Origin of the sequence: Rhizobium sp. Root274 (assembly GCF_001429245.1) — a bacterium.
Classification (GTDB): domain Bacteria; phylum Pseudomonadota; class Alphaproteobacteria; order Rhizobiales; family Rhizobiaceae; genus Allorhizobium.
Genome location: NZ_LMJE01000011.1, coordinates 113,693 through 171,363, shown reverse-complemented (window position 1 = coordinate 171,363; position 57,671 = coordinate 113,693). Strand labels below are relative to the sequence as shown.

Genomic DNA, 57,671 nt, shown 5'->3' with positions numbered 1-57,671 from the left:
AACTTAAGTTTGAGATCAAGGAAGGGCCATTCGCCCGCATCGAGACCGTTGACATCGATGTAGTCCCGCTTGGTAACAGTATTTTCGCTGTGAGCTGGCAGGAACAGAGCGGCGCGACGGTGACAAATGTCCAGGACTATGATCGAAACCTCGTCTTATCGTTTGCCACACTACCCGACGGTCAGTTCATGCGGATGAAAGGGGCAATGACGATAACGCGGGCCGCCGCGCAACCCTCTGATGACCGTCCGCTGCGGAACAAGGCGCTGGTTCTTGACGCAATGACTTCGCTATTTCAGCGACGAGACACATCGGCGGTGGAGCGGCTCTACGCTCAAGATTACATCCAGCACAACCCCAACATTCCCCAAGGGAGGGATGCTTTGCAGGCGATCGTGGCTGAATTGCCTGACCATGTTTACTACGAGCCCGGGCTAGTCGTAGCTGGCGGTGACCTTGTTGCAATCCATGGCCGAATTCGGGGCTGGGCGGAAGAGCCGCTGATCGCGATCGACATCTTTCGAATTGAGGATGGGAAACTAGTGGAACACTGGGACGTGCTCCAGAGCGAAGTGGCAGCCACGGCAGCTAACAGCGGCACGTCGATGTTTGACCCCGAGGAAGGGACAAAGCCCTGAGGCGCGATTCATAGTACCGCGTGATTTGGCGCAGACCGCTTCGGATCATTGTAGCTATGTTCTGGCATTCATGATCGGTGGCTCGCAGCGTTCTTCGAACCAGTGAAACGGGCCGGCTCCTTAAAGAGCCGGCTGCCTTACACTCTCGTCAGTTATTCCGGCCAAATAGGTCCAACGGCCTGACTTGTGTCTATTTAGCCCACCACGACTAAAGGTGCATCAGCTTGGGGGCAGTCTAAGCCGGGGTACACCTTTAATTGAAGCCCCTCGAAACAGGTCATTTGACCTACGGCGCCTGTTTCAATCCCACGAAGGGATTCCTCCAACATTCGGATCAAGTCATGTCGAAACCTGAACTATTCCTCACGCCCGGGTATGGCGAGACGCTTCACAAACTCCTGCATTATTCACAGGCATTGAAGATTGGCGACCGTGTCGAAATCTCAGGACAAGGCGGTTGGGACAACGACCTCGCCATTCCAGAGGACATTTCTGCCGAAATTGAACAAGCATTTGAGAATGTGGAGCGGACACTGGCGACTGCAGGTGCTAGCTGGACAGATGTAGTACATGTCAATTCATACCACGTCGGCGGCTTTCCAGCCATAGTCAACGAGACCATCACCCGCCTATATCGCCATTACATGCCAGATCGAGCACCGATCTGGACACAGACAGGGGTGGAGGCACTCGGTCTACCAACGATGCGTATCGAGATTCGTGTAACTGCGATTCTGGCTTAGTGGCGCAACTATCCCCGCTCGTCAGCAGATACGGGCAGCAGGCCAGGTCTCGCCTGTGGTCAGCATCATATCAAACGTCTTATGCGCGACTATGCACTGAGAGCAAGACTGAGGCGGCGTGGCCTCGCAAAAGACGACGTCGAGCCCCTGGTCTTCATGCTGAACACGCCAGACCGCGAAAGTTTGCGTCCCGGGCATAAGCCCATAGCCATGCCGTCTTGGCCGATCCGAATCCGGGCGCGAGCGTGGGTAACGCTGTCTCATCAGCGAAGATCCGCACAGCCTTCTTGATCTCGGCGGGATGTAATCGGCCAGGATATCGAGTTCAAAGCCGAGCTTGCCCGTCCATTGAGCCATCAGCTTACGCTCAAACTCGACATGTCGCGGGCATAGATTGCCTCCTGCCTATATAGCGGAAGGCCATTGGCATACTTCGAGACCGCAATCTGGGCGAGAAGCGCTTCCGTTGGAATGCCGCCCTCGATGATGTGCGCGGGTGCGGCTGCCTGAACGACGCCGTCTTCGTTCTTGAAGGCATACTTTGGCCGGCGGGTGACGATGACGCGGAACTTCGCCGGCACGACGTCCAGCCGCTCAGAGACATCTTCTCCGATCAGCACCTTTTGTTTGCCGACATGCTCGGGCAGTTCATCTGGCTCGATCACGACTTCGACCCGTTCCAGATGAGGTGCAAAGCCCTTGCGTGGCCGGGGTGCACGTTTCCCATCAGGATCAGCGGCACCTTTGTTCACCTTGGCTCGGATTGCAGCGATGCCGGTCTCGATTTCCTCGAAGACAAAGGCCTGCTGCTCATCGTCGATCGTTGGAGATGCGAGCTTTTCCAATCGCCGGCCAAAGCGGGCACGATCGAAGGCTTTCAGGATCTGGGTCAGTCGCTCGATGCGCTCATCGGCATCGGCGTTTCTGTCCTTCAGATCTGCGACCTCGCTCTCGAGAGCATCGGCGCGCGCAGCCTTCTCGGCCATGGCAAGGACCATGGCTTTCAGGGTCTCTACGTCATCCGGGAGCTGCAGATCGGGCGGCGTCATAAGGCCTACCAGAGCATATTTTGCTCCGGGTTTCCTGCCCTTTCAGGCGGTTGATTCACTTCGCCGCAGGCCTTTACCCAACAATCTCCGGCGGCTTCACCGCCACCGAGCGGAGCCGTTTCCAGTCCATGCCATCAACCAGCGCCACGAGCTGGGCATGATTGAGTTGCACCCGGTTATGGCCGATCCGCGGCCAGCAGAACTGCGCCTTCTCCAGCCGCTTCGAGTAGAGGCAGACCCCTGATCCATCCCACCAGACGATCTTGACCCGGTCTGCCCGTTTGGCCCGGAAAACATAGAGCGAGCCGTTGAACGGATCACTGCCAGCATCACGCACCAGCGACAGCAGGCTGTCCGGCCCCTTGCGGAAGTCGATGGGATGGCTGGCGAGGAAGACTTTCACACCTGCGGGGATCATGCTGAACGAACCGCCCGGATCACGCGCTGCAGATGAGCTTCGTCAGCATCGACGGGAGCGCGCACGACGACATCGCCAATCAGAACTTCGATTATCGCAACGCCTGCAGATGGCGTGACTGCCTTATGACCGCTCGAGCCTGGAATCTCGTTGTGAGGGCCAAGGGCGGCGCGACGCCAGCCAAATAGTTGTGACGGGTGGATATCGAGCCGACGTGCAATCGCTGAGACGCTCGAACCAGGCTCAAGTGCCTCTGCCACCGCCCGCGCCTTAAAATCATCCGACCAGCGTCGGCGAAGCTGCCGGGGTGCGCCCTCAAAGCGGTCCGCAACAGCCTCGATCATATGGAAAGTTCTAGTTCCAGAGCTAGGCGCAGACAAAGAAGCTCACAGCGGTTCATCTTGTCCGCTATCGTTAACCTTCCGCCAAGCTGCTTCGCCAGATGGGTCGCTTACTAGAAAGCACAGCTCGCAAGGTCTACAGGATCGGGGACGACGCGAAGGCGAATGTTCAGTTCCATCGAGCGTTCTAAATGCCAAAGCGTCGCCATTCGACACTAGGGTACCTCAACCCTTTGCATCTGAAATCCACGTGGGATCTGGAGTTGCCCCTTAAAAACCGGACAGGATCAGGTTTCTGTTTGACGGTTTAAGAACTCACGAGGCGAGCGATACCCCAATGCCTTGTGCGGGTGAAGTATATTATAGTGTTCGAACCATGAAGGCAGTCGCGCGATGACAGTTGCGGCGTCTGGTCGAGGGTTCACTGAGACGTAGTCGCGCTTGAAAGTTTTGACGAAAGCCTCTGCCATCCCGTTGGATTAGGGGCTGCGAATGGGCGTGGAGCACGGCTCCAAGCCGATATAGATAAGCAGTGACCTGGTGTCCTTTGCGATGAAGCAGGAGCCGTTGTCAGTCAGCCATTCAATTGCTTTGGAAGGGTGTTGATGAGACGGAAGCGGTTCTCAACAGCCGTAATGACCAGGTCCTGGACGTCCTCACTTTTGATACCCTCTGTTGTCGCGACATGGGCAATGGCTTCGCGATCACAGCAGTCGAGCGCGAACGCAACGCGGACCTTCTCCTTGTTATCGCAGCCGATCTTGAAGCCGTCTGAACACCAGCGCAGATTGGATTGCTCGACGGCAACGCGGCCATCGTGGCGGCGGGTGTCGAGAACACCGGTGTGGCGCTGAAGAAGCGTGCCGTGAACCTTCATCACACGGTAGACGCGCTTGGCCTTTGGCCATAGTCGGTTTTCGCTGCGGGCTTTCCGACAAAGGATCGCGTGGACCCGGCGATATCCGTAGGAGGGCATTTCGCCGGTGATGGTCTTGATCTCATCCACCAGTTCCTGATCGTCAAGCGGCGGACGCCCCCTGGCTTTGGAGAGACGTCGCTTCACAGATTCCCCGATGTTGGATCGGGCGACACTCAAGGCCTCACACACTGGCGTCATCGCGAACTGTCCTTCGGCAACGAGAGCGAGCGTAATAGGTGTTTTTTTGACCCTGATGCTATCTCAAGCGCTTCTTTGAGGATTTCGCCTTCCATCGTCTTCTTGCCCAGTGAACTGCCCCCCCATTTCGACCGGACAGTCGGCATAAGCAGAAAGGCTCAAGCACAGGCTTGAGGACAGGCTTATGTCTAACGAGTATCGACACGTTGAATTGCTGACGGGTGATGTCCGCCGCAGGCGCCAGGCGAGACGGTGTCTTCGGCCGCTCGCCGTCATGGCGTTGCGCCCAATCTGCTTTACCGGTGGCGCAGGCTCTTGAGTGAGGGAGGTGCTGCAGCCGTGGATTCTGACGAGCCGGTTGTCGGCAATTCGGAAGTGAAGAAGCTGGAGGATCGTGTGCGCGAGCTGGAGCGCATGCTCGGCCGCAAGACGATGGAGGTCGAAATCCTCCGCGAAGCCTTGTCCAAAGCAGACTCAAAAAAACGGATATCGCGGCCGATCTTGTTGCCGAAGGACGGTTCCCGATGAAGGCCGTCACCGACACGCTGGGCTTATCCCGTTCCAACCTTGTCGAGCGGCTGAAAGGCAGATCAAAGCCACGCGGGTCCTATCACAAGGCCGAGGATGCAGAGCTTTTGCCCATCATCCGCAGGCTGGTGGATCAAAGGCCCACCTATGGCTATCGGCGGATCGCCGCGCTCCTCAATCGCGAAAGGCGAGCCGCCGATAAGCCTGTCGTCAACGCCAAACGTGTTCATCGCATCATGGGCAACCACGCCATGCTGCTGGAAAAGCATACGGCCGTTCGCAAGGGCCGCCTCCACGACGGCAAGGTCATGGTCATGCGCTCGAACCTGCGCTGGTGCTCGGACGGTCTGGAGTTCACCTGCTGGAACGGCGAGGTCATTCGTCTCGCCTTCATCATCGATGCTTTCGACCGGGAGATCATCGCCTGGACGGCGGTCGCCAATGCGGGCATCTCCGGCTCTGACGTGCGCGACATGATGCTGGAGGCAGTCGAGAAGCGCTTCGCGGCGACCAGAGCCCCGCACGCAATCGAGCATCTCTCGGACAATGGCTCGGCTTACACCGCGAGGGACACGAGGCTCTTTGCCCAGGCGCTCAATCTGACGCCTTGCTTCACGCCGGTGGCCAGTCCGCAGTCGAACGGCATGTCGGAAGCCTTCGTCAAAACCCTGAAGCGGGACTATATCCGCATCGCAGCACTACCGGACGCCGAAACGGCGCTCCGGCTCATCGACGGATGGATCGAGGACTACAATGAAATCCATCCTCATTCCGCGCTCAAGATGGCTTCCCCTCGGCAGTTCATCAGGGCTAAATCAAACTAGCCGACTTGTCCGGTGAAACGGGGTGCACTCCACCCAGGAGGCGCTGCAGCTCTTTCACCTGGTTCTGACGCGCTCTGTATTCGGATGCAGGAACGACCTCTTCCTGCGATGCAGTGGCCGTCAGCGCACCCTGCGCCGCAAGTTTGCGCCAGGCAAATAGCTGGGTCAGTTGAATACCATGCCGTCGCTCCACGATGCTGACCGTAACATCAGGCTCGTAGGTCTCCTGGACTATCGCCAGCTTCTCCGCTGTCGGCCAGCGACGACGACGCTCACGGCCGGACAGCACTTCTATCTTGGGGATGTGAATGGTCATAATGGGCACATTACTCCTAACACTTAACAAGTGGGAGATCGTGTCGGGGGTTTTAGGCGGCCACTACAGGATCCAAGGTGTCCCAAACCGGCAGCAGGCCAGTCACCACCGATGGACGGATGCGATAGCTCCGTTGAACGCTCTGTAGCGGTCAATTTAGGGCACTACCCATATCTGTGGGAGTCATTGTTGATACACGGGTCATATCCCGCACGCCTCGACGGAAGTCACTAGGTGTCATACGGTGATGTTTTAGGAAAACTCTGGCTAGCACTTGATTGGAGGAGTAACCTACCTCTAGCGCAATATCCGTTATGGGAAGCTCGGTCTTCTCCAATAGTTGACATGCACGCTCTAATCGCAGTTGAGTTAGGTATACACGCGGAGGCACTCCTACACTATGCTTGAACATGCGAGCAAAATGAAATGGGGAGAGCCTCGCCTCGGCAGCCAGTTCATCAAGGCTAATGTCCTCGGTGAACCGTGCGCGCATAAGCTCGATGCAACGGCGTTCAGCCCAAGCTGCTAATCCACCCTTCGTCTGGGCTATCGGCATCCCGCCCAGGCGATATAATTCAGCGAGGATCTCACATCCTGCAGCCCGAGCAAGGAGACGTGACGGAGTACCCTCGTCTTCACAGAGCGTCCAAACACTTCGCAGTTTCGACATCATTTGCGGAGCGGCGAATGTCCCTTGGAAAATGCTCAGATCGTCTAGTGACGTCTTCCCATTAGCTGCTTCATCAAGCAAATCGCGCCACTGCAGCATCGGAAACGCAAAAGTCCTTATGTGATGATCGGTCGGAACTTTAGAGTAGATAGCAAAATCCGGGGCCGCTACGACGAAACCACCCTTCTCAGTTACCACGTCAAAACGGCCGCCTCCAAGATTTCCTTGGATCCGTGTGCCACCAACAACATCCTGATATAGCACAATATCGGGAACAGCCGGATCATACATATCGCCCGCAGGCTGTGTTGCTTCGACCATGTTCAAAATGCCCCCTGGCGATTTCATAGTCTGCACAAAACGGGATCTGGGACCCTCACTGTAATAGTGAGCGAAAGACGAATATTTGTGTGACGACAAGTGAACCTCCATTTAAGCGGGAGCAGCAAACAACATCCTACTTTCCCATCATGTTGACCCTTCGCCGAAGCATCCGTAGTCGCTCACGGTGTAACACAGTGGTAGAAGCTAAGACGCGACCTGAATTGCGATGATGCACCTGTTTTGCGGCAATCCTTTGGGCTTCCAATCGTTAGTGTCATCTCCCATCCAGCAGGTTCAGATCGGCATCACAAGATACCACGTACGCGGACAAATATGCAGAACGATCTCAAACTTGACGGTGCAAGAGTTCAGTCATAGATATCTCGATCGAGGTCCACGATCGTGTCCAAGTAATGGCGGAGCTGGGGCGGTAAACGTTTCATGATAGCAAAGCCAGAAGCTGATCACTGCTTATGGTGGCAATAGCTCCCCGTGCCATGTACAGAGGCGCTGCATTTCCCGTTAGTCATTCTGCTGAAATCAGCAAGACACTGACTAGCTTGTCGATGCATAATTCGGGGCTGCCTAAGAGCTTTGACTTGTCCTTGAACCGTTTGATCGGAATAGTTCCGTGAAGCCTCATTCAGCTGGCGCACGTGTGATGTAGGTAAGGGGGTCGCGTTCAGCGCTATTCGCTGGCTTGCGCGTTTCGGCACCTTTTGCAAATCTGACCAGGGCAGTGCGCAACGGTATGCTCAAGGCTTCCGGTCGTATCTCAGGCAAACGGATTGGCGCGTACCCGAAACGGCATCTGCTCTACTTTGCTGGGTCGACGCATTGCGCGATCCTGCAAATCCCCAGGTAATTGAAGATACGTTCGATACCGACCTTTCAGGGGCTTGTGCGCCTCGGGGACAAAGATCTTAATGCTGCGGACTGCGCGTTTGGTCAGCGTTTGAAGAAATTGTGTGTAGACAGACTCTGCCGAGTCTCAAATCGGATCCGAGCACCTTGCGCCGGATATCAGCCTCGAGCACGATGCGCGCTGATCGCTACTGGCGCGAAAAGGCACCATATGCCCTGAAGCGCTATGGTGCCTTTCCTCCGCACCTTCTCAAATCGTTGCTTTATTGCTCGCGAACCCTTATTCCTGTGCTAGAGAACTACTGCGCTGCTTCCTCGATTAGTTCTGCCACAATTTCAGGGTTGGAAACCATGACGACATGTGAAGCGCCCTCAACGACTACAGTCCGCTTCGAGCCGGCTCGCTCTGCCATGAAACTTAGAGCCTTCGCGGGAATGTTTTTGTCGGCGTCGCCATAAACGAAAAAGGAGGGAAGCTCTTTCCAAATTGGCTCGCCGGATTTTTCCATCAGGGCCATCTCAGTGATTGGCCTTTGACCTGCAGCCATGGAGACCGCCATACGCTCAGAAATATCATGTGCAAACTGATCATGAAATTTAGTCTGATCTATGTACAGGTCTACGCTGCCTTCTGCGAGCGGTATTGGTTGCGCCAATGCCTCGCCAAGCGTTCCCCCGGGGAATTTCCCCGCTAGTTCGACGGCCGCATCTCCTTTTTCCGGGGCAAAAGCTGCCACGTAAACAAGCGATTTGATGTTCTTGATCCCATCGGTCACGTTGGAAATAACTTGGCCACCGTACGAATGGCCAACTAGAACGACTGGTCCCTCAATGGTTTTGACTATGTCAGAGACATAGCTAGCGTCACCCGACACGCTGCGGAGAGGATTTGCGACTGCCACCGTGGCGAAACCTCTATCATGAAGAGAAGTAATCACGCCGCTCCAACTCGACGCGTCAGCGAAAGCACCATGAACTAGAACGATGGTCGGTTTAGTTGATGCTGCATACGCAGCACCAGATAGAAGCGCGCTTGTGAACGCTACTGTTGCAGCTAATTTCGACATTGCTATTCCTTTCTTGCTTGCACCGTGCTCTAGCCATAAGGCCAAAGGGACACCTCTAATCTAGTGCCGTCCCAGTGAATCCGCGGTGCCAGGTCTGCTTTGGTTTAGCTGATCCTGCCAGCTTCAGGTCCCCGACATCCAATTATTTTAGAACCGTGACTTCTTAGGGGAGGTGCAGAATGCTCCACCACATCAGACGGAACGTTAGGCCCACAGAAGGCTCAATCCGGGTGTGAGGACGGTCCGTCCGCTTTGCGGGTCGACTGACCTGAGTCCCTATAGAATCCGTTGCATCAATGAGACGGACGAATGAAGGGTTCATAATTGACGGAAGAATCGACCATCGGGATCTCAAAAGGTAGCAGCAAGCACTCACGCCCATGGAACTAAGGAGTCTGAACGGCTGAGCTCCGCGCTAAGTCAAAATTGTGGATCCAACGCGTCGATTGCGGCACATACGCCGGCCCCGTATTCTGGATGGACCTCGTTGAAAAGTCCAATTTGTTTGACCGCAATCTCGGTGGGAACGTGCTTCAATGATGCTGCGACGTTGCTGAATAGTCGAGCCTTCTGCCCCAAGCTAAAGCTTAGGTAAAGAGATCGAGGCTGGCTGAAGTCGTCGTGTGTTGTATTGTGCGTAGATGCTACGAAAGCGATGTTATTTCCGGCTATATTGCGACTGCGGCCACGCGAACGATTTCTTTCTGGCGCGCCGCATTGTGTGCCAAGTCTATCGCTGTTGGGGATGGGGTACGAATGAACCCGGCTTTGCAGTAGTCTGTCAGGTGAATGCCCAATGCCACTCACAAGATTCGCTGGAGTGAATGCGAGTTGTTCGATTTCCTCGTGATCACACGCGTTCCTGCTCAACTCGAGCGTGCCCACTTCAGTCAGTGGAAACTTTGTTTGTGGCCACACTTTGGTTACGTCAAATGGATCGAATTCAAGTTGTTTGGCCTGGTCGAGCGTCATCGTTTGCAGGGAGAAACTCCATCGCGGGTAGGCGCCCGCTTCTATTGACGTGAACAGAGCCTGTCTGTAGAAATCGTGAGTATAGCCGGTTTTCCTTGCGACATGGTTGTCCGGACAGTAACGATGGCCCTGCTCCGTTTTGACGTGAAATTTAACCCAAACGCGCTCGCCACTCTGTTGCCATAGGCTGTAGGCATGGTTCCCGTAACCGCTCATATGCATAGTGCTCGCTGGTAGCCCGCGGTCTGAGAAAAGCATGGTGAGAATATGGAGGCTTTCGGGTGAGACGGACAAAAAGTCCCACATTGCGGCCATATCGCGCAGCTTAGTCTCCGGATCCCTTCTCTGGCTAATTACAAGCGCTGAGAATTTTTCAGGGTCGCGCAGAAAAAAGACTGGCAAATGACTTCCCACCAAGTCCCATGTACCGTCTCTAGTATAAAATTTCAAAGAAAAACCTATTAAACCGCAGCAGCCATAATCCGTTTCTAAATCCTCTGTCATAAAAGAAAAACGTGCTGTAACCGGAGTTATAATCCCTGGTTCGAATATATTTGCGCAGCTCAGATATTGTATATTTTTACTTATTTTCAAGACACCATGAGCGCCCCAAACTTCCGGCTGCCTACCAAGTTCTGAAATACGCATATTAAATCCAAGGAATTCGATTTAACTCGCCGTTGACTAGTGTATTTTGTTCATATGGACCGTTAAGCTCACTGCCAGCGCGAACATCTCATGCGACGCGTGCGTTTCGCGAATGAATTTCGATCATGGCCCGGTCTTTTCCTCAATATTCTAGTATGCTGTATTGACAGATCGGGGTACCCAAGTCTCTTGGGCAAGTATCACTATTTGAGGAGCTCTATCGTAAGCAGGAACACCATTTTAGCTTCGAACAAGTTTTTACGGATTGCGTTGCCGAAAATGTGGTGAGGTAGCCAAACTTGCTCTTTTTGACAACTTGAGGTGATCGTTAGCAAAGTGGCTGCAGGATGCATTACAAGAGGCGTGAGCAGAATTCGGGTAGCGAAGTGCACCCTATTTTAGCCTAGTTGGAGCTGGAATGTGTCGAGTCAAAGGCCCAATTCGGCGGGGTAGCCGGTGAGGCGCTCCTACGCGATACCAGCTTTTTTTTTGCCGATCGTGCCATGTGGCCAGGCCTTATTACAGTCTCTACTGCGATCCGATGATCCGATGACGGGTCCTCAGCATTGGTGAGCCGGTAATCCGGCTCACCAACTACAGTCATAATGGGCAGCAACGATATCGAGCTTGAGGAAGATTCCAGTTAGAGGTCACCGCCGTTAAGTACACGGCGGAGGCATCAGCCTCCCAACGTAGCTGTCGATGGCTCCCGGCGGATGATCTTTTGAAACCTCGTCTCGCTTAAGCAGTTCGCATCCGTGAGACAGGACCTCACTAATACCGCGTCAACAGTTCAACCTTTCTACGCTCAGTCAGCACGGATGAAATTAAGCATGTCTATATTGATTTGGTCCGGATCGGTAGCGAAGAGGCCGTGGGAGAGGCCCGGATAGGTCTTCAAAGTACCGTACTTCAAGAGTTTAATCGCCTTATGAGCGGAGTTATCGATTGGCACAATTTGATCGTCTTCGCCATGAATGAGTAAAACTGGAATCTTGAGGCCCTGCAGGTCCAGGGTGAAGTCTTCTTCAGAAAATACTGCAATGCAATCGTACTGCGGTTTCGCGCCGCCGCTCATTCCCTGACGCCACCAATTATCGATTAGGCCATCGATCACCTTCGCACCAGCGCGGTTGAAACCATAAAATGGTCCGCTAGGCAAATCACGATAGAGCTGCGCCCGATTCGCTTTCAATGCTGAGCGGAGTCCGTCAAATACGTCCATCGGGATACCGTCCGGGTTCTTTCCAGATCTTACCATCACCGGCGGTATTGCGGCTATCAGAATTGCCTTGGCGACACGACCGGGCATTGCGCGCGCTGCATAGCGCGTCACCTCTCCACCCCCGGTCGAATGGCCGATGTGAATCGCACGGCGCAGGTCAAGCGCATGGGCCAAATCGGCGACGTCTGCTGCGTAAGTATCCATGTCACTCCCAGCATCTGTCTGCTCGGAACGGCCATGACCTCGGCGATCATGTGCAATAACACGGTAACCATGTGACAAGAAGAAGAGTACTTGGTTGTCCCAGTCGTCAGAACTCAGAGGCCAGCCGTGATGCAGCACTATAGGCTGAGCGTCCTTCGGGCCCAAATCTTTGTAGTACAAGGTGGTGCCATCTGCAGTGAAAATACTAGGCATAGGGGATCTCCGTAAGATTGTCTGACCTAGCAGTCTGCGCGCACCGCATGTTGGAGAGAGAAAAAATTCCAGAGAACACCGCTGTCGCGCCTGTAGGTGAGCTCATACTCTCGACAGCCGGGGCAACTTGCGTATCTAAAAATGCGGCGAGCGCGCCAACCTTGCGCAATCGTCATATACGATGTCAGCGCTGACAAACCCCTCTACCAATGCTGAACCGATTGGTGCGCCGGTAATCGCTTGGGCGGACATTCATGTGTTGGAAGAAGATTTTTGCGAAACACTGGCTTGATGAGTAACCCACTTTAAACGCGATATTAAGAATCGGCATATCTGTGAACTCGAGCAATTCACACGCTTTTTCTATCCGAATTTTTGACAAATATGCACGAGGTGAAAGCCCTACGCTGCGTTTAAACATTCGAGAAAAATGATATGGCGAAAGCTGCACTTCTGAAGCGAGCAGATCCAAGCTAATGTCCTGCGAAAGACACGCGTGAATCAACTCTTTGCTTCGCCGCTCTGCCCATGGCGCTAACCCGCCCTTTGGGCTCTCTAAAGGCACCCCTCCCAGTCTGCATAACTCGGCAATAATCTGGCAGCCAGCGGCTCGCGCCAACAAATTCGACGGAGCGCCTTCTAAATCGCGGATCGACCACAAATTATGTAGAGACGCTCGAATTGCTGGCGAATCTGGTAGCTTCCCATAGCGGAAAGAGCGGCTGAAGGAAACTTTACCGTCAGTTGCTTGATCAATAAAGCTGCTCCAATGCATCAGTGGGAAAGCAATGCTCCGGACACGATGAGCGGCGTCCGCGGTATTGGCAATAGCCGTATCCGGCGGAGCTAGTACCAGCGTACCGCGCTGCACCGTGAAGGTCTGCTTTCCTTCACCAAAGTCGCAGTTTAGGCGAGAACCTCCCCTGAGTTCCTGATATAGGACCAAGTCAGATACTGCTGGTCGAGATATATCGCCCGCTTGTCCGTCGACGAGAAGCAGGTCCAGCAGACCGCCGGGTGAGGCCAACGTTGTCGATTTTCTCCCAAAGTGGCCCTGATCGTAAAGCTGCGAGAATGTGGGTGTCATGCTATCCGCGGCTGCTTTCCTTATCGCCATCGTACCTAGTGTCCTATCAAAAGCTGCCTCTAAGTGAGGGCACCCAATTTGAGGGAGCGACCTCAAGTGTTCCATTAGCGCCTTCATAGGCGACGGTCGATGGTAAGATGACCCGCCCGCAAACTTAGGCTTAGCAGACGGTGCCCACGATACGCATTGAAACCCAAAACTGTTCCGAAATTCATGGAGATTTCGCGTCTTACTTCTATCAGCTTGTTACTAGTTGAATAATGGCTCGTAGTCGCAGCACGCCCAGGCACTCGCTTCTAAAGCGCCACAATATGGTTCACTTAATTAGCCGGCGCGGAAACACCTTACTTCCTATGACTAGTCAAACTTACTTATTTCGCACCCCAACGAGTTTACTAGCATGATTGAGGACGCGGCTAACACTGTCGATTAGGTGATTGCGTGCGGGGTACCCACGCCCAACACTATTCCTGTGGGGGGATCAGACGGCGCAAGGTCGTATTGGACAAGGTAGATACCCAAATCAGCGGAAGCGTAATTCAAAAATGCCTTTTAGAAGGCGGTTTTGGCTCGCGGCGACCTCACGGACGTAAATTGGCGGATTGTCGAGGGGCTGTGTCCACCGAGCGAGGCGAAAGTCCCACCCTTGCACGATAATCGACGACACCTGAACGGCATACTGCGTGGTCTTCACAAAAACAAATTCGGCCTCAGGAACCCAAAACGCCTTCGTTCCGTCGAACGGGTAGCGCCGCAAGCGCGAGCTCGGCTACCTCCCTAAGCTGGTATCGATCGAACCCGGCTTTCGCTTGCACTGCCATGCCGTGCGAAACCGCCAACACAAAATTTGCCAAAGCATCCGGACTCGCGGACGAGGAAAGGTCTCCTTGCTCACGGGCACGACTTAGGCGGGCGCGTAGCATCTCTTGACCATGTGCACGCGACTCGATCAGTGCACGTCGAATAGGTTCAGCTTCATCCGACACGGCCAACGCGCCATTTATACCCAAGCACCCCGAGTGGTCAGGGTATTGCGTATGCAACTCCAGCGCTCCGTAGAGCATTCGATGCACAACCTCATATGCCGTGGGCTTGCTGAGTGCATCAGGGATGAAATCCATGAACCGGTCATAGTACCGTTTTAGCGCTTTGCGGAACATTGCCTCCTTATTGCCAAAGGCTGCGTAAAGCGCAGGGCGCTCCACGCCGGCTGCAGCAGTTAGGTCATTATAAGAAGCGCCTTCATAGCCTTTACGCCAGAAGACACAAAGGACGGCGTCAAGCGCCTTCTCCACGTCGAACTCTCGATGTCTGCCCATCTTAAGCGCCCACATTTTTCATAATGACCATTACTAAACCGATTGACATCGATTGTCCAGTCTTGTAACACGCTGTTTCTGTAATGACCGTTACGATATTTGTACACAAAGCGTGCCGATGCGTTTTCGAATACGCAGAGCAACCGAAGTGCGCGTGCCAAGGCTCGCCACGGCTTGAAACACATAGCCCTCTAGACCTCGTTCGTCCCCAGCGTAGTTCGAGCGACCTCGTGACCTTGCGACTACGTCGCTTCCCGACTTCCCGGCCGAACCGAGGTCAGAATGCATCCTGAACCGATCATCATATCGGTTCTTCCGAAACCAGCGATCAACCAACTTAAAGAAATAACCATGCCTCTAAACTTCAATGGAAAATCTACTGCTGACCAAGTACTCGAAGGTATCGACCTGACCGGCCGGCGTATCTTGGTGACCGGGGTGGCGTCTGGTATCGGGCTGGAAACAGCGCGAAGCCTCGTCGCTAAAGGCGCACACGTTGTTGGGACAGTGCGCTCCCTGGAAAAGGCGGGGGCCGCAGTGGATGTTCTACGAGGCGCGGCGACCGGCGGCAGTGGGTCGTTCATCTTTATCGAAATTGATCTAGCTTCGCTGAAGAGCGTTCGGGCTACGGCCGAAAAGCTGTCGGCAACCAAGCAGAGTTTCTCTGCGGTGATCGCTAATGCAGGCGTTATGGCCACGCCGCATAGTCTGACTGAGGATGGTTTTGAGACCCAGTTTGCCACTAACCACCTGGGCCACTTTGCATTGATTACCGAGATTGCCCCACTGATCGAGGAGAATGGTCGCGTTGTCGTGCTGTCCTCCCAAGTACATAGGGTCGCCGACGTTGATCTGGTGGATCCCAACTTCGAGCATCAGGACTACGATGCCTTTGTAGCGTATGGAAGGTCCAAAACCGCAAATGCCCTTTTCGCAGTCGCCTTTGATCGGCGTCATCGGGAACGAGGGATCCGCGCAACTTCAGTGATGCCGGGAAATAGCCTTACCGATTTGCCGCGCAATTTCTCGGAAGAGCAACTACAGGGCCTATTCGCTACAGTCGGCAAGGCACGCGAAGAAGCCGGGCTGCCCCCTGCGGAATTGAAGACCGTCGCTCAGGCCGCAGCGACCCCGGTCTGGGCCGCAATTTTGGCCGACGGGGATGAGATTGGTGGACACTATCTTGAAGATTGCGCCGTCGCGCCAGTCAACGACCTGGATAGTCCTTTTGCAGATGGTGTCCGCAGCTATGCCCTCGATGTGGATACGGCGGAAGCGCTCTGGCAGAAAAGCGAAGCCCTTGTCAGATCTGCCTGACTGACACCAGGCACATATCGTTCCGGAGCGGCGACGTCTCTCGCTGCCGCTCCCTCCCTCACACCCCCGAACCAGACGAGATTAGGCAAATGTCGACAATCGGAATCATCGGCGCTGGAGAAGTTGGCAGCCATATCGCAGCAGCGGCAATACGCTGCGGTCATGAGGTCGTTCTGGCAAACTCCCGTGGGCCCGAGACACTGTCCGACCTAATTGGACAATTCGGAGCATCGGCGCGAGCTGTGACAGCGCGTGAGGCGGCGCTTGCAGGGGATGTTGTAGTAATCGCCGTGCCTCTGAAACTAGAGAACAACATGCCGGCGGCGGAATTAGCCGGTAAGGTCGTGATCGATACGAACAACTATATGGCTTGGCGCGATGGTCATTTTCCTGTGGTGGATTCGTATGAAAAGACTGAGCATGAGCTGCGTCAGGAGCAGCTTCCACACTCGAAAGTCGTGAAGGCATTCACCCATATCCAGGCACCTCGGATTCTCACATGGGGAAAACCAACCGGAGCCCCGGACCGGTTGGCGCTTGCGGCTGCTAGCGATTTTCCTGAAGCAATTGAGGTTGTACGGACTCTCTACGATCAATTTGGCTTCGATACTGTGGCTATAACCCCAATGGCTGAATCGTGGCGTATAACCCCGGGCCAGCCAGCCTGGAAGCAAGAGCGCCATAGCATTGCGGAATTGCGGGCAAATCTTGCCAAAGCAAGGCCCGTCGTCCGGCCCTAACTCAACTCGCACTAGAAAACGCAGTTAGCGCGCCGGCTTTTCACCGATGGTCGCCGCGAGATGAATGGATTTTGTCTATGTCCCCACAATAGAAGAGCAAGTTTCGCCAGCCTGGGGCGCTGTCATGTCAATGAGCCTCGGGGTATTTGGAATTGTAGGAGCAGAATTTTTGCCCGCGAGCCTGTTGACCGAGATGGCAGCAGATCTGCAGGTGACTAATGGGCTAGCTGGTCAAGCCGTCACGGTCACCGCAGGGGTCGGTATGGTCGCAAGCTTGCTTATTGCAACAGCCAGCGGTCGGACAGATCGACGCAAGGAGCTTCTGTTCCTAACATTGCTCTTGGTACTTTCAAACCTCCTTCTTGCGGCAGCGCCATCTCTTGTTACGGTACTTGTCGCGCGAGTGCTGCTTGGCATTTCGCTGGGAGCTTCTGGGCGCTTTCTGCTGCAACAATGCTCCCATCGGCAGTTTTCTCGGAGAGTTGTTTGGCTGGCGTAGTGCTTTTGTGGCACCAGCTGGTCTGGGCGGGCTCGCGCTTGTGGTGCAGCTTAGCAATCTGCCCTCAATGCCTGCAGGGGACGCCGCAAAGCTATCGACTATCATCGGCGTTCTAATGCTCAGAAAGATGGCGCTTGGTATGCTGACGTTCATGACGGTGTTTGCTGGCCATTTCGGTTTCTTTACCTATCTTCGCCCCTTCCTTGAGATCGTGACCCAAGCAGGACCGCAAATGGTAACGTGGGCTCTGTTGATCTTTGGTCTCGGCACCTTCGTGGGTAGTTCCATTAGTGGATATTTGATCTCGAGATCTCTTTCCGCAGTGATGGCAATGATGCCGCTCCTGCTCGCAGTCATCGCTGTGATGCTTGCGCAACTCGGCGGCACTCTGCTCCTCGATGTGACGCTTGTCGGCCTGTGGGGCGTTGCCTTTGGCATCATTCCTGTCTCGTGGTCGACCTTGGTAACGACAACTGTACCTGACGAGCCCGAAACGGGAGGGGCGTATTTGTCGCGACAGCCAACTTGGCAATCGCAGTGGGGAGCAGGACTTGCGGGATCGTTTTCGGTCAGTTTGGCATCTCGGCTCAATACATGGCGTGTGCCGCCGTGCTGTTGATCGGTTTCGTGGGTGCTACGCGCCTAGGGAGCTGATCGACGGATGGAGAAGCAGGGGCCCGGAGTGAGCCTATTTGCTCCTCCGGTGCTGTCCCCCATAGGCGAGTGATCTCGCCTCCTCGCACGTCAGCAGTCCTTCCTCAGTACACGCTCGGAAGATAGGCTCACAGGTCAGCAAGCATAGCCAGCAGTCAGCGCGCAATGGTCGGGGGAATAATGATCAGCTAGACCGCCATCACGGACTGCTGTCAGAAACTGAACAACTAACGCTAGTCAGCTGGGATAGCAGCCACTCCGAAGATAAGCGTCTCAAGATTGGTGTCAGAGCCACATCGTCGGCAACGCACATCGACCATTTCAGGAATTAATATAAGTCAAGGAAACGGAGAACACGACAACCGGTGCGCTTAGCCAAAAGGCGAGAGATTGCATCCGCGCACCAGACAATCTTTTGTTAGTGCGCTCCGGAAGGTCCCCGCCCAAGCTCGCCTTCTTTGAGGAAAAGCGGTCAGTTGAAGGCAATGCCTTCTAATGCGATCAAGGCCGGCGACAAGATAAGCCATTCGATAGAGACCGGCATGCAAGTGCTTGCAACTAAAGCAGTCCTGCGGCCGGCGAAGTTGTAACGACCAACCGAGGGTCTTCAGCAAGCTGTGTCGAAAAACACCAGAGCACCGCTCTCTCGAGAATGCCCCCTGCAGATCACCGCGTGAGATCCCCCTTCCCAGTAATATGAGAAGTACAGCTTGAAGACATCTCCGATACCGAGCTCACTTAGATGACCCTTATTGGTGCTGCGTGCCAACGCGCTCCCGCATTCGAGACCGATAAGTTTATTGCATACCATCCGGTACATAAACCATTGACATTGGGTATAGAGCCGTATACCTCAATATCATACCAATCGGTACAAAAATCCGCAGCCTCTATTACCTGGCTGCTCATCGTGAAGGATTTCCCAATGTCGCAACCCCTTAAGGGCAAAGTAGCGTTCGTCACCGGAGGCTCTCGTGGCCTCGGAGCAACTATTGCGGCGTCGCTCGCCGAGCAAGGTGCCGACGTGGCTATCAGCTATGTTTCCTCGGTGGAGAAAGCTGAAGCTGTTGTTGAAAAACTCAAGGCTCAAGGCGTTCGCGCTCAGGCATTTCAAGCTGATCAGGCTGACTCGAACGCTGCAAAGCCTCTTATCGATAGGGTAGTCGCTGCTTTCGGCAAGTTGGATATTCTGGTCAACAACGCTGCAATAGTCGTACCTGGGAAGCCAGTCGACGATCCGGCGCACGACCCAGTTGCGCTCGACCGCCTGTGGCAAGTCAACGTGCTCGGAGTCGTTGCGACTACGCGCGCCGCAGCACCAGTTTTGACCGATGGAGGTAGGATCATTTTCATCGGGTCGTTGAACGGAACTCACGCTCTTTTCCCGGGGGTTGCCGATTATGCAGGCAGCAAGGCTGCCATCAACGGCTACGCTCGAGGTATTGCTCGCGATCTCGGCCCACGCAATATCACTGTCAACGTCGTCCAACCAGGCGCGATGCCGACCGACATGATGGTGGAAGCGCTGGGCAGCACAAATGCTCCCGACTTCTTCCTAGATATGCATCCAATCCGTCGCGTTGCGAAGCTGGAAGAGGTCGCATCTGTCGTGACGTTCTTGGCAAGCCCTACTGCTGGTTACATGACCGGTGGCGTGATCGACGTAGCTGGCGGCCTCGCAGTTTAATCTGAGCCTGTTATCACCAAACGGTTCTATCGGAGAACATCATGTCTTTTTCTCTTTTGAAAACAGCAGCAGTTTTGCTCGCGCTTGCCTCAGCCGCGACCGGTGCGCTGCCAGCCTCAGTTTCGGCGGCCCAGTCTCAAGCGACACAGCAGGAAGAGTTCCCATCTCCTTCGGGCTTCGATCCTGGATACAAGGAAGTCGATGGAGTGAGCCTGCACTACGTCAAGGGCGGGGGCGGACCGCTAGTGCTCCTGGTCCACGGCTACGGCCAGACCTGGTATGAATGGCGCTACCTGATGCCGGAACTGGCTAAGACGCACACGGTCATCGCCGTTGACCTGCCCGCTCTTGGTCAGTCGGGCACAACCATGTCCTACGCAGGTCAGGATGTCGCCGACCTGCTTCACAAGTTCGCCAAGAGCTTCAGCCCCGATGCACCCTTCGACCTCGTGGCTCACGATATCGGGATCTGGAACACCTACCCCATGGTTGTTCAGAACCAGGATGATGTCCGGCGGCTAATCTATATGGAAGCCCCGATCCCGGACGAAGGGCTTTATACCTGGCCCGCCTTCACCGACAAAGGTGCATCTCTCGCCTGGCATTTCAGCTTCTTCAATCTGGCCGCTCCGCTGCCAGAGAAGATGCTCGCAGGCAATGAGCGCGCGTTCCTGGAGGACTTCATCCTCAAGCGAGCCGGCAACAAAGACGCATTCCCCTCCGAAGTGCTCGATATGTACGCAAAGTCCTGGGCCAAGCCGAGAAGCCTGACCGCAAGCCTGGAGTACTACCGCGCTTTGAACGAGACGGCGCAGCGCAACAAACCTCTCGCCGAAACGAAACTTACCATGCCAGTTCTCGCCATCGGCGGCGGCAACAGCATGGGCGCGTACCAAGGCGAGCAGCTGGGCAATTACGCCGTCAACGTCAAGGCCCAGACCGTTCAGGGATGTGGTCACTGGTTGCCGGAGGAGTGCCCGACCGAGATCAACTCGCTGGTCGTTGACTTCCTTACCGCGAAGTAAGGCTTCGGCTGACTGACTCCGGGCCACGCACCAGCCTGGCCGGTGGCCCGGCGTCTCCTTCAGCAACCCAGCCAAATTCAGGAGTTACCATGAGCAAGCCGCCTATTCGAGTGGGATTCATCGGCCTCAACCCCAACAACAAATGGGCAGCCACCGCCCACATTCCCGCGTTGCGCTCCCTTGAAGAAGACTTCGAGATTATCGGCGTCGCCAACCGCACCCTGGAAAGCGCTCAGCGCACCGCACAAGAACTCAACCTAAAGTCCGCCTTCGCAAGCCCGGCAGAGTTGATCGCTTCGCCAGACGTCGATCTGGTCGTCGTCACCGTCAAGGTGCCTCACCACTTCGAGCTCGTGTCTGCTGCGCTGAAGGCAGGAAAGCACGTCTACTGTGAGTGGCCGCTCGGCAACGGCCTCGATGAGGCGCGTGAACTTGCGGCAATGGCACGTGAGACCAAGTCAGTTGCCGTGATTGGAACGCAAGGACAGACCGCAGCCGGCGTCGAAGAACTGAAGGCTCTAATTGCCGACGGCTACGTAGGCCAGGTACTCTCCACCAGCATCATTGCCTCTGGCGGCAATTGGGCCGGGCAGACCACAGCAGACTCCTACTACCTGTCCGACGGTGCAAATGGAGCCTCCATGCAATCCATTGCCCTGGGCCACACCCTTGTTGCCATTCAGCATGCCTTGGGCAACTTCGATGCGGTCGATGCCACCTTCGTGCGCAACTTCGACACCGTGGAAATCAGCGATACGGCTGAGGTGTTGCCGAAGGACGTACCCGATCAGGTCATGGTGCAGGGTCGCCTGGCGAACAGTGCGGCAATCTCGATCCACTTCCGTGGCGGCGTTTCTCGCGGCACCAACTTCCTGTGGGAGATCAACGGCACCGAGGGAGACATCCAGGTCACTGGCGACATGGGCTATCCTCAGATCGTGAAACTGTCGATCACAGGCGCACGCCTTGACGATCGCGTACTGGCACCGCTCGAGTGCAAGCGCAACCGCTCGCCTGCCGAAAACCTATCGCCGGCCGCCGACGCCGTAGCCGAGATCTACAAGCGAGCCGCCGCTGACATTCGCAATGGCACTCGAACAGCGCCGACCTTTGACAATGGAGTGGCTCTGCACGAGCTGATCAACCACATCGAAGTCTCAGCTGCTGCGAAGCAGAAAGGCGTCGTGCTCTCATTTGACTGACCGTTGCTTCAAAAAGAACGGGAATGGCGCCTACCGAACGACCTTGACTATTTTGGCGCAAGTGCTTCAGCCCGCGCTTGCTTTTCGCGAGCTATATAACCAGGAGAGCGTAATAAACACCCTATACGCGCTTTACTGGGATATAGAACTACCGCAGCCAAACCAGTGAGCGCTGCAGTCGCCGCAGACCTTATATCTAGTTGACACAAGAAGCTTGCCCTCCTCCACCCTATGCAGAATTCCCGAGCCAGCTCTCTGGTTCACGCCAGCGGCTGTGCGAGCCTGCGTTCCGATTACTGCAGTGATGCCTTGTCGCTTCGCCAATCGGGCAAACTCCCGCACCTCATCGTGCATTAGAGAATGCAGCGCAGCAAGGTGCGCGGAGTTGCCCGTTGTCTGTCGGGATTTACTTGACAAAGCCTAAGCCAATTTTTTGGTTAGGCATGCTCGCTCCTCCATAAACAAAACGGTAGCGCTGCTTTCTGTCCTGCACACGGCACTGCTCGAAGACACATCCACGCCCGACACGAAGTCCGCATTTATCTGCCGTCGCGCGCGAGCCAGGGCTTTGCCGATGTAAACAAGCGGCTTAACAATAAGCCACGCATATTTCATACCGATCAGTACGCTACCTGCGTATGCTTCTGGACATTGCCTGTCAAGGTCCTTATGTACCCCTTGGTATGAAATTAACAGCCTAGCTGTTTAGAAAAGCGGGTGCAATGGAAGGATCGTCAATCATGGGACGTCCACGCGAATTCGACCTTGGTGAAGCGTTGGAAGCAGCACTGCGTGTCTTCTGGAGTAAGGGTTATGAAGGAACATCATACATCGATCTGACCAAGGCGTGCGGTGTCGAAAAGCCAGCACTTTATTCCGCCTTCGGAAACAAGGAGGCTCTCTTCAAACGCGTCGTGAGCGTGTACATTGAACAGTACCAGTCCTTCATGTCAGACGCGCTCGACTTGCCGGCGATAAGAGATGTCATCGCGCGCATCCTTTACGGGTCTATCGAGCTGAACACTCGCTACCCCGAACACTCTGGATGCTTGGTAGTCAACGGCGGCACGGCAGGTACAGATAGTGCTGACCCGATTCGACAGGTTCTGATCGAGGCCCGACGCGCTGCCATGGACCGTATCGCTGTACGTTTTGAACGCGCCAAGAAAGAAGGAGAGCTGCCACAGCAAACCGATTCAGAGGCATTGGCGACCCTTGTGACGGCTTTACTTCATGGGATGGCGATGCAGGCCAAGGCTGGTTTCAGCCGCGCAACTCTTGAGCGCGCGGCTGATCAACTGCTGTCTAGCATTCCGTTGGATCGCCGTTAGTTATCCCAATTCCGTCGCACACGCTGATGACGAGTCGCCACTCATCGGTTAGTGCTAGAGTGGCCAGTCAGAAGAGTGCCAATGCTCACCGAGCAATGGTCATTTTCCTATTGGCCATCGAAATCTAGCGTAACGACGACGTCACTGCACGAACCATCGTTTCGGTTGTCAGCTTCGCCTTCAATCGCAAAAATTAGCTGAAATTCAACTTTGTCGCGCCCCGCGTCGTTTGCGTAATTTTCGGACAATGATTCTCCCCCTTTGGTCCGTCTGCCCCGCAATTGCTGGCCACCTTTCGCCAAGCCATGCTTGCCACTGGGGAGGGGGGAGTAGATTGCGGCGTCGCCTGTTGCGGCGACCCAAAGCTTGGAGACAACGGGCCTAGCAGCGATGTTTGAATGAACGCGCAGAGAAGCCACTTCATGCAGGCGGCGGGCGGCGCGCCGGTACTGCTTTGTCAGCATCGTCCGCCTTGAATGGATTCGAACCACCGGCGCGTTGTTCGAAGGACAAGGCGCTGGATATCTGCGGCCATTATACCTGCTCCGCGGCTCTCTGTAGCAAACCAGCCCGACTTGAGATGACCTTGCAAATTGCACTCAGGATGGGGTGCCTGATCCCCTCGTGGGCCAGTTCTGCAACAAGGGTATCGGCCTCGCTCACAATCCTTTCCGCCATCTGGGCAAGATCGCGGACAAGGATGCGCTGAGAAGATTTGGTTTCGGGCACGAGTGTCGCCCAATGCTTCAACTGGATCGTGTCGGGCACATCGCGGCCACCAATGTTCATGGCGAGCCTCTTTGACAAGCGGGGATAAACAGCCGTGCAAACGACATCGTAGATTGGCGCCAGATCCGGTTCACCGGAGCCATAAAGCAGGGCGTAGTTCTTGCCGTGGGCATCAGCGTTGCCGACGAGATAATGGAAAATCAGCATGCGGATGAATTGCAACCGATCCGCGACAGGTCTAGCGCAGGCCTGGTCGATCAGCCCGAGAGCCCGTTCTGTTCCCGGTCCGCCCTCGGCCTCATACTTCAGCTCCGGCGGTACGCTAAGGGCCTGGCAAAAGTCTTCCTGGTGTCGGCGCTCAATGATGCCGTCTGCAGCCTTCGTCCGATCGTAACGTTCAACCAGGAGAAAGGCAGTCGCCCCGTCTAGGCGTATCTCGACATGAGGTACCCGCAGCTTGAGGCGGGCAGCCAGCCGCATACAAAAATACTCGTTCTCCACCGTGCCTTCCAACGCCTGGATGACCGGTTTCAAGATGTGGGTCGTTGGTCGACCATCTCTCGCCAAGGCAATGGAACCTCCATCGACAATGACCGCCAGCTTATCCTGCGCGCCGGCGAGCGATAAGCGAATGCCCTCGTCTCCACCAAGCAAAGGCCGGGTCCGCAGCCTGCTGAGTATTTCATCCAGACGTTCCGAAGTGAGAATTTCGGCTTTGGACTGGCCGGAAGGTTCCGGCGCCGTGCCGGCGGGATAGAGTGATAAGGCTCCTGCGCATTCACCCCCGATAATTTCCAGTAGCCCGAAAGCATTGCCTGCCGAAAGGCCGAGCGCGCCGGCTAGGCGTTGCCGTGCGCCTTCGTCCGGCAAGAGGCCGGAGAAAAACGGGCGCACCACCTGATCACCAAATGGCTTTTCTTGCAGGGGCATCGAGAAGGAGATCGCACGCGATCGTTGGTCCAGGAGATACGCGCCGTCATAGGCAAAAGTCAGCAGGCCGTCCTCAAGGCGGCCGAGTACGCCTGCCTTGGTATCGCGAAAATAGACGTCCAAGACGCGGGTCATGATCGCGGGCCCTGGCGACGCGCGACCGAAACAACTAGGCCCAAGCCAGCCAGAACTTGCATCGCACGGCCAATCTGGCAGCTCTCTTTGCCGGCCTCGAGTTCACGCAAAAACCGTACGCCCACACCAATCACCCCGGCGAGTTGCTCCTGGGTTAAACCTTGCTGTTTGCGCTCCTGACGGATCAGCATGCCGAGGCTTTTCGTATCTTTGATCTTTTCCATAATCACCCCTATCGGGACGATTATATCACCAGACGGCATGAAGGGAAGACAAAAGAACCGATCGGGATGATTTCAGAATTATTGGCTCCAACGGAACAAAATGGAACCGATCGGGATGAAACTACAGCGCCAGACTTACTCTGGCACTCACTGCTTGAAGCAGTTCTCACGGTGCCATCTCAGGAACTGGGGATGTGGCCGCTCGAAGACCCGGCCAGGCACGATCGCCTTCCCGGTCTTGTTGAGGAGTCCTTGGATGCTTTCAGCATCATTCGCCTGACGCGATATCAGGATATCAAGATCGTCCGAAAGGCCAATCAGACCGCGGTCAAACATCCAGTGTGCGGTGCCCGAAAGAGCAATTCCGTTGGCAAGAATGTCAGGCCCGCTCGCTTCCACCGGCCGGATATGTGCGGCGTCAACCTCCGCTCGGCCCCCGCCATTGATGAGCTTCAACCCCGTGATGGCGCATCGTTTGTCATACGCGTGAAGAACGAGCCGGCGAAACAGCCGATTTCGAACGAGCCGCGACGAGAGTTGCATAACCCGGTCGCGCTCCTGCTCGAACATGAACGGCGCTTGAGCTTCATCTGCAAATCCATCGACCGCATGCCTCACCCTCGGCTCATCCAACCGAGGCAGTTCCGGCTCATGCTCGTCTGTGCCAATCGATACGATGCGGTTGAAATCTGCGGCGGATATCGGCCGGACTGCGGCCTGTGCTCTGCCGGAAATGCGGCCCTCTTCATTCAGCACGCCTCGCTCTATGACACCGTCTGGTCCGCTGAACGGAACGGGATTGATGAAGTCGAGATAGCTGCCGTGTTCGATCAGCGCCAGATACATGCCGGTGGCCTTCGGATCAGGAATAGCCCGTTCAACCTTGGCCACAGCAAAATAGCCGCGGGTCGCTACGACTTTCCGAGGCTCGTAGTAGATAATCCAGTCACCCACACACGCCTGGACACGACCGAGATACTGGCCCGGGAACTGGTATTGTTCAGCCGGGCTATCGTCGTAAATCGAATCTGACCGGTGAATGAAAACCCCGTATCCCATCTGCAATCTGTAGCATGGCCCTCTCGATGCTTCATTTGAAATTTGGGCCTAAGCCGAAACCAGACTGGGAGTCTGGTTGGCCGCAAAACGTATTCTTAAACGTCTATTCCTATTCCGCCCGCGCTCGGCACTGGTGCCGAGAAACGGAATAAGAATATGGTAAAACACGATATTTCATCTCATCACTTTCAACGAAAAATCTCGGACTTCTGCCAAGTGCGCATCGCGCCAGTCGCCTCACAGCGAGTTCTGGAAAGCATTCGGCCCTATCTCATCGATCTTGTGATCCACCGCCGCCCACCACCGATCGTTAGTGGCCGTATGGATTGGGCGGCCATTTGCCAGGCATGCGGGATTGAAGGCGAAATGACCGGGGAGTTGAAAAAGCAGCTGCGTCCAGGTTTGGACGCGATTATCCGCTGGCTCGGAATGCCACCTGTCGCCGAGGACATCCTGTCGGCGAAACCACATGCGAAATCGAAGAATACCGCTCCGCGCAAGTCCGACACAGCCACGCGTTCCAGGCCGCGACAGATCCTCTCCGACAAGTTCCCGGCTACCTCTTCGTCACTACCAAGAGGACCACACCCAAAACCGATTAGTCCTTTTCCTGAACCATTGTTCGAAGCAACCGATGATCCAACCAGCTTCCACGATGCCCTCGTTTATCAGATGCGCCGGTTCGGCGAGAGCTACTGGCAGCTTTACCGCGCCGTCGTTCGCCTGGGCGAGACGTTCGATGACAAAACCCTGCTATCATGGGTGCAGGGTGAGCGGGTACCCCGATCTCTGACCAGCTTCGAGATCCTGTCTCGCATCGAGCAGCGTTACCGACTGGCATCAGGCTATTTCAAGGCCAAGTTGCCGCATCAATCTCGCTCCCTCTATGGCCACGATATGGGAGACATCAGTGCTGCGGAACGGCGGCGCCTTGCATGGCATCTTCCTGATAATTTCAGCAGCTTGCCGTTCTCCAAGCGGGAGGAAATCATCGAATGGGTGCGCCGGGTCATCATCTCAGGCTCAACTGACTATCGTCGCTACCAGGCGGCGGCCACCAAACAGCGTTATGCAATACGATTTCCGGGGATCACCTATGGCGGAGGCACCCTGTCTCCACGACCACAAATGAACCCGGACAGCGCGAGCCACAATCCCGAGGCCTTTGAAGATCCTGATCTCCTGTCCGGCGTCGTCGATGCGCCGCCGCGGTTGGCTATGGAGATGGCCGATCTGATCCGCTTCAAGACATCGACGCTGACCGCAATCGGCTTCCAACGAAATGGAGTTTGGGGAGAGGAAACCGCATCCCAGAAGGTTGAGCATCTCGGACTCATGTTCGGTGCACTCGCTGCCTCACCCGCCAGCGTCGTCAAAGGGCGCGGTGTGCCGCTCAGCCAACTAACCTTTGGCCTGTTGATCTTCCCGGGCGTCTGGGACTGGTACCTCCAATGGCGGGAGCAGCGTCGCGGCTTTTACACCAAATGGGAAGAAGACATGCTGATGGTGGCGCAAGCTCTCACGCGGGCGGAGGTGGGCTGGATCCGCCAGCATCCGGAGCTCCTGAAGAAGGTTCAGCCAATCGAAGGGCTGATCGCGTCGGAGGAGATTGAGTTCGCAGCACGCGACTGGCACGGCGCCTGCGACGCATTCCACCGGCACGCCGCCAATCGCTCGAAGGAAATCCAGCGTGTCATGCGCGTGCATCGCGACCCGTTCGAGCCGATCATGGTGGTTCTTGAAGCAGACAGCCCATTGTCGGAATACCGCAAGATCACAGACGAGATCCTGAAGCGCATGCCTGATGAAAACCGCTATCCTCGGGCAGCAGCCGAAGCGGTCCGCTCTTTCCTTTTGCTGCGCCTCGGCCTGCATCTGGGACTTCGGCAAAAGAACCTTCGCCAGCTTCGCTTATGCCCACGCGGGCATTTCCCGACTTCGGAGCGGCGGCTGGAGGATATGAAATGCGGCGAACTACGCTGGAGCGATCGAGAAAACGGATGGGAGGTCCTCATCCCATCAATCGCGTTCAAGAACTCAGGCTCATCATTCTTTGGACAGAAGCCGTTTCGCCTGATCCTGCCGGATTTGCTCGACCTCTACAAATACCTCGAAGCCTATATCGATCGCCATCGCGGGGTACTGCTCGGTCCAGCAAAAGATCCCGGTACTCTGTTCGTCAAGACGGTAAAGACTACCAGTCTGGACGCGGCATACGATTCCACCAAATTCTATGAAGCCTGGCGAACCGTGATCCAGCGGTACGGCATCTACAATCCCTATACCGGCCGCGGTGCCATCAAGGGCCTGCTGCCGCACGGACCGCATAATCTTCGGGATATTCTGGCAACGCATATCCTCAAGCAAACCGGATCGTATGAACAGGCGAGTTATGCCATCCAGGACACACCGGACGTCGTTCAGCAGCACTACGGTCGCTTCCTGCCCCAAGACAAAGCTGCACTTGCGGCGAAAATCCTCAATCAGGTTTGGGAAGCCGCATAGCCGCTCGGATAAATCGCTGATCGACATTGCCCATGCAGATGCAAACCAGGCCCCGCATCTGCATGGGCCCAGCCGGTCGTCTCCGCCTTGAAAAAGAAACTAACCAATGGCGGTTCTGTCATTTTCTCCAGACATTTGAAAACACTCGATGATTTACTGACGGCGAAGCACCACGCACGTGTTCAGCGGCGACCTGTGGTTTCCTGATCCGCAATCGCCTTGACGACTTCAAAGTCCATCTCAGCACGGGGTTCGATACGGGCGACCTCGCTGGCGACCCGAGCCCAATGCCAGTATTCGTTGGTAAGACCTTGCGCGCGACTGCGCGCGGCTCTTCGCTGCGCCTCGTAGTAGGCGTTGACCGGGTCAGTTGCAGCAAGTCGCCTGGCATCTTCTTGCCAACGGCGGCGGATCGCTCGCCGGCGTTCGATCCATTGCCGCAGGAAACAAGTCATGGCTGACCCCGCCGCGATGCCAGAAGCTCTGAACGGGGTATCCAGATCGCGGAAGTGTCGTTACCGAAAGGCACGGCAGCTCCCTGGAAGACACATATCCCGACCCACGCGCAGATGACCGCATCAAGCATGTCTTCAAACGCCTTCAACTGCCATGATGGGGACTCAAGCGGAGGCAACTGCAAGACCTCAGAGGCGCCTGGTATCTCTTGGTCGAGGCAGGCGACGATCCTTCGCCAGGTTTCGAAGAGTTTGTTGCGGCGGCTGGCAGGGTTTTCCGTTGGCCAGTAATTGCGTGTCTTCCCCTGCTTGTAAGGCAATCGCTTTTCGGCGCGCATCAGCTCGACCAGGGCCGGATGCGGATAGACTTCCAAAAGTCCTGGCGCACCCACCTCTTTCGTCAGCAACCCATATCCGCAGCGCTCGAGGCCGCTCCTCAGATCGTCGCTGATCTTGCCGGGCCTGATCGCACTCGGCGTATGTGTGCTGCAATGGCGGGCACCATAGGCTGCCGAAACCAGATTGTCCGACACGCGCCGTTCAGTAATGGGCTCGCGAGATAGGGGCATATCGACGGCCACGAAATCGACGGGCACTCCAGCGACTCTAGCGGAGGCAGCAAGAAGAGCCGCGGGTTCTGCAACCGAGCCAGAAGGGCGAGACGTGGAGACCACCCCATCCTCCGACTGTGCTATGAGGTGACGATAAGACGGTCCCGTAAAGATCAGACACCAATCGCCGCCTATATCTGAAATCAGCGCGACGCCACTCGGCTGGGTCGCCGTCCAGGCTGCATCAATCCCCAGAATGGTCGTCATAGCACTTCCTGGCCCTCTAAATTGATCTGAATCGATCGAATGCTGTCAGATGTTTGACGGGCGGGTCGGCATCCCAGCGATAGATCTCAGTCCGCAGGAAATGCAGTTCCTCGTGCTGCTGGTCTTCCGATACTTCGATCCACCAGGATTTTGGCCGACCATCGGAACCGTCCGACCACCGGTAGCCCCGCGCTTTAAGCTGGTCCTTCGTGTCGAATGGGCTGTTTTCAGCGTAGATGCGAACACGCGATCGGCGGCTAGCCAGATGCAGTTCGGCGAATGGAGTGCTGGTGGATCGTGGCCGTGTCTGTCCCAGCACTTCCAGCAAGGCGAAGCAGTCATCAACAGCCCGATGTCCGTCATGGAAATAACCCGTCTGTCCAATCAGGTATCCGAGCTTGCTTCCCTCGAAACCGCGAGCCGACCAGTCAATCTCCGACACAGAACAAGCCCAAGCCTTGTTACAAAAGATCGGTGACAAAGCTTCACAGAAAGGTCTGTCAAAGCTCGCGTTGTGGGCTATGATCAGATCTGCGGAATCGACCAGAGGTTTAAGGCACGCCATGTCGATGGTCTGCCCGGCGACCATGTCATCGGTGAGACCGGTTAGGCGTGTGATCTCCGCTGGGATTGAAACACTCGGCTGCTGAAGCCCGCCATATACAGCTGTCACATCGCCGATCTTGCCCGCGTCATCAAAGGTGAAGGCGACGACACCAATTTCAATTATCTCATCGCACCGGTAGTTAAGGCCTGTGGTTTCGGTGTCGAGGATTACGGCCTGCCGTGGAAATTCCGCCCGAGCCTCCGTTACGATTTCTCGGGGTACGAGGTGTCGTAAAACTCGATAGCGGCCTGTTGCGTCCAGATGTCGAGCCATGGCTTCCTCATCCAGATCAAACTCCGCGTTCCGTCGTCTCGGATCGCCCTCCGATTTGGCTTCGAATGCACTTGAAAGCGCAGCAGGAGAGCCGAAGAAATCGAGTTGTGACGCCATCGTGCTCAAATCCTAATATGCCGACACTGCCGCGCCATAGGTTCCCGATTAGCAATTAGGAACTGATGGCGACCCTTTTCTATAGATCATCTCGACCTCTAACCGGAAACAGGTCTTCGCCGCAGCGATGTAAACGGATATGGTGCAGACGGCAAAGCCAACGGACCTTGAGAGGTTCATCATATCGGTCATGATGAGCATCAACTACCGCATCTCCACATACTTCACAGGTCTGCTTGTTCAAATCACCGGCTTTCATCGCCCGCTGCACAGCTAGATGAGCATTGTATTTGCCCGGATTGGCCCGTCGCCAGTTTGCCTGACGCGTGTGAGTTTTCAGCATTGATGCCCCGACAAAGTTAGATGACAACCAGCTCGGCCAGCTTGTCTGCCACCACGGTCATAGTGTCTTCGTCGGTACTCAAGCCGCTACGGGAGGCGAGTAGCGGGCTGATGTTGCGGAGAGCATCGTAAGTGGTGTTATGCACAATGGGCACGAGCTGCTCAGTCGCTAAGAGTGCCGAGAGCTCCTTATCTGCAACACCAGCTGCTGGAAGGCGACGTAGAAGTGCAGGTGTCACCAGCACAATGCCTACCCGGGACTTCGCCAGCCCTTTGTCGATTTCCCGAAGCAGTGAGAAACCTAAAGCGACGTCTTTTTCACTAAACCAGACTGACACACCTCTGGCTTCCAGCAGATCATGAAGGAGCTTAGCATCTCCCTGCCGATCGTCCCAAGCATGGCAGAGAAAAACGTCCCGGAGATCGGGTATCTCGGCGCGCTTTTCAGCAGTCTGGCGGACGGGTGCCAGTGATCGCAGTTCAGTCGGAGTATACAAAACTGAGGAACCGGCTTTGGACCATTTCGCACGAGTGCGGCTCGTCCCACCCCCACCTCCCGACGTTAGCCGAGAAGGGGGCGAGGCCGAAGGATAAGATCCATGGCCGCCTAGAGTGCTGCGGTAGCTGTTATATCCGGAGAAGCGACTGCGACCACGACAAGCTGGGCAATTCGCTGCGGCGCTCGCTGAGCGGTGACCTTCTCGGGGTGCTGTGCATTGAGCCATTTTAAATCCTTCCTCTCGTTGACATGCCGTTTCAGCTGTCCTTGATCGTCGTTCGCGGGTGGGTTTTCCCGTATTTCGTGGTCACAAACCGACCGGAGATAGCGCTGCGAAACGTACCGCCAGTGCTCCCGCCATCCTTGGCTTCCCGCACAGTGGTGCGCGGGCTAGCTTTTCCTTGTTTAGCTGTTACGAACCGGCCGGTGATCGCGCTTCGGAAATTGCTTCCGCCAGCTTTGCCTTTTGCCATGTATCTGCTCCATTCTCTGGGGTCCGCCTATCGGACGCTTCCAAAGATAGGCCCAATGGGTGTCAAAACCTGACACCCATCCAAGGGTATTGAGCCATGCGTTGAGTCCGTACTGAAGTTTAGGGCAGAGAAGGAAAATCGCTTCGCCGGTGATCTTCCACTAAGCTGCGCAGCCCTTGGGGAGCGAGTACTTCGACCGTATTACCCCACTGATAGAGATGCCACGCCATCTCAAGCCAACCAGCGGCATGGAAGCGAACGATGAGGCTGCCATCTTCCTGCAGTTCACTAACTTGATCGGGATGAAAGCAAAACTCGGCAGCTCTTGCCGCAGCGCGGGGATCAAAACGCCAGATGACCTCACCGTACTGTTTTGGATCTTGGTAAACGCCGAAAGATTTCGCCGCATACTCCTGTAAAGAGAAGCCGGGCGCGAAGTTGAAGCTCTGGTCAAGAGTGTGGGCCCTCAAGATGCGGTCAATGCGAAAGTTTCGCATTTCATCACCTCGGTCAGGCTGGCGCGCCACGAGATAACTACGGTGGCCGAGAAGCAGTCCATGTGGTTCAATTATACGTTCGAAAGCGTCCTCTGTTCCATAACAGATCTGCAGGCGGAAGGGACCACGCAACGCTTCGATAACCGCATCCAAAACTGGTGGCTTCAGGTTAACACGAGGACCAGGTCGTGTGACCGACCCCATCGCCAAGAGAACTGCCTCAACGTCGGCCTCGGTACGCAGGGCGTCTTTTGGTGTTAAACGTGCCAGCAAGCCGTCACGTAAGTCCTCGAGCGCTGCGGCGTGACGCACGCGCCCGTCTGCCCGCGCCGCCCGCCCTGCAATTTCCAAGGCTTCGATAACGGTGTCTTGACGCGGCTGAAGTCTATTCAATTGCGGATCAGCAACGCGCCAGCGCCGCCGACGGTCGGGACCATCTATCGTCTCGACATTGGCGAATATCGTCGCCATCGCGTCGGTCATACGCTGCGCCGTCCGATGCGAAACTCCAAATTCATCGCATATTTCCTCAAGTCCTACGCCTGTACGCCGGGTGGCGGCCAAACGTGCCAGCCTGAGCAGATCCTGTGCTTTGGCAAACGACATGTTCAAGTTCCCCGCGTGGACTACGACAGTTATTGACACCCATGTAGGCTATGACTGAACCTGCGAACTGTCGAGATGCAAATGTTCTATGGGGCGCGCTCGTTCAGGGGGAAGCAATGAGACTTGTTGAAGGAAACCGAATCTTCTTGTCGGCATCTGACCTGATGCGGTTCATGGGCTGCAATCACGCAACCACACTCGATATTGCTTACCTGCTTTGCAATGGGCCAGCTCCACGCGAAGATAGCGACGACGCTGCCCTGCTTCAAAAGCAAGGAGACGCACACGAAGCGAACCACTTGGCAAAGCTGAAAGCATCGGGCGCGTCGGTAATTGAGATCGAGCGGTCTGATTTGGCAAAAAATGCCCTGGAAACTCGGGCGGCAATGCAGAGCGGTCCAGATATCGTTTTTCAGGGGGCATTGCTCGGCGACAATTGGGGTGGCTGGTCGGACTTTCTCGAGCGCGTCGAGCGCCCGTCAAATCTCGGCCCCTTCAGCTACGAAGTCACCGACACCAAGCTCAAGCGGCGCCCCCATCCCAAACATGTGCTGCAGTTGGTGCTCTACTCGGATTTGCTGACCGACATTCAAGGGGTCGCCCCGGAATTTGCCCATGTTGAACTCGGTGATGGCAGCCGCGCGCAGCTGCGGCTCGCAGACTATCAGGCCTATGCGCGCATGGCGCGTCAGCGGCTCGAGGCTTTCCTCGAAAACCCTCAGCCGACGCGGCCGAGCCCCTGTGCGAACTGTGGGCTGTGCCGCTGGGGCGATCACTGCGAAAGCCAGTGGCGTGCCGAAGACAGCCTGTTCAATGTGGCCAATGTTACTCGGACCCAGGTCAAGAAGCTCGAGGCGGCTGGGATCACCACTATGGAGCGGCTGGCCGGGCTCGATCATCCCATTCGCGGCATGGCCGATACCACTCGCAGGCGGCTGGTGACGCAGGCGCGCCTACAGCATGCGCGCAAGAACGGGGCACCCGCCTTCAAACTGCGGGAACCCGAGTCCGGCAAGGGCTTTGATCTTTTGCCCGCGCCGCAGCCGGGCGATCTCTTCTACGATATCGAGGGCGATCCGCACTACGAAGACGGACTGGAATATCTCCACGGCGTCTGGTTCGACGGTCAGTTCAAGGCCTTCTGGGCACATGATCACGATGCCGAAGCACGCGCTTTGTCGGACCTTCTAAAGTTTTTCCGGCAAAGACTCGCGGCCTATCCTGAAGCGCGCATCTATCACTATGCGCCCTATGAGATTACCGCCTTGCGGCGGCTGACCGCACAGTATGGAATAGGCGAGGCATTTCTCGATCGCCTGCTGCGCGAGCGGCGCTTCGTTGATCTTTTTGCGGTGGTGCGCGGCGCGCTGATCGGCTCGGAAGCCAATTACTCGATCAAGTCGATGGAAGCTTTCTATGGCCGGGTGCGCGAAGGTGAGGTCAAAACCGCCGGCGGCTCGGTCGTTGCCTATGAGCGCTGGCGAGAAACCGGGGAACAATCGATTCTCGACGAGATCGAAGACTATAACCGCATCGACTGTATCTCGACCGAGGAGCTGCGCGACTGGTTGGTGAATATCCGTCCCGCCGCGCCCTGGCCGGTGCTGGCGGCCGATGCCGGCGACAAGGAAGTCGAGGAGGACGCCGATACGCAGGCATTGCGCGCGAGGCTTGCCGCATCCGGTCTGCCGCAAGAGCGGCAAGACATGTTGTTCAACCTCGGCCTGTTCCACAAGCGCGAGGCCAAGCCCGCCCAATGGGCGGTTTTCGACAGCGCTGGCAAGGACGAGGACGAGCTGATCGACGATCTAGATGCATTGGCCGGTCTGGAAGCCATTGGTCCGGCAGAACCCGTCAAACGCTCGGTGCTGCGCCGCTATCGCTTTCCGCTCCAGGAGACCAAGCTGCGGGCCGGCCGCAAAGCGACGGTCCCGGTCATTGACGGACCGCCGGCCACGGTCAGCATCGAAGAGCTCGACCGCAGTGAGCGGATCATCGCGGTCAAGGCGGGGGCGGCCAAGGCGCATCTCTTGACCGATCGCCTGACGCTTCACCCGGACTGGCCGCTCAATACGGACGTGATTGCAGCGGCCCTGCGCGATGTGATTGAAGATCAGTGCGGTGCGCGCCGTCTGACCGCGCTCGATGATTTGCTTGCGCGCACGGCTCCACGTCTGATGACGGGACCGCGCACCGATCTGCTTGATGGCGCCGATCCCCTGACCGGCACGATCGCGGCGATCGCCGCCATGGATGGCACCGTGCTCCCGATCCAGGGGCCGCCGGGAACCGGCAAGACCTATGTGACGGCCCGAGCAATCCTTGCGCTGGTGCGCCAGGGTCACCGTGTTGGCGTGGCCTCGAACAGCCATGAGGCGATCCGCAATGTCCTGATGGGGTGTCTTGCCGCGCAAGATGATGGCGATCCTCTCCCGGGCCTGTGCATCGGGCACAAGGTCAGCAGCGGCGAAGACGGTTATCCGGACGACTGTACCGGCGTTATCCGCTCGACGGCCAATGACGATTCCCTGTGGAGCCGTGCCCATGTGGTCGGCGGCACCGCCTTCTTTTTTGCCCGATCCGAGCACGAGCAGGCGCTCGATTGGCTCTTCGTCGATGAAGCCGGGCAAGTGGGGCTGGCCAATATGGTCGCCATGGGACGCTGCGCGCGCAACATCGTTTTGGTCGGCGATCCGCGGCAATTGCCACAGGTCATCCAGGGTGCCCATCCCGATCCGGCCAACCTATCCTGTCTCGAGTGGATGCTGGGCGAGCACGCCACCATCCCGCCCGATCGCGGCATCTTCCTGCCGATGTCGCGTCGCATGCATCCCGATGTCTGCGGGTTTATATCGCGGCAGGTCTATGAAGGTCGTCTCAACAGTGCGCCCGACACATCCGTCCAGGGCGTCCGCGGAACGAGCTTTCCCGAAGCTGGCGCATTCTGGGTGTCAGTGGTTCATGAGGGCAATGCACAGATCGCGACCGAAGAAGTCGCCGCTATTCAGGCGGCAATTAGCAATCTGCTCTCGGGAAGCTGGACTGATAAGGATGGGACGACGCGCGCCCTTGAGCCCTCCGATATCATCGTCGTCGCGCCCTATAATGCGCAGGTCAATGCGCTCAAGGACGCTCTGCCCCCTTCCGTACGCGTCGGTACAGTCGATAAGTTCCAAGGACAGGAAGCGCCCATCTGCCTAGTGTCAATGACTGCCTCGTCCGTCGAGGAAACGCCGCGGGGAATGGAGTTTCTGTTTTCGCTCAATCGGATAAATGTCGGCGTGTCGCGCGCTAAAGGTCTTGCACTCGTTTTTGGTGCACCCCGGCTTCGCGAAGCAAATTGCGATACCGTCGAGCAGATGCGCCTCGTCAACACACTCTGCGCACTGCGTGAACTTGGAGAATCTTGAATGTGGGAAAATTTCGAGGCCCGCCTCGAAGATAATGAACGCGATCGGCCCGTTCCGCTTCGCAGAGCTCTCTTTGACGTTTTGCGCAGCTCGAGCCTTCGACCGGGCGACGGCGTAACGAAAAAAATGGTTTCGTTTGTCTTTGGCGCCAGCGAGCGGCTCCTTTGGGAAATTGAGAACCCACCTAACTTTTTTCTCCACCTGAAATGGCGGGATGTAATCGAAGCAAATGGCTTCGCTACAGTCATCCGGCCATTCCGGAACGGCATGAAAGACGGTGGAAGACATTCCGCTCTCAGCCGCGAGTGGTCGTTTGGTGATACGGACTGCATAGTTGTCAGGATTGAGAATGCCGAACTTCTGCGGAAGTTTGTCGAGTTGTTAGCTCCGTCCGGCGAGACCCGGGCGATTCATATTGATGAGAAAGAAGAGCAGGCAGCAATGAATTTGAACACGTCAGATGTTTCCTCGACCACAAACCTCATTCTTTATGGTCCACCTGGAACAGGTAAAACCTATGCGACAGCTTGGGAAGCCGTGCGCCTTTGCCTGGGAGACCACATGGCGGGAGCCTTGCGCAACGACCGTGCCGCGCTGATGTCAGAATATCGGCGCCTCTCAGCCGAAGGTCGGATCGAGTTCATTACATTCCACCAGTCAATGACATACGAAGATTTTGTCGAGGGTCGTCAGCCGATGACCGGCGCGGATGAAGGCGAGGAGGAGACCTCAACTGGCTTCCGCTTGGAAACCGTGCCGGGGATATTCAGGCGTATTGCAAAACGAGCAGAAACTGGCCTGAGCAGGAAAGCAATAACGGACCGGATCACGACAGAGGGTCGTCAGATTTACAAAATGTCTGTGGGCTTCAGCGGCGATGCTGGCGACCGTGAGCTTTTTGACGAAGTGATAGAAGGGGGATACACGCTCCTCGACTGGGAGGACATTGACTGGAGCGATCCGAAGTACGAATCGGCAGAAGAGATACTGAGATCCTGCGAGGCCCAAGGCAAAATCGGCGGACGGGTCACCTTAAAGTCGGGGCAAGTGTCCATCACCGATACATTCCGCAATCGGTTGAAGGTTGGCGACATCATTGTCGTATCCAAAGGGAATCGACTAGTTCGGGCCATCGGTGAAGTAACCGGTCCCTATGAATATCATCCTCGGCCATATGGCACATTCGGCCACAGGCGTGCGGTCCGCTGGCTCTGGCACGACGTAGCCGGCGTTCCCGTCACCGAGATCTACGACGGCAACTTCACGATGCGCTCGCTCTACTGGCTGAACAAGGATCGTCTCAATATCCCGGCCCTCGAGCGTTTGATGAACAGCGCCAACAAGGAACTGGATCGCGAAGTCGAACGCGAGGCTTTCGTGCTGATCATCGATGAGATCAACCGTGCAAACATTTCCAAGGTGTTCGGGGAACTCATTACACTCTTGGAACCAGATAAGCGCCTGGGTCAGCCCAATGCGCTAAAAGTTCATCTGCCTTACTCGCGGGATGAATTCGGGGTGCCCCCGAATCTACATATCATCGGGACTATGAACACGGCAGACCGCTCGATTGCGCTACTCGACACCGCTTTACGACGACGCTTTAGTTTCCGTGAGTTGATGCCAGACGTGGATGAGCTTCGTCGGGCGATGGCCAAAAACGGCGTCGATGCCACGAACGTGGATGGCATCGATGTGTGCAAGCTGCTGCGAATTATCAACGAGCGGATCGAGTATCTCTTCGACCGCGAACACCAAGTTGGCCACGCCTATTTTACCAACTGCCGCTCTCGCGCCGATCTTGACGACGTCATTCGCCACAAGGTTATCCCGCTCTTGGCGGAATACTTTTACGAGGATTGGTCCAAGGTAGCGGCGGTACTAGGTGACGCCCCGGGCACAGGCGGTTCTCGGTTCGTTGAGGCTAAACAACTATCCACTCCTCCTGGCTGCGCGGACGATGAAATGGGCGGTGACAAGCTGCGTTGGAGCGTGAAGGCCAGCTTTGACTTTACGGAGTTTTTTTCCTGATGCCTTCGTACACGGTAAGGGAATGGGAGAAGCTGCCGTATGGGGAGGGGAAGGGACAGATTGCTCCCCACCACGCCGACCGTCTGGCGGGAGTGGCAGCTCGTTCGCCCTTTGCAGGGCGCGGCGGAAGCGGTGTATTTGAACATGGCCGCCACGCCCTACGGGCTCGTGGCGTGGTTGGGATACTCGCGGCAGGCGACGCAAGCCTAGAAATTCTGCCGAAGATTGATGTCGCACCTGATGAGACACCAGACCATCAGAATGCTCTAATTCGCAAGCGCCTGGTTCACATGCTGGCCATTGCGCTGGACTTGAAGATTGACCTAGGAGCCGTCACAGATATCGCCTGGCAGCGGGAAACACTGCTTGAAATCTTGATCCGCATTTTCTGCGAAAAGCTGACGGAGGCTTTACGAAAGGGCATGCCACGTCAGTATATCGCTCGCGAAGAAGATTTATCGACCTTGCGCGGACAACTCGACATCAATCGCCAGTTTACAAGCCATGCGGTCAACCCCTCACGTCTTGCTTGTCGCTTCGATGTATTGTCGCAAGACACCCCGCTTAACCGGACAATGAAAGCAGCTGTCACATATTTGGCGCGTTTCTCTCGACGTCCTGCTAACCAGCAGCGGCTGCGAGAGCTGGCATTCGTCTATGCCGATATCACCGACATAACGGTCTCAGCGTTAAGCTGGGATCAAATCGTAATCGACCGCACCAATCGCTCCTGGCAGGAGCTCTTCGCAATGGCCCAGCTTTTTTTACAGAATCGATATCAGACAACAACTGGCGGGCGTGGTCAGGGCACTGCCATGCTCTTCGAGATGAACTCCCTTTTTGAACAGTACATCGGGCGTTTGGTCTCTCGGGCGATGGCTGGAACAGGCTTCACCGTCTCACTACAAGGTGGGCGCCTTTTCTGCCTGAGCACCCAAGACAGCGGACGTGGGCTGTTCCAGACCAAGCCCGATATATTGCTTCGCCGAGATGGGAAGGTTGTTCATGTCATCGACACGAAGTGGAAACGGATCGCCCCACGCATAGATGACCCTAAGCAAGGCGTCTCCCAGGCCGATGTCTATCAAATGATGGCCTACGCGCAGCTGTATCAGGCTCCGCGCCTGACGCTCCTTTATCCTCATCATCCTGGACTCGGCACGGAGGATGCAGTTCAGGCTCGCCACCGCATTACTGGCTTCGAAACAACCCTTGAGACAGCCAGCATCAAGGTATCCAATAGCCGGCACGTGCTGACAACGCTTCGGGGCCTCGTATTGGGCTATCCAACTGAGTTTCGCGAACGCGGAGAAATCAACTGATGTCTTCACCTGACGTGAGAAAAGCGGCAGGTTAAATCTGGCATGCGCTGCGGCAAAATGGACAGGCGTAACTGCCTCCCCACGTGTCAGTTTGAAGAAGCCTGACGTTCACAGCCAAGCCTGCTATTGGAGGCGGATACTAGCTCGCAAATACACGTATCCGACACCTCACAACAATAGCGCACATTTTTACCTGTGTGCTCGTATGGCGGAAAACTATGGCTTTCTGGCAGAGCCATCATTCGCCTCCGTTGCATCAGACCCTTCCCAGCCCCTCGTCGAAAGTGGCTACCAGCCCCAGCACTTTATCAATGATACGTTCGGTAATCTTTTTGCGTTCCAAAATCTTTGGCTTTTGTTCCAGAACCTCGATTACGGCTTCACGCAATGGAGGTTTGCCGGTGAATTGGTAGTCTTCGATCAAACGCTGAAAAGCCGCCGGTGGTATTCCCTCTTCGGCGCAGACGGTCTCCATCGCCTTGACCCGCTCGTCGTTCCAAAACGCCATGAAGGTCTCTTCGACACTGGCACCGTTGTCCTGTGCCTTCGGCATATGCTGTTCGATGAACCGCTCAATCAATTCGCGCTTACTGCGCAGCTGAGCTTCAGAACCAAGCATGTCCATAACTAATTTTCGCTTCCGCGCGCTTTCATTACGCTGAGTAGCATCCAAACTGTTGGCATCCCGCGACACCTCGGCGAGCAGGCCAAGGATATAGGCAACGTTGATTTCATCGCGCTGGATTAACTCTAGTTCGAAATCGACCTCGTCGATAATCGACACGGCCTCCGTTTCCTTTCCCCGCTTTGTACGGTCGTAGATGTCGAGATACTTACTTTTGTAATCCTCGAATGTCTGCGGATCGAGGGTGAGGTCGTCGGGGCTAAACTGAGTAAAGCTGCTCAGCACGTTGCGGATGCGAATTAACTCGCGGAACGCCTGCACAAAGGCCAGCATTTCTCCGTCGGTTTGCAGATAATTCACGCTATCGACGTCCGGTGCGACTTTGAGCAGATTGGCAACGGCCTCATTGAACTGAGTGACGTAATCCTCATAGGGCGCCATCAGGACGGTTTCGATCGCGTCCCTGTTGGAAAACAGTGTGATCGCCTCGTCCGTCTTGGCCTTCAGGTTCCTGAAGCAGACGATGTTCCCTTGGGATTTCACCTGGCCAAGGATTCGATTGGTGCGTGAAAATGCTTGGATCAGCCCATGGTACCGCAGGTTCTTGTCGACGTAGAGCGTGTTCAGCTTCTTTGCATCGAACCCGGTAAGGAACATGTTGACCACCAGAAGGATGTCGACGCGGTCTTTGTCCTGGAAGTCGCGCCTCTCGCGCTCTTTAATGCGTTTGGCGATGTCCTTGTAATAATTGTAGAAGCTGTGACTGTCCTTCGTCGAATAAGCAGTCTGATACATCGCATTGTAGTCAGCGATGAACCGATCCAGCTTTTCGCGGGTGTGCACGTTCACTGGCTTGTCCACGCCGATGGTGAAATCCGGATCGCCTATCAGCCCATCAGCGTCAGCATCTTCCTCGTTGGCAGTGTAAGTGAAAATCGTGGCTACGCGGAGATCGTGCTCGCCCGCATCGCGGCGGCGTTTGAAGGCTTCGTAATAGGTGATCAGCGCATCGACGGAACTGACGCAGAGCATCGCGCTGAACTGACGATTATGGGTTTTCCGATCGTGGTTCTGGATGATCCAATCAACGACTCCATTGATCCGGTCGGGGTGGTCGAAGAATTCCTTGATGTTGATGCCCGCGACCTCTTCGTCGATCAGGCTGCCATCCTTGCGCTTCAGCTTGCCCCAATACTCGACTGAGAACCGCAGAACATTCTCATCACTGATCGCGTCGGTGATGACGTATTTGTGTAGGCACTCCCCGAACAGATCCTTGGTCGTCCGATTGGTCATCGCGTTTTCTGCAAAGATCGGGGTGCCGGTGAAGCCGAACATTTGCGCACGGCTGAAGAACGTCACTATGCGCTTGTGGGTCTCCCCGAACTGTGATCGATGGCATTCGTCAAAGATGAACACGACACGTTCATCCTTCACCGCCTGTAGCGGACCCTCGAACTTGTCGCGGGAAATGGCTGTGTTCAACTTTTGGATCGTCGTGACGATCAGCTGGTGGTCGCCTGCCAGCTGCTTGACTAGCGCACGCGTGTTGTCCGTGCCATCGACCGAACCTTCACTGAAATGGTTGAATTCCTTGGTAGTCTGGTAGTCCAGGTCGCTGCGGTCGACGACGAAGACGACCTTGCGCACCTTGGGATTTTCAATCAGCACCTGCGCGGCCTTAAAACTGGTAAGTGTCTTGCCCGAACCGGTCGTGTGCCAGATGTAGCCATTCTTCCGCCCGGCCTTCACCCGCTCGACAATAGCCTCCACCGCAAAATACTGATACGGCCGAAGCACCATCAGCACCCTGTTGCTTTCGTGTAGGACGATGTATTTGCTGATCATCTTTGACACATGACACTTCTCGAGGAAGACGTCGGCAAAGGCGTCAAGCTGGGTGATCAGTCGGTTTTCGACATCTGCCCAGAAGAAGGTTTGGTTGAAATCCTGATCACGGTTGTTGGCATAGTATTTCGTGTTCACACCATTCGAGATGACAAACAGCTGCACATACTGAAACAATCCATGGTCCGACCAATAGGAATGGCGTTGGTAGCGGTTGACCTGGTTGAAGGCCTCCTTCAGCTCCATGCCGCGGCGCTTTAGCTCCACCTGGATCAGCGGTAGGCCGTTGATCAGCAGAGTCACATCATAGCGGTTGTTGTAGCTGCCCGCTTGGGTGACCTGCGAAGTGACCTGATAACGGTTGCGGCACCATTCATCGGTGTTCAGGAACTGGATGTAAGCGGTCGTGCCGTCGTCGCGTGGCAGCGCCATGCGGTCCCGCAGGATCTTGGCTTTGTCAAAGACGTTGCCCTTGTCGAGGTGGTTCAGCACACGGGTGAATTCGGCCTCCGATAAGGTGACGCCGTTGTGTGCCTCTAGCTGTGCCTTCAGGTTCGCGCGCAGCTCGGCGCCGTCGGTGATGGTAACATGCTCCCAGCCAAGACTGTGTAGTCGTTTGATCAAGCTGGACTCCAGCTGTGCTTCGGATTGGATCATTCGTCCTCCTCCTCGGCAAGGTCCCGGAACTCTTCTAACCGCACGAGGTAGTCCTCATAGTAAAGCGAAAAAAGTGCGAAGCTGTAGGTGAGTTTGCCTTCGTAGGGATAGCTTTCGTCTAGCCATGAATTAAAATCGTTGTTGTCTGCGTAGGACACCTGCTCCAGGTCGGTGGCCTGATCTTTCTCAAGTTCCGCTTGGACGAGGCGCGCTCGCTTATCCCGCAGCTTCGTGAAAAAGGCATCGAGCATGTAGATCAATAGGCCGCTTGAGACCTGAAGAATTGCGTTTGCCAGCTTGTCATTACTTTGGATTAACTTCGGCACGGCTTTGCCGTGCGAGATGTCACCACGCTCGTTCCGGAGAACGCCTATGAAGTGTGCCACGGAAGCGACCCGAGTAACGAAGCTTTCTTCGATGATCGTCTCATCCTGTTGAAGCAGCTTGCCGGCACGTTTCACGAGTGGAGATACATCAAGATCCTTGATGTCCTCAGGTTTCACACCTTCTTCAAGCGACAGAATGATAGTCTTCGACACTCCTTCAAGGAGGGCCTTGCACGTCTCGATGCAGATGTCTGGGTGGTTCGTGACGTTCCGTTCTGCCTTCTTCATCAAAGGAAGATAATATCGGAAGTCAGGGCACTCTATGGCGTTTTCGATGATCAGCAGTTCAGCAGGGCGCATCATGTCAAACGAACATCTGCTGCAGCAGACCCTTTTTGAAAGCTTGCAATTTGGAAATCTGGTCTACTACAGCCTGAATTTTGGCATCCATTGCGGCAAGCGCGTCAGCGATTTTTTGTTGCTCGTCGGGGTGCGGAAGCAAGAACGTCAATTTCTCGAGATTCCCCTTCGAGATCCCCAAGACAGAAATTCCCTGAGCAATCCGAATGATCTGCCGCCGCATTGGCTCACTGCGTAACAGATATCCGGCGAAACCGACGACCAGACAGTCAATTTTCGGCCGCGCCATGTGTGTGTGCAGGCCCGCCACCAGCGAGCGCTCACGCACCTCTACAATCTCAATCGTTTTGCCGATGTCAGCGTAATCCTCTGACGCATCAGCGATAATTACATCTCCAACTCGACAAAACTCTTCGTCCGAGAACGCTTTCGGCCCTATTTTGGCCCCCACAAAAGGTACGGTCTCGGCCGATTGCCGAAACAAGGCGCGGAATTTTGTATGGATGTCGCCGTAGTGAATATTCTGAACAGTTCCGCCATCATAAGTCAGAAATTCACGCGACAAACTGTTGGTTTTCACCCAAGTGAAAATATCCCCCAGTCGTTTCTTCTGCCAATCAGGAAAAGCCTTTCCATCGTCTCGGGTAAAGCGAAGTTGCTGGCTGAATAGCTTTTGCATCAGTCCCGCTTTGAACTGAACCAGCGCATGCCGCTTTGCCGTAAGCGCTGCAATCTTGGTATCCACCGCGTCAACAGCGTCTGCGATTTTCTTCTGTTCAGCACGGTCTGGTACGACAGGCTTAAGTTTCAGAAACTCCTGCTGCCCCAGCGTCTTGTTCCTCCCCGCGCCCCCTGGCGACGCTATTTCCAAAAGAAGCTTCCCACGCTTTGTCAGGAACATATGCCGAAGAAACGGAAGATAGCTTTTTCCATCCTTCTCCGTGAACATGGGGAAGCGATGAGACGCGACGAAGCCAGCCTCTGCATCCGTTGTCAGTGCGACCGCCTGCTCCCAAGCGAAAACGATGTTCACAACAAGTGCTCTCGGAACAACACGAAAAACGCGCTTATCGCCGAGTTCCGCGCCCGTGACGCACTCCTTGTAAAATATGCCTTTGCCATGTGACCGAACGCCGATCTGGCGATAAGCGTGCGCTGAATCAACTTCAACCGGAATGCTCTGCTTCTCGAGCAGTGTGGAAATGGCGGTCGCTCTCCACGGGCCTTTGAAGCCAGGGAACCGAAGCGTCGGTGTGGTCCTGCCTGTCATACGGGCGACTCCAGGCCCAGCTCGGTGCAGAAGTCGCGAATAGAAGTGTCCAGGTCCGCCATGTTGTTTTCGATTTTGCGCACTTCAGCCGCGACGGCTGTGAGATCAATCTCGGCTTCGGCCTCGAACGTATCAACATAGCGGGGGATGTTAAGATTGAAGTCGTTCTCAGCGATTTCGGCCACGGTCGCGCGATAGCTGAAGCGATCCACTTCAGTGCGGCCGCGGAAGGTGTCGACAATGCGGTCGACATCGGCGGCACGCAGGACGTTCTGGTTTGTCGCCTTTTCGAAACAGGTCGAGGCATCTACAAACAGCACATCCTCGGCTTCGCGGCATTTCTTGAAAACCATGATGCAGGTCGGAATGCTGGTTCCATAAAAGATATTGGCGGGCAGGCCGATCACGGCATCAAGCCAGTTGCGATCTTTGATTAGGTATTGCCGGATATGTCCTTCGGCCCCGCCCCGGAAAAGCGCGCCATGCGGCAAAATCACTGCCATAGTCCCGTTGTCGTCCAGATGATGAAGCATGTGCTGGACAAAGGCGAAGTCGGCCTTCGATGCCGGGGCAAGCCTGCCATACTGGCTAAACCGGTCATCCGACAGTAGCAACTGGTTGGAGGACCAATTGGCACTAAACGGCGGATTGGCGACTACCGCCTCGAACCGCATGCCGTTATGCTGGGGGTGTTCCAGCGTATCTTCCTGTTTCAGGTCGAAGTTGCGGTAATGCACCCCGTGCAGGATCATGTTCATGCGGGCGAGGTTGTAGGTCGTGCGGTTCATCTCCTGCCCGAAGAACTCGGACACATCCGCCTCCTTAGCCACACGAAGCAACAGGGAACCCGAGCCGCAGGCCGGATCATAGACCGATTTCAGCCGCGTCTTGCCAGTGGTGACGATGCGGGCAAGGATGGTGGAGACCTGCTGCGGCGTATAAAACTCGCCGGCTTTCTTGCCCGCGCCGCTGGCAAACTGGCCGATCAGGTATTCGTATGCGTCGCCAAGGACATCCGCATTGGCATCGTCCAGCAGGAAGTTGATCTGGTCAAGGTGGGTCAATACCTTCGTAATGAGGGCGTTCTTGGCTTCTTCCGTCCGTCCGAGCTTCGTTGATGTCAGGTCGAGGTCTTCAAACAGATGATCGAAGTCGCCCTCGGACTCTGTGCCCATCGTCGAGCGCTGGATGTTGTTCAGGATCGTGGTCAGATCTGCAAGGATGAACTGCCCTGGCTGTGATCCACGTTTGGCAACTTGGCTGAGTAGTTCAGACGGACGCAAGAAATAGCCAAGGGCGTCGACGGATGCTTCGCGAACGGCATCAAGAATTTCGCGGCCCTCCACGGATTCTTCGCGGACCGACAGGTAGTCAAGTTCGTCCTGCCTCAGGACCTCGTTGGCGTAGAGATGCATCCGCTCAGACAGGTACTTGTAAAAGATAAAGCCAAGTATGTAGTCACGAAATTCGTCCGCATTCATTTTGCCACGAAGAGTGTTCGCTATATCCCAGAGCTTCTGCTCAAGCTTTCTTCTTTGCTCTTCGGTCATTTTCTAAGCCTCTGATTATCATAATTAATGTTCGCAAATGACCCCAAAAAGGGAATGCGAACGGCAATTGAAGTTCGTCCTTACACCGCAGCTTGCCCGGGCGCTACGATTCCGTTCTCTACAATTGATCTCTGGCGCGACGCTTACGATAGCGACGGGCACCAGGAGGCTTTCGGACGTCTAGTCAGCTAATATTGGATTTCTATTTTTCCTTTCATATGGGCTGGTCCGGCTGGCTAGATAATCCCCCAGGCTCGAAACCTCCCCCTGCCCGTCATCTCCCTCAACCCCAGCTCCTGCACGATCCGCCGCGCGCCTTGCGGCGTCACCTCTAGCGTCTTCGCCACCATGCCGGCGGAGATCAGCGGCCGCGCCATGACGAGCTCGACGAGCTCCGGCAGCCTGGATGACGTCCGGCGGCCCTCCAGTTTGCGCATCATCATCTGCCGCGCCAGCACCAACCGGTCATGCTCCTTGAGCCCCGTCTCGGCGGCAATCGTCAGCGCCCTTGATATCGCCAGCAACCGCGTCTCGCGATCACGATGCCGGCGCCGATCGACGGGGACGGCTTTCAGCCCGAGATTGATCGCCGCGAGATGCCCGCTTGTGGTAACGCCGCCCTCGCGCAGGACCGAGGCGGAAAGCAGTCGACCGAGCCAGGGCGCATGCTGCAGCACGGCAATCTCGTTCCAGGCATCGAGGGCGATGATCGCCTTCAAGACCGGCGGCAAATCATCAGCTCGGCCGAGGGCGGTCTGCCACTCCGCCAGCCGCTCGTCCTCATCCCAGTCGAGATCGTAGACGAAGGGATCCTTTTCCGGAGCGTTTTTGGCGCGCGCCGGTTTCTTCACCTCTTCGATCGCGGCTTCCGACCGGGCGAGCACCGCATCGATTGCGGCAAACGCATTACTCAGACCGTCGGCATCAGGATCTTCGGCTTCCCCTACCCCAGCCCGAGTGTCGCTGACCTCAACATTCCCATCCGGCAAACCCTCCCCGTCGTCACCCGATGATGCTGCAGGCAACGCCTGCCCGCGGAGGGAGGCGAGGCCTTGGGCAGAAAGCGCCCAGGCCGGGGGATGGGCGGCGATGCGGCGTCGGGTTTTCAGGATGTCGCGGGCGATGGTGAGTTCGTGGCTGGGTGCGCGGATGTCGCGAAGGGCGTCATGAAGGACGAGGTCCTCCAGATGAACGAGTTCGCCGTCGACCCAGAGCGAGGCATGCGCCTCGAGGAAATGCGAGCGCTTGAGAAAGCCCTCACCGACGGGTGAACGGGCGATGCGCTCATCGAGGCGGGCAAGCGCGACCGCTGCCTCGGAAATCGGCCGCAGCAAGTTCTGGATGGACAATTTCGCGAGATCGTAAGACATTGAATTTATGGTAAATGATTCGTTAAGAGAAAGCTATACGTCACTTACAGTTCTGTACATCATATGAAAGAGTCCGGAGCTGCTGACTTCCGATAAGTAACCCTTATCGGAGGTGATTGATTTGACGACTCTGCGGGCCTATAGTCGTGGCAAATCACGGCGGGAGCGACCGTCGTATGCGCCGAACTCAAGGGCGAACAACAGGATGAAGAACGGCTTAGTCGCTGCGAACGGTGGCCTTGTGACGCTGGCTTCGGGCGAGATCGACGAACCGACGCTTCACTTCTTCGAACAGTACCGGAGGCAACGGCCCGTGATATCCGCTTTCGCTGTCAACGGGGCGAACGTCAGGCCCCGGCCAGACGAAGCGGTTGCTTTCGGTCAGCACGATCCAGGATCGCTCGTCATCGAGACCCAGGCGGCGCTTGGTGGCAGGCGGAATCTCGATTGCTTCACGGGGGTCGGACGGTGGGGAATGCGTAATCGGCAGGACACGAACTGCAGGCGTTCCATCCTCGAGCGTCGCAACAATAGCGAGCACGAGCGCCGGGCGGTCCTTGTCACCCTCTTCCCGTCCGTCCAGATGCTGCCAATGCCAAAGATAAGAATAGCGAAAGACCCAACCGACCTTGGGCTCAGTCGGCAGCATTCTTGTCCATCAGCAGTTCGGCATTGAGATGATCAAGGCCCGTCTCCATCGTAGACGCCTCAATCGCGGCCAGCTCGTCGTCACTGATCGCAGCCGTCAGATCGACGCGCCGGTTCCGCTTGGCCAGCCGGAGGTAGTCTTCATAGGCCATGAGCACTGTGCGGGGCCGGCCGTTCTTGGTGATGATCACGGGCTCTCGCACGGCGGCATCCTGATAGGCACCGAAATTCTTCGAAACCGCAGCTGCTGTCACAATCGACGTCATGGCAGATCTCCTTTGTTCCGGAATATACGGGTTTTCCGGAATTTTTGCAAACGCTCAGAAGAATCAGGAAGCGCAAGATGACGAGAAAAGGTCCAGACGCCCCTTCGAGCAGCGACACACTCGCACGCCGGGTGCAAGAGCTCGATACGATCGCGTCAGTCTTGCCGATCGAGCGGCGTGATGAACTCGCCGAGCTGCTGACGGATCAGGATGTCGACACACTCCGTCATCTGGTCAACCAAGGCATGGGTGCCAACACGCTGCGCGCGCTGACCTCAGATCTGGCCTATTTGCTGGCCTGGTCGCTGGCAGCCACGGGTCGCTCCCTTCCTTGGCCCGCGCCCGAAGCGCTCCTTCTCAAATTCGTTGCCCACCACCTTTGGGACCCGGAGAAGCGTCTGACGGATCCGGAACACGGAATGCCAGCAGACATCGAGAATAAGTTACGACTGCAGGGTTTTCTGCAGAAGAAGGGCCCCCATGCACCTGACACCGTACGTCGACGACTTGCCACCTGGTCGACACTCACCAAATGGCGCGGGCTTCAGGGGGCATTTGGCTCACCTGCCCTCCGGTCTGCCATCAGACTTTCTGTTCGAGCAACGCCGCGACCGCGCAGGCGAAAGAGCGCGAAGGCCGTCACCGGGGACGTACTCGCAAAGCTTTTAGCGACCTGTGCTACCGGTAGTTTGCGCGATGTGAGAGATCGGGCCATCCTGATGGTTGCCTTTGCTTCCGGTGGTCGACGACGCAGCGAGATCGCGGCTCTCCGAAAAGAACAGTTGCAGCCGGAGGAGCCCATCGAGGTGGATAGCGGCCCTCCCCTGCCCTCTCTTGCGATCCATCTCGGTCGCACCAAGACCAGTGGCGCAGAGAACGACGAAGTGGTGTATCTCACCGGCCGCCCGGTCGACACCCTCAACGCCTGGCTCCACGCAGCCAAGATCGACAAGGGCAGTATCTTCCGGGCCATCGATCGATGGGGCAATGTTTCACGCAGACCATTGGATCCGAAGGCGATAAATGACATCGTCAAGCATCGAGCGGGATTGGCAGGGCTCGATCCAGCGGAGTTTTCGGCCCACGGGCTGCGATCCGGCTACCTGACAGAAGCCGCAAATCGTGGCATTCCTCTTCCCGAAGCGATGGAGCAGTCGCGGCATCGATCCGTTCAGCAGGCATCGCAATACTACAACAGTGCCCACCGTCGCAGCGGCCGCGCATCTCGGTTGATGGACTAGCCAAGGGATAAGGGAACATAGATGAGTGAACTGCAAAACCGCATCGTCGAGCGATTGACTGCACTCGGCCGTTCACAACAGACGAACCTGTCATCGGAAAAGCGGGATATGCTCATGAGGGCAGCAATCAGCCTATTCAACGCCGGTGGCGGCACTGCTGACGAGTTGAAGGAAATTGTCCTCCAAGCCGATGACCGCAAACGACCGAGACGTTGCAGTGCCGTTGCCCAAATGGTCGTTGCAACTGCAGCGGTCAGTCACGCATCCGACCTCGACCTAGTTCAGGCGGCCTATAATTGGATTGACAAAAAAGAGGTCTCCCTCTCCGACTAGGCGGCACCTGTCGCCGTTTAGCAAAGCCTTAACCATGGATCTTGGGAGTGAGAATTCAGCCTGAACCTATCTGCCACCTCCGCTAGTTAGCTCCATATTGCAGACATGGTGAGGGTTGTGATGCGTTCGATCAAGATARTTGCGGGTTTGGTCCTTATCTTCATTGCTCTCTTCGTCATCATCAAAGAGCARACCGCAGGCGTCAGTGCCGATGCTTTCGTCAATGCCCGGCTCACCACCACACGAGCACCGATCGCTGGAACATTTGAACTGGTGTCGCGCCCGCTCGGCGCCAGGATCGACCGAGGAGATACGCTTGGTACGATCGTTGATCCACTCGTCGACAATGTGAGGCTTGCCGATCTCAACCAACAGCGTCTTGCCACCAAGGCGGAACTGGGCCGTCTGAATGCAACCGCCGAAGGTCTGACCAGCTCGATTGAAGAGCTTCAAACGCGGGCCGAAAACTATCAGCGGGAGCGGATCGAGCAGCTAAAATCTCAGATCGATGGCGCTCAGGCATCGGCCAAGGCCGCTGAAGCGAGGTTGCGCTATGCCCGCCTCAGCCTCGATCGATCGAACCGACTAAGCGATCAGGGTGTACGCACGGGCGAAGCGCTTGAACAATCCCGTTCTCTGGCCGAAGTGGCAGAACTTGATCTTGCCAACGCGCAGGAAACCGTCCGCAGCGCGCGCATCAATCTCGCCGCTGCCGAACGCGGCATCTTTCTTGGCGACGGGTATAATGATGCCCCTTATTCCGAACAGCGGATCTCCGAGCTTGAGGTTCAAAGAGATCAACTGCAGGCCAGTGCGGCTGCCCAGGCAAGCGTGCTGGAGGCCTTGGATGCCAGGATCAGGGCTGAACAGCTGCGGGTCAACAGGCTGAGCTCGGCGTCGCTGCAGGCGAATGTTTCAGGCCTGATCTGGGATTACCTGGCCGTCTCGGGCGAAGCGGTACAGCGAGGACAAGACCTTGTCACGCTTGTCGACTGTCAGTCCACCATCGTGACGCTTTCGGTCACTGAGCGCGTCTATAACGGAATTACGCTTGGCAGCTCAGCCCAGTTCCGGATGAACGGCAGCGACCAGCTTCTGTCCGGTGTGGTCACACGTGTGGCAGGCTCAGGCGCCTCGACGGTCTATGAGAACCTCGCCATCGCGCCGAGTGAGCGTCATCTGGAACGCTTCGACGTGACGCTTGACGTACCGGCTCTGAGACAAGAACCCGGGCTGTTCTGTCTGATTGGACGCACTGGCAGAGTCTTTTTTGAGGACCGGCCCCTCGATTGGCTGCGGCGGGTCTGGAACTGACCATGGCAAGCCTGCTAAATGGAAGCGAGCTATGGTCGGCAGCACTCATATGCGTGCTCGTGTTTGGCTTGGCGCTGGTCAGTTCTGTTACACTCGATCGGCAAAAGACGGTTCATCGGAGCATACTGTTTTCCGTCAGTGGTATCCTGACATGCCGCTACCTTTTCTGGCGTGCCACCGAAACCTTGGCGCCGGCTGCATTGTCACTTGAATGCCTGTTAAGCTGGTCATTCTTTGCCTTGGAAGCGGCAGCAGGCCTCTCCTCGTTGAGCGCCTTTTTGATCTTGAGCCGCACGCGGTCGCGGTCGCCAGATGCCGATCTGAACCTCGGCTGGTGGGGCGAAAGCCTACCAAGGGTCGCAATCTTGATCGCAACCTACAACGAAGATCGGGGCGTGCTGGAGCGCTCGATCATCGGCGCGAGGTCGAGCGGACACGCCAATTGCGACGTGTTGGTCCTGGACGACGGACGTCGGGACTGGTTGCAAGACTTCTGCCGCGCGCAAGGCGTTCGTTACGTGCGACGGCCGGATAACAAAGGCTCGAAAGCCGGCAATATCAATCACGCCCTGTCTCTTCTGGAAAGAGAAGCCGCACCACCGAATTTTGTTGCTGTCCTCGATGCCGACTTCGTCCCGCATGTCGACTTCGTACCACGGGCACTTGCACTCTTCCGCGCGGCCGATGTCGGCCTCGTGCAGACACCGCAGCACTTCTTCAACCCGGATCCGATCCAGCATAACCTTGGTCTGAGCCGATCCTATCCCGACGAGCAGCGCTTCTTCTTCGACCACCTCCAGCCGAGCCGAGATGCGTGGGGCATCGCCTTTTGTTGCGGCACGTCCTCGGTGATCCGCTGGCAGGCTCTGCAAGAAATTGGCGGCTTTCCCACTGAAAGCATCACCGAAGACTTCATGTTGACCCTTGTCCTGCAGGAGGCAGGCTACAAGACGCTTTACTTGAACGAGGCGCTAACGGAAGGGCTCGCGCCGGAAGGCCTTAAGGAATATGTGACGCAGCGCGCACGTTGGTGTCTTGGGCTCATGCAAATTGCCCGCAGTCGGTTGGGGCCACTTGGTCGCAACGGCTTGCGGCTTCGTGACAGGTGGAGCGTGGCAGACTCGGTCATCTTCTGGCTCAGTACGTTTTCGTTTCGACTGGCAGCGGTGACCTTCCCGCTCCTGTACTGGTTCTTCAACATCACCGTGGTGGATGCCAATGTCCCCGATATTATTGCCTATTTCACGCCCTATTACATGTGGGTCCTGTTTTCCCTCAATTTCGTCTCTGGCGGCCTAATCGTCCCCGTCGTCAATGACGTCAGCCAATTGCTTGGTGCTATTCCGATCACCCGTGCTGCGATCGTTGGACTGATCCGCCCAAAAGGTCATCCGTTCAGCGTTACGGCCAAGGGCGGCGACCGGAACAGGGTCGTCATCCAATGGCGTTTGATGATGCCGTTCCTCCTTCTGTTTGTGGCCACTGTCGCTGGCTTGATCATCGGCATCTTTGTCGATTCCTTCGCTTTCAACGATGCGGGGGATGGCAAGGTCGTGATCCTGTTCTGGACGATTTACAACCTCCTGATCCTGTTAGTGACACTTGCTGTCTGCATTGAACTGCCTCGGGCCGAGCAGCATCTGGCGGACCATCCGGAACGGTGTGTCATCCTCTATGAAGGCCGCCTGAGGCGCGTGTGGCTGACAGATCTGACCCAGGGGACAGCCCGGATCAGAGGTGTGTCCATGAAAGTGGGCGCACCATTGGAAATTAAGTTCCGTGACTTGGGCGATATGCCCGCGCATGTGCTTGAAGCAAGCGGAGACGGATCTCTTCTCTCTCTCAACCTCTCCGACCTGCAGTATGAACGCTTGCTCAAGCGCCTTTATGTGGAAGGCCTCGTACCCAGCATAACCTCGACGCGCCTCAGCGCTATCGTTGGCTCGGTTTTCAAACGCGCCAGCAGACTTTGATTGGTGATCAGTCGCTATGCCGACTATCGGCCTGCAACCTTGCGAGCGCCCAGCTGATCATCCGCATTTCCCGGGTGCGATTGCTCTCCATAGGATAGGTCTCCTGTCCCTCGGCGATTTCGGTGGCGTTCTTTGCCAAGCGCGAAAGGGGCCTAATGAAAGCAACGATAAAGAGAGCCGTCAAAAGCAGAAGTATGGTCGCCATGCCGAGCAGGCGAACGATGAGATAATTTGACATTTCTCCGGCAGGGACGGTCGCCGCTCGTCCATCGATGCGTGCTACAATGTTCCAACCGAACTTTGGCAGGCCCTTGTAGCTCAATTCAGGAACGGTGAGCGTAAAATACGCCCGATCATCTGGCCATTGCTCAAGGTTTGCACCTATGGCGCCGGTGCGGGCCCGTTGAAGGCTCGCCAACCCCGACAGGTCGGGCATATCCGGCACCGATGAGGCCGAAATGCCGCCGGTTGCCCCGACGATGACGATGTCAACGTTCAACGCGTCAGCCAATTCGTCCATGACACGCTTGATCCAGGAGGCGTTGAGGTGAACACCGAGCACGCCACGGACCCCGCCATTGCCATCGTCGACAGGCAGGGCAAAGTCAATGAAGCGCAAGGGTTCGCTTGTCTGCGGCAACAAGGAGGCAAGAAGCACCGCCTCATGGACATCGCCTGCGAACGGACCTTTCAATCCCTCACGAAACCAGGGGCGTTCTCCGACATTTTGGCCCAGCAATAAGCCGTTAGAGGCCGCGATGACGGTGCCGTCCGGTTCGGCAAAGCCGGCCCAGGAGACCACATTTCCTTCACCGACGAGCGAATTCAGACGCTCCTGCAGTTCCGCCGGCGTCTGCCCGATTGCCTGCTGGCGCGTTGCCGCCAAGCTAGCCCATTCGCGGTAGAGGGCTTGCGCAATCGCCGTCTGTATGCCGCGCGTGCGCGTCTCCAGAGCCCTCTGCAGACTGGCCTCTTCGAAGGCTCTGGCGCGCTCACTGATCAGCACATAGGCCATGCCGAGACCAAGAATTGCGCTGATGACGACAAAAGCGAGCGTGATTGTCGCCAGACTCGGCAAGCGCGTTTGCGCGGTTCTCTCGGTCATGCATCTCGCCTCCATTTCCTGACAAGACGGATATAGAGGTTAGTCAACGGCTTCGACTGCGGGTTTTTGCCCGCNATCCGTTTGAGTCTATTTACATGTGATTGTCGCCAGACTCGGCAAGCGCGTTTGCGCGGTTCTCTCGGTCATGCATCTCGCCTCCATTTCCTGACAAGACGGATATAGAGGTTAGTCAACGGCTTCGACTGCGGGTTTTTGCCCGCAAGATCATGCGGCCATCAGTCTCTCCGCTTCCAGGTTTTGTTTACTGTTTCGCCCATACCTTTGAGCATCGGAGGAAACGATGGTAAATACGCGACCATTTGGAAAACTGTCGGCTGACGCTCTGCGCAAGGAAGCCGCTCGCCTTCAAGCCCTAGAAGAACTCGATCTCCTGGATTCGCCAAGGGATCCGGGCTTTGACCGTTTCGTTCGCTTGATCCAGGAGATGTTCAGCGTCGAAATCGGCATCGTGTCATTCATCGACGGCCATCGACAATGGTACAAAGCCAGTGCTGGTATGCCAGTCGCGGAGCTTCCCCGGCAGGATACATTCTGCCGCTACGTTCTGGAGTCCGAAGATCCGTTGATCGTACAGGATGCGTTGCTTGACGAGAGGTTCTCTCAGCATCCGGTGGTCGTAAGCCCGCCGCATGTTCGCTTTTATGCCGGCTACCCGCTGAAGACAGACGAAGGACTTGTAATCGGCACAATCTGCGCGATCGACAGCAAACCCGGCTCTTTCGGCAAACGGGATATGCGCGTCTTCGAAGAGCTCGCCGGGGCTGTCATGGATCGAGTTGCCTTGGCCAAACTGGCGGCGACCGCTGATTTCCCAGGCACTCCGGCACCGTCACCAAGTGAGCTGCATCATGCTCGACGTCGACCACTTTAAGTCGATGAACGATCGTTTCGGCCACCAAGTCGGTGACGAAGTCTTGAAGGCGGTCGCTTCGACTTGCAAGTCGCAGCTGCGCGCTGGTGACCTTCTTGGGCGGCTCGGCGGCGAAGAATTCGCCATCATTCTACCCTATGTCGGTCGCGAAGGCGCGCTGGCGACGGCAGAAAAACTCCGCCAAGCAGTAGCGTCTGCTGTAGTCGATGGGCCAGCAGGTCCGCTGAGCGTCACGGCAAGTTTCGGGGTAACCGCTACCTCCATCATCGCCAAAGACGTTGATACACTTCTGTCTCAGGCCGATGCAGCCATGTATCGAGCCAAGGAAACGGGCCGCAACCGATGCGAAGGCTGGGGCCACAACCGAGAAGGCCAAGAGAGTGGATCACGCCGACGCGTTCTCAAATCAGGTCGCATCATAATCAATGACAGACGCTCGACCATCGACTGCACTATCCGCTCGATTGGCGCAGATGGTGCCAACATCGCAGTCTCTGATACCTCAATTATTCCCGCCAACTTCATCTTGAAGATTGAAGCGGACGGCATTGAAACCGCCTGCAGGATTATCTCGCAGAACCGCCAGTCGATTGAAGTGATTTTTGCATGAGGATGAAACCGATGCCTGGCTACGCCCGGGTCTGAGTTTAAAAAAGGGCTTCAGCTTAAGTTAATCGCTAGAGGCAGAACGCTCCGGTTTACGCGGGTGAGGCCCAAAGCGCTCAGGGCCCAGCCCTATATCTCGGCTTCTATTCAATAAATATTAAATTGATTTTGTCAGGGTTCAGATAAACACACTCCTCGTACGAGGATTCATCTCTGTTGGGCAGATGCGCGGGGTGAACGCAGCGCGATGAAGAACCGGAACGCCCCGCTTCGCTTCAAAGGGCTTGGATACTACGCTCCCGCCATTGTCGCGACAGTGGCCGTGCTCATCGCCGCATTCCTCGCCGACGTGCAGAAGCGCCGGCTTGAGGAAGAATACCTCCGCTCTTTCACCACCGAACAGCTCGGCCTTCTGCGCTCACGCCTACAAGGCAATATTCTTGGCAATATCAAGTTGGTCCAAGGGTTGGTCGCTACATTCGAAATTGAGCCGAACATGGCCCCTGCCCGCTTTGCGGATCTTGCAAGCCGCATCTTCAGAGATGATCACCAGCTTCGCAGTCTCGCCATAGCGCCGGATTTCGTCGTCAGCCGTGTCTATCCTCTCCGCGGCAACGAGGCGAGCCTCGGGCTAGACTACCGCAAGAACGAGCGTCAGCGCGCAGCGGCAATGCAGGTCAAGGAGCAAGACCGACTAATCGTTACCGGCCCGGTAGATCTCGTTCAGGGCGGTCGGGCAGTGATTGCGCGATATCCTATCCATACCGGCCCTGAAAACAGCTTCTTCGGCATTGCCTCTGCGGTGATCGATCTCGATCAACTCCTCAAGAGCAGCGGATTTCAACCTGATCTTCGGGTCGCCGTTTCGATTTCCAGCCGTTCACATGATGACGGAGAGACGAAATCTGTTTTCAGGACAAATGCCGCTGTCGACGTCGACCCGGTGGTCATGTCGATTGATATCGGACACGACGCCTGGACCATTTCCGCGTCACCGCCACAAGGCTGGGGCCAACCATCTGATCACCTTGGTCTCTTCCGCGCCGCATTGGCGCTTCTGGCCATCATCATCATCCTTCCAATATTCTGGGTCGGTCACCTGATGAGGGACAGGCATCGGCACATTCTGGCCCTTCAAGACCGGGAGGACAGGCTTGAAACGGTGTCACAGCGCCTGCAACTGGCGCTGGATGCCTCGAAGGTGGGCGTCTGGGAATACGACTGCGAGACGAA

The 57,671-nt window shown here is 56.2% G+C and carries 45 protein-coding genes and 5 pseudogenes (2 of these 50 running past the window's edge); 21 read left to right on the top strand and 29 right to left on the bottom strand.

The window, feature by feature from the left end:
* Nucleotides 1-638, top strand: the 3' portion of a protein-coding gene (locus tag ASE36_RS23085; RefSeq protein WP_244474822.1) for a MoaF-related domain-containing protein. It extends 88 nt beyond the left edge of the window; the window shows 638 of its 726 coding nt (coding positions 89-726); its start codon lies off the left edge, out of view; it ends in the stop codon at nucleotides 636-638.
* Nucleotides 639-979: 341 nt separating this feature from the next.
* Nucleotides 980-1,381, top strand: a complete 402-nt coding sequence (locus ASE36_RS21195) for a RidA family protein (RefSeq protein ID WP_062284938.1) — start codon at nucleotides 980-982, stop codon at nucleotides 1,379-1,381.
* A 187-nt stretch (nucleotides 1,382-1,568) separates the two neighbouring features.
* On the opposite strand, the pseudogene ASE36_RS21190 reads toward ASE36_RS21195, so the two are convergent.
* From ASE36_RS21190 to ASE36_RS21175, 4 genes and pseudogenes are all read right to left on the bottom strand, one after another.
* Nucleotides 1,569-2,430 (bottom strand): annotated as a pseudogene (locus ASE36_RS21190) (IS66 family transposase); the annotation flags it as partial.
* 73 nt (nucleotides 2,431-2,503) lie between these two features.
* Nucleotides 2,504-2,848 (bottom strand): IS66 family insertion sequence element accessory protein TnpB, encoded by a 345-nt coding sequence (gene tnpB / locus ASE36_RS21185; protein WP_062284857.1) that lies wholly within the window; start codon nucleotides 2,846-2,848, stop codon nucleotides 2,504-2,506.
* On the bottom strand, nucleotides 2,845-3,192 hold the full coding sequence (locus ASE36_RS21180; protein ID WP_062284854.1) for a transposase: 348 nt from the start codon (nucleotides 3,190-3,192) through the stop codon (nucleotides 2,845-2,847). Before ASE36_RS21180 ends, tnpB begins: the two co-directional genes overlap by 4 nt.
* Nucleotides 3,193-3,476: 284 nt before the next feature.
* A pseudogene (locus tag ASE36_RS21175) lies at nucleotides 3,477-4,416 on the bottom strand (IS3 family transposase); the annotation flags it as partial.
* Nucleotides 4,417-4,552: 136 nt separating this feature from the next.
* On the opposite strand from ASE36_RS21175, the pseudogene ASE36_RS21165 reads away from it, so the two are divergent.
* Nucleotides 4,553-5,658, top strand: a pseudogene (locus ASE36_RS21165) (IS3 family transposase); the annotation flags it as partial.
* Between the two features lie 31 nt (nucleotides 5,659-5,689).
* On the opposite strand, the pseudogene ASE36_RS21160 reads toward ASE36_RS21165, so the two are convergent.
* The 7 genes and pseudogenes from ASE36_RS21160 to ASE36_RS21135 all read right to left on the bottom strand — a co-directional run.
* Nucleotides 5,690-5,974: pseudogene (locus tag ASE36_RS21160) on the bottom strand (transposase); the annotation flags it as partial.
* A gap of 151 nt (nucleotides 5,975-6,125) precedes the next feature.
* Nucleotides 6,126-6,965, bottom strand: coding sequence for a helix-turn-helix domain-containing protein (locus ASE36_RS21155; RefSeq protein WP_244474821.1), 840 nt, complete (start codon nucleotides 6,963-6,965; stop codon nucleotides 6,126-6,128).
* A 1,166-nt stretch (nucleotides 6,966-8,131) separates the two neighbouring features.
* A complete protein-coding gene (locus ASE36_RS21150) occupies nucleotides 8,132-8,899 on the bottom strand; it encodes an alpha/beta fold hydrolase (RefSeq protein WP_062284846.1) in 768 nt (255 codons plus the stop codon).
* Nucleotides 8,900-9,319: 420 nt separating this feature from the next.
* Complete coding sequence (locus tag ASE36_RS21145) at nucleotides 9,320-10,519, bottom strand: catalase (RefSeq protein ID WP_082511292.1); 1,200 nt, start codon at nucleotides 10,517-10,519, stop codon at nucleotides 9,320-9,322.
* A gap of 808 nt (nucleotides 10,520-11,327) precedes the next feature.
* Entirely contained in the window at nucleotides 11,328-12,161 is an 834-nt protein-coding gene (locus ASE36_RS21140) for an alpha/beta fold hydrolase (protein ID WP_062284842.1), read from the bottom strand.
* 184 nt (nucleotides 12,162-12,345) lie between these two features.
* Nucleotides 12,346-13,248 (bottom strand): helix-turn-helix domain-containing protein, encoded by a 903-nt coding sequence (locus tag ASE36_RS22390; protein ID WP_082511306.1) that lies wholly within the window; start codon nucleotides 13,246-13,248, stop codon nucleotides 12,346-12,348.
* Between the two features lie 710 nt (nucleotides 13,249-13,958).
* A complete protein-coding gene (locus tag ASE36_RS21135) occupies nucleotides 13,959-14,567 on the bottom strand; it encodes a TetR/AcrR family transcriptional regulator (RefSeq protein ID WP_062284933.1) in 609 nt (202 codons plus the stop codon).
* Between the two features lie 351 nt (nucleotides 14,568-14,918).
* Here ASE36_RS21135 and ASE36_RS21130 point away from each other — a divergent pair, with 351 nt between their 5' ends.
* The 8 genes from ASE36_RS21130 (at nucleotide 14,919) to ASE36_RS21100 (ending at nucleotide 23,022) form a co-directional block, all read left to right on the top strand.
* Nucleotides 14,919-15,884: an SDR family NAD(P)-dependent oxidoreductase gene (locus ASE36_RS21130; RefSeq protein WP_062284930.1), complete on the top strand. Its 966-nt coding sequence runs from the start codon at nucleotides 14,919-14,921 to the stop codon at nucleotides 15,882-15,884.
* 89 nt (nucleotides 15,885-15,973) lie between these two features.
* Entirely contained in the window at nucleotides 15,974-16,624 is a 651-nt protein-coding gene (locus ASE36_RS21125; RefSeq protein WP_062284841.1) for an NADPH-dependent F420 reductase, read from the top strand.
* Between the two features lie 64 nt (nucleotides 16,625-16,688).
* Nucleotides 16,689-17,123 carry an MFS transporter gene (locus ASE36_RS23315; protein WP_062284840.1) on the top strand — a complete coding sequence of 145 codons (435 nt, stop codon included), beginning with the start codon at nucleotides 16,689-16,691 and terminating at the stop codon, nucleotides 17,121-17,123.
* The gene (locus ASE36_RS22705; RefSeq protein ID WP_062611391.1) at nucleotides 17,035-17,742 is read left to right on the top strand and encodes an MFS transporter; all 708 of its coding nucleotides are present in this window, start codon (nucleotides 17,035-17,037) and stop codon (nucleotides 17,740-17,742) included. The genes ASE36_RS23315 and ASE36_RS22705 overlap by 89 nt, the downstream gene beginning before the upstream one ends.
* A 960-nt stretch (nucleotides 17,743-18,702) precedes the next feature.
* Nucleotides 18,703-19,464: an SDR family NAD(P)-dependent oxidoreductase gene (locus ASE36_RS21115; RefSeq protein ID WP_062284928.1), complete on the top strand. Its 762-nt coding sequence runs from the start codon at nucleotides 18,703-18,705 to the stop codon at nucleotides 19,462-19,464.
* Nucleotides 19,465-19,505: 41 nt separating this feature from the next.
* Nucleotides 19,506-20,489 (top strand): alpha/beta fold hydrolase, encoded by a 984-nt coding sequence (locus ASE36_RS21110; RefSeq protein ID WP_062284835.1) that lies wholly within the window; start codon nucleotides 19,506-19,508, stop codon nucleotides 20,487-20,489.
* 89 nt (nucleotides 20,490-20,578) lie between these two features.
* Nucleotides 20,579-21,691 carry a Gfo/Idh/MocA family protein gene (locus ASE36_RS21105; RefSeq protein WP_062284833.1) on the top strand — a complete coding sequence of 371 codons (1,113 nt, stop codon included), beginning with the start codon at nucleotides 20,579-20,581 and terminating at the stop codon, nucleotides 21,689-21,691.
* Nucleotides 21,692-22,431: 740 nt separating this feature from the next.
* Nucleotides 22,432-23,022 carry a TetR/AcrR family transcriptional regulator gene (locus ASE36_RS21100; protein ID WP_062284926.1) on the top strand — a complete coding sequence of 197 codons (591 nt, stop codon included), beginning with the start codon at nucleotides 22,432-22,434 and terminating at the stop codon, nucleotides 23,020-23,022.
* A 534-nt stretch (nucleotides 23,023-23,556) separates the two neighbouring features.
* Here the strand turns inward: ASE36_RS21100 and ASE36_RS21090 are convergent.
* The 3 genes from ASE36_RS21090 to ASE36_RS21080 form a co-directional block, all read right to left on the bottom strand.
* A complete protein-coding gene (locus tag ASE36_RS21090; protein ID WP_062284828.1) occupies nucleotides 23,557-24,816 on the bottom strand; it encodes a type II toxin-antitoxin system HipA family toxin in 1,260 nt (419 codons plus the stop codon).
* A complete protein-coding gene (locus tag ASE36_RS21085; RefSeq protein WP_062284924.1) occupies nucleotides 24,813-25,040 on the bottom strand; it encodes a helix-turn-helix domain-containing protein in 228 nt (75 codons plus the stop codon). The genes ASE36_RS21090 and ASE36_RS21085 overlap by 4 nt, the downstream gene beginning before the upstream one ends.
* A 147-nt stretch (nucleotides 25,041-25,187) precedes the next feature.
* Entirely contained in the window at nucleotides 25,188-26,099 is a 912-nt protein-coding gene (locus tag ASE36_RS21080; protein WP_062284825.1) for an HNH endonuclease, read from the bottom strand.
* A 156-nt stretch (nucleotides 26,100-26,255) separates the two neighbouring features.
* Here ASE36_RS21080 and ASE36_RS21075 point away from each other — a divergent pair, with 156 nt between their 5' ends.
* A complete protein-coding gene (locus tag ASE36_RS21075; protein ID WP_062284822.1) occupies nucleotides 26,256-28,604 on the top strand; it encodes a hypothetical protein in 2,349 nt (782 codons plus the stop codon).
* Between the two features lie 182 nt (nucleotides 28,605-28,786).
* Here ASE36_RS21075 and ASE36_RS21070 read toward each other — a convergent pair whose 3' ends face one another.
* The 7 genes from ASE36_RS21070 to ASE36_RS21050 all read right to left on the bottom strand — a co-directional run bounded on the left by ASE36_RS21070 (nucleotide 28,787) and on the right by ASE36_RS21050 (nucleotide 33,291).
* Complete coding sequence (locus tag ASE36_RS21070) at nucleotides 28,787-29,059, bottom strand: hypothetical protein (RefSeq protein ID WP_062284820.1); 273 nt, start codon at nucleotides 29,057-29,059, stop codon at nucleotides 28,787-28,789.
* A complete protein-coding gene (locus ASE36_RS22385) occupies nucleotides 29,056-29,877 on the bottom strand; it encodes a DUF429 domain-containing protein (RefSeq protein ID WP_244474820.1) in 822 nt (273 codons plus the stop codon). Before ASE36_RS22385 ends, ASE36_RS21070 begins: the two co-directional genes overlap by 4 nt.
* 16 nt (nucleotides 29,878-29,893) lie before the next feature.
* Nucleotides 29,894-30,874 carry a 3'-5' exonuclease gene (locus ASE36_RS21060; protein WP_062284817.1) on the bottom strand — a complete coding sequence of 327 codons (981 nt, stop codon included), beginning with the start codon at nucleotides 30,872-30,874 and terminating at the stop codon, nucleotides 29,894-29,896.
* Nucleotides 30,875-30,953: 79 nt separating this feature from the next.
* A complete protein-coding gene (locus tag ASE36_RS23080) occupies nucleotides 30,954-31,217 on the bottom strand; it encodes a hypothetical protein (protein ID WP_082511290.1) in 264 nt (87 codons plus the stop codon).
* Between the two features lie 16 nt (nucleotides 31,218-31,233).
* Nucleotides 31,234-31,941: a toll/interleukin-1 receptor domain-containing protein gene (locus ASE36_RS21055; RefSeq protein WP_062284815.1), complete on the bottom strand. Its 708-nt coding sequence runs from the start codon at nucleotides 31,939-31,941 to the stop codon at nucleotides 31,234-31,236.
* A 31-nt stretch (nucleotides 31,942-31,972) separates the two neighbouring features.
* On the bottom strand, nucleotides 31,973-32,188 hold the full coding sequence (locus ASE36_RS22375; protein WP_082511288.1) for a hypothetical protein: 216 nt from the start codon (nucleotides 32,186-32,188) through the stop codon (nucleotides 31,973-31,975).
* Between the two features lie 119 nt (nucleotides 32,189-32,307).
* Nucleotides 32,308-33,291, bottom strand: coding sequence for a helix-turn-helix transcriptional regulator (locus tag ASE36_RS21050; RefSeq protein WP_062284812.1), 984 nt, complete (start codon nucleotides 33,289-33,291; stop codon nucleotides 32,308-32,310).
* Between the two features lie 116 nt (nucleotides 33,292-33,407).
* Here ASE36_RS21050 and ASE36_RS21045 point away from each other — a divergent pair, with 116 nt between their 5' ends.
* Genes ASE36_RS21045 through ASE36_RS21035 form a run of 3 tightly spaced genes read left to right on the top strand, consistent with a single transcriptional unit; the run spans nucleotide 33,408 to nucleotide 40,054 of the window.
* Nucleotides 33,408-36,701, top strand: a complete 3,294-nt coding sequence (locus ASE36_RS21045; protein WP_062284810.1) for a TM0106 family RecB-like putative nuclease — start codon at nucleotides 33,408-33,410, stop codon at nucleotides 36,699-36,701.
* Entirely contained in the window at nucleotides 36,702-38,732 is a 2,031-nt protein-coding gene (locus ASE36_RS21040) for an AAA family ATPase (protein ID WP_244474819.1), read from the top strand.
* Nucleotides 38,732-40,054 carry an McrC family protein gene (locus ASE36_RS21035; protein WP_062284807.1) on the top strand — a complete coding sequence of 441 codons (1,323 nt, stop codon included), beginning with the start codon at nucleotides 38,732-38,734 and terminating at the stop codon, nucleotides 40,052-40,054. Before ASE36_RS21040 ends, ASE36_RS21035 begins: the two co-directional genes overlap by 1 nt.
* Before the next feature lie 256 nt (nucleotides 40,055-40,310).
* Here the strand turns inward: ASE36_RS21035 and ASE36_RS21030 are convergent, their stop codons facing one another.
* The 7 genes from ASE36_RS21030 to ASE36_RS21000 form a co-directional block, all read right to left on the bottom strand.
* Nucleotides 40,311-43,184 (bottom strand): type I restriction endonuclease subunit R, encoded by a 2,874-nt coding sequence (locus tag ASE36_RS21030; protein WP_062284804.1) that lies wholly within the window; start codon nucleotides 43,182-43,184, stop codon nucleotides 40,311-40,313.
* Entirely contained in the window at nucleotides 43,181-43,873 is a 693-nt protein-coding gene (locus ASE36_RS21025) for a hypothetical protein (protein WP_062284801.1), read from the bottom strand. Before ASE36_RS21025 ends, ASE36_RS21030 begins: the two co-directional genes overlap by 4 nt.
* A gap of 1 nt (nucleotide 43,874) precedes the next feature.
* Nucleotides 43,875-45,140, bottom strand: a complete 1,266-nt coding sequence (locus ASE36_RS21020; RefSeq protein ID WP_062284799.1) for a restriction endonuclease subunit S — start codon at nucleotides 45,138-45,140, stop codon at nucleotides 43,875-43,877.
* Nucleotides 45,137-46,690 carry a type I restriction-modification system subunit M gene (locus ASE36_RS21015; RefSeq protein WP_062284797.1) on the bottom strand — a complete coding sequence of 518 codons (1,554 nt, stop codon included), beginning with the start codon at nucleotides 46,688-46,690 and terminating at the stop codon, nucleotides 45,137-45,139. Before ASE36_RS21015 ends, ASE36_RS21020 begins: the two co-directional genes overlap by 4 nt.
* Before the next feature lie 236 nt (nucleotides 46,691-46,926).
* Nucleotides 46,927-48,060 carry an RHE_PE00001 family protein gene (locus ASE36_RS21010; RefSeq protein ID WP_062284795.1) on the bottom strand — a complete coding sequence of 378 codons (1,134 nt, stop codon included), beginning with the start codon at nucleotides 48,058-48,060 and terminating at the stop codon, nucleotides 46,927-46,929.
* Between the two features lie 217 nt (nucleotides 48,061-48,277).
* The gene (locus ASE36_RS21005) at nucleotides 48,278-48,709 is read right to left on the bottom strand and encodes a hypothetical protein (RefSeq protein ID WP_062284793.1); all 432 of its coding nucleotides are present in this window, start codon (nucleotides 48,707-48,709) and stop codon (nucleotides 48,278-48,280) included.
* Nucleotides 48,696-48,974, bottom strand: coding sequence for a type II toxin-antitoxin system Phd/YefM family antitoxin (locus ASE36_RS21000; RefSeq protein ID WP_062284792.1), 279 nt, complete (start codon nucleotides 48,972-48,974; stop codon nucleotides 48,696-48,698). Before ASE36_RS21000 ends, ASE36_RS21005 begins: the two co-directional genes overlap by 14 nt.
* Nucleotides 48,975-49,051: 77 nt before the next feature.
* Between ASE36_RS21000 and ASE36_RS20995 the strand changes: the two genes are divergently transcribed.
* From ASE36_RS20995 to ASE36_RS20980, 4 genes are all read left to right on the top strand, one after another.
* Nucleotides 49,052-50,215 carry a site-specific integrase gene (locus ASE36_RS20995; RefSeq protein WP_062284790.1) on the top strand — a complete coding sequence of 388 codons (1,164 nt, stop codon included), beginning with the start codon at nucleotides 49,052-49,054 and terminating at the stop codon, nucleotides 50,213-50,215.
* Nucleotides 50,216-50,236: 21 nt separating this feature from the next.
* Nucleotides 50,237-50,548, top strand: a complete 312-nt coding sequence (locus tag ASE36_RS20990) for a hypothetical protein (protein WP_062284788.1) — start codon at nucleotides 50,237-50,239, stop codon at nucleotides 50,546-50,548.
* Nucleotides 50,549-50,668: 120 nt separating this feature from the next.
* Nucleotides 50,669-51,862: an HlyD family secretion protein gene (locus tag ASE36_RS20985; protein WP_062611389.1), complete on the top strand. Its 1,194-nt coding sequence runs from the start codon at nucleotides 50,669-50,671 to the stop codon at nucleotides 51,860-51,862.
* A gap of 2 nt (nucleotides 51,863-51,864) precedes the next feature.
* Nucleotides 51,865-53,835: a glycosyltransferase gene (locus ASE36_RS20980; protein WP_062284783.1), complete on the top strand. Its 1,971-nt coding sequence runs from the start codon at nucleotides 51,865-51,867 to the stop codon at nucleotides 53,833-53,835.
* A 7-nt stretch (nucleotides 53,836-53,842) separates the two neighbouring features.
* On the opposite strand, the gene ASE36_RS20975 is transcribed toward ASE36_RS20980, so the two are convergent.
* Nucleotides 53,843-54,940: a cache domain-containing protein gene (locus tag ASE36_RS20975; RefSeq protein ID WP_062284782.1), complete on the bottom strand. Its 1,098-nt coding sequence runs from the start codon at nucleotides 54,938-54,940 to the stop codon at nucleotides 53,843-53,845.
* A 301-nt stretch (nucleotides 54,941-55,241) separates the two neighbouring features.
* Here ASE36_RS20975 and ASE36_RS20970 point away from each other — a divergent pair.
* Together ASE36_RS20970 and ASE36_RS20965 are read left to right on the top strand one after the other, a co-directional pair.
* Nucleotides 55,242-56,442 (top strand): annotated as a pseudogene (locus ASE36_RS20970) (diguanylate cyclase).
* A gap of 243 nt (nucleotides 56,443-56,685) precedes the next feature.
* Nucleotides 56,686-57,671 carry the 5' portion of an EAL domain-containing protein gene (locus ASE36_RS20965; RefSeq protein WP_062284779.1) on the top strand. The gene runs 1,675 nt beyond the window's last position, so the window shows 986 of its 2,661 coding nt (coding positions 1-986); the start codon lies at nucleotides 56,686-56,688; its stop codon lies off the right edge, out of view.

Bases quoted from the DNA above. Each gene is read 5' to 3' on its own strand.
- ASE36_RS21010 (WP_062284795.1), bottom strand. From the start codon at position 48,060: ATGTCTTACGATCTCGCGAAATTGTCCATCCAGAACTTGCTGCGGCCG.
- ASE36_RS21150 (WP_062284846.1), bottom strand. From the start codon at position 8,899: ATGTCGAAATTAGCTGCAACAGTAGCGTTCACAAGCGCGCTTCTATCT.
- ASE36_RS21040 (WP_244474819.1), top strand. From the start codon at position 36,702: ATGTGGGAAAATTTCGAGGCCCGCCTCGAAGATAATGAACGCGATCGG.
- ASE36_RS21135 (WP_062284933.1), bottom strand. From the start codon at position 14,567: ATGGGCAGACATCGAGAGTTCGACGTGGAGAAGGCGCTTGACGCCGTC.
- ASE36_RS21110 (WP_062284835.1), top strand. From the start codon at position 19,506: ATGTCTTTTTCTCTTTTGAAAACAGCAGCAGTTTTGCTCGCGCTTGCC.
- tnpB (WP_062284857.1), bottom strand. From the start codon at position 2,848: ATGATCCCCGCAGGTGTGAAAGTCTTCCTCGCCAGCCATCCCATCGAC.
- ASE36_RS21125 (WP_062284841.1), top strand. From the start codon at position 15,974: ATGTCGACAATCGGAATCATCGGCGCTGGAGAAGTTGGCAGCCATATC.
- ASE36_RS20995 (WP_062284790.1), top strand. From the start codon at position 49,052: ATGACGAGAAAAGGTCCAGACGCCCCTTCGAGCAGCGACACACTCGCA.
- ASE36_RS21195 (WP_062284938.1), top strand. From the start codon at position 980: ATGTCGAAACCTGAACTATTCCTCACGCCCGGGTATGGCGAGACGCTT.
- ASE36_RS22375 (WP_082511288.1), bottom strand. From the start codon at position 32,188: ATGGCAAAAGGCAAAGCTGGCGGAAGCAATTTCCGAAGCGCGATCACC.
- ASE36_RS20975 (WP_062284782.1), bottom strand. From the start codon at position 54,940: ATGACCGAGAGAACCGCGCAAACGCGCTTGCCGAGTCTGGCGACAATC.
- ASE36_RS21155 (WP_244474821.1), bottom strand. From the start codon at position 6,965: ATGGTCGAAGCAACACAGCCTGCGGGCGATATGTATGATCCGGCTGTT.
- ASE36_RS21030 (WP_062284804.1), bottom strand. From the start codon at position 43,184: ATGATCCAATCCGAAGCACAGCTGGAGTCCAGCTTGATCAAACGACTA.
- ASE36_RS21105 (WP_062284833.1), top strand. From the start codon at position 20,579: ATGAGCAAGCCGCCTATTCGAGTGGGATTCATCGGCCTCAACCCCAAC.
- ASE36_RS21035 (WP_062284807.1), top strand. From the start codon at position 38,732: ATGCCTTCGTACACGGTAAGGGAATGGGAGAAGCTGCCGTATGGGGAG.
- ASE36_RS21100 (WP_062284926.1), top strand. From the start codon at position 22,432: ATGGGACGTCCACGCGAATTCGACCTTGGTGAAGCGTTGGAAGCAGCA.
- ASE36_RS21130 (WP_062284930.1), top strand. From the start codon at position 14,919: ATGCCTCTAAACTTCAATGGAAAATCTACTGCTGACCAAGTACTCGAA.
- ASE36_RS23080 (WP_082511290.1), bottom strand. From the start codon at position 31,217: ATGCTGAAAACTCACACGCGTCAGGCAAACTGGCGACGGGCCAATCCG.
- ASE36_RS22390 (WP_082511306.1), bottom strand. From the start codon at position 13,248: ATGACACCCACATTCTCGCAGCTTTACGATCAGGGCCACTTTGGGAGA.
- ASE36_RS21000 (WP_062284792.1), bottom strand. From the start codon at position 48,974: ATGACGTCGATTGTGACAGCAGCTGCGGTTTCGAAGAATTTCGGTGCC.
- ASE36_RS21090 (WP_062284828.1), bottom strand. From the start codon at position 24,816: ATGACCCGCGTCTTGGACGTCTATTTTCGCGATACCAAGGCAGGCGTA.
- ASE36_RS21075 (WP_062284822.1), top strand. From the start codon at position 26,256: ATGGTAAAACACGATATTTCATCTCATCACTTTCAACGAAAAATCTCG.
- ASE36_RS21180 (WP_062284854.1), bottom strand. From the start codon at position 3,192: ATGATCGAGGCTGTTGCGGACCGCTTTGAGGGCGCACCCCGGCAGCTT.
- ASE36_RS21080 (WP_062284825.1), bottom strand. From the start codon at position 26,099: ATGGGATACGGGGTTTTCATTCACCGGTCAGATTCGATTTACGACGAT.
- ASE36_RS21145 (WP_082511292.1), bottom strand. From the start codon at position 10,519: ATGCGTATTTCAGAACTTGGTAGGCAGCCGGAAGTTTGGGGCGCTCAT.
- ASE36_RS21140 (WP_062284842.1), bottom strand. From the start codon at position 12,161: ATGCCTAGTATTTTCACTGCAGATGGCACCACCTTGTACTACAAAGAT.
- ASE36_RS22385 (WP_244474820.1), bottom strand. From the start codon at position 29,877: ATGACGACCATTCTGGGGATTGATGCAGCCTGGACGGCGACCCAGCCG.
- ASE36_RS21025 (WP_062284801.1), bottom strand. From the start codon at position 43,873: ATGATGCGCCCTGCTGAACTGCTGATCATCGAAAACGCCATAGAGTGC.
- ASE36_RS21045 (WP_062284810.1), top strand. From the start codon at position 33,408: ATGAGACTTGTTGAAGGAAACCGAATCTTCTTGTCGGCATCTGACCTG.
- ASE36_RS23315 (WP_062284840.1), top strand. From the start codon at position 16,689: ATGGATTTTGTCTATGTCCCCACAATAGAAGAGCAAGTTTCGCCAGCC.
- ASE36_RS20990 (WP_062284788.1), top strand. From the start codon at position 50,237: ATGAGTGAACTGCAAAACCGCATCGTCGAGCGATTGACTGCACTCGGC.
- ASE36_RS21005 (WP_062284793.1), bottom strand. From the start codon at position 48,709: ATGCTGCCGACTGAGCCCAAGGTCGGTTGGGTCTTTCGCTATTCTTAT.
- ASE36_RS21055 (WP_062284815.1), bottom strand. From the start codon at position 31,941: ATGGCTCAATGCACAGCACCCCGAGAAGGTCACCGCTCAGCGAGCGCC.
- ASE36_RS21015 (WP_062284797.1), bottom strand. From the start codon at position 46,690: ATGACCGAAGAGCAAAGAAGAAAGCTTGAGCAGAAGCTCTGGGATATA.
- ASE36_RS21070 (WP_062284820.1), bottom strand. From the start codon at position 29,059: ATGACTTGTTTCCTGCGGCAATGGATCGAACGCCGGCGAGCGATCCGC.
- ASE36_RS21085 (WP_062284924.1), bottom strand. From the start codon at position 25,040: ATGGAAAAGATCAAAGATACGAAAAGCCTCGGCATGCTGATCCGTCAG.
- ASE36_RS21060 (WP_062284817.1), bottom strand. From the start codon at position 30,874: ATGGCGTCACAACTCGATTTCTTCGGCTCTCCTGCTGCGCTTTCAAGT.
- ASE36_RS21115 (WP_062284928.1), top strand. From the start codon at position 18,703: ATGTCGCAACCCCTTAAGGGCAAAGTAGCGTTCGTCACCGGAGGCTCT.
- ASE36_RS21020 (WP_062284799.1), bottom strand. From the start codon at position 45,140: ATGACAGGCAGGACCACACCGACGCTTCGGTTCCCTGGCTTCAAAGGC.
- ASE36_RS20980 (WP_062284783.1), top strand. From the start codon at position 51,865: ATGGCAAGCCTGCTAAATGGAAGCGAGCTATGGTCGGCAGCACTCATA.
- ASE36_RS21050 (WP_062284812.1), bottom strand. From the start codon at position 33,291: ATGTCGTTTGCCAAAGCACAGGATCTGCTCAGGCTGGCACGTTTGGCC.